At 67.4% G+C, this 49,309-nt stretch carries 39 protein-coding genes, 2 rRNA genes and 1 pseudogene (1 of these 42 running past the window's edge); 30 read left to right on the forward strand and 12 right to left on the reverse strand.

Features of this window, described 5'->3' with window-relative positions; all coding sequences use genetic code 11:
* The 4 genes from infC to AC1DXI_RS02775 form a co-directional block, all read left to right on the forward strand.
* Positions 1–373 carry the 3' portion of a translation initiation factor IF-3 gene (gene infC, locus AC1DXI_RS02760; RefSeq protein ID WP_476937329.1) on the forward strand. Its footprint begins 743 nt before the window's first position, so 373 of the gene's 1,116 nt are visible here — the last part of the coding sequence; its start codon lies beyond the left edge, outside the window; its stop codon occupies positions 371–373.
* 115 nt (positions 374–488) lie between these two features.
* The gene (rpmI, locus tag AC1DXI_RS02765) at positions 489–683 is read left to right on the forward strand and encodes a 50S ribosomal protein L35 (RefSeq protein WP_003798720.1); all 195 of its coding nucleotides are present in this window, start codon (positions 489–491) and stop codon (positions 681–683) included.
* Positions 684–805: 122 nt separating this feature from the next.
* Complete coding sequence (gene rplT, locus AC1DXI_RS02770) at positions 806–1,276, forward strand: 50S ribosomal protein L20 (protein WP_018774438.1); 471 nt, start codon at positions 806–808, stop codon at positions 1,274–1,276.
* Positions 1,277–1,341: 65 nt separating this feature from the next.
* Positions 1,342–2,238, forward strand: a complete 897-nt coding sequence (locus AC1DXI_RS02775; protein WP_476937330.1) for a TrmH family RNA methyltransferase — start codon at positions 1,342–1,344, stop codon at positions 2,236–2,238.
* 107 nt (positions 2,239–2,345) lie between these two features.
* On the opposite strand, the pseudogene AC1DXI_RS02780 reads toward AC1DXI_RS02775, so the two are convergent.
* A pseudogene (locus AC1DXI_RS02780) lies at positions 2,346–2,594 on the reverse strand (GlsB/YeaQ/YmgE family stress response membrane protein); the annotation flags it as partial.
* Between the two features lie 230 nt (positions 2,595–2,824).
* Between AC1DXI_RS02780 and AC1DXI_RS02785 the strand changes: the two are divergent.
* Entirely contained in the window at positions 2,825–3,745 is a 921-nt protein-coding gene (locus tag AC1DXI_RS02785) for a cation diffusion facilitator family transporter (RefSeq protein WP_476937331.1), read from the forward strand.
* A gap of 216 nt (positions 3,746–3,961) precedes the next feature.
* Here AC1DXI_RS02785 and AC1DXI_RS02790 read toward each other — a convergent pair whose 3' ends face one another.
* Positions 3,962–5,170 carry an MFS transporter gene (locus AC1DXI_RS02790; RefSeq protein WP_018774434.1) on the reverse strand — a complete coding sequence of 403 codons (1,209 nt, stop codon included), beginning with the start codon at positions 5,168–5,170 and terminating at the stop codon, positions 3,962–3,964.
* A gap of 195 nt (positions 5,171–5,365) precedes the next feature.
* Here AC1DXI_RS02790 and AC1DXI_RS02795 point away from each other — a divergent pair, with 195 nt between their 5' ends.
* The 4 genes from AC1DXI_RS02795 to AC1DXI_RS02810 all read left to right on the forward strand — a co-directional run bounded on the left by AC1DXI_RS02795 (position 5,366) and on the right by AC1DXI_RS02810 (position 8,814).
* Positions 5,366–5,830: a (deoxy)nucleoside triphosphate pyrophosphohydrolase gene (locus AC1DXI_RS02795; protein ID WP_476937332.1), complete on the forward strand. Its 465-nt coding sequence runs from the start codon at positions 5,366–5,368 to the stop codon at positions 5,828–5,830.
* A gap of 88 nt (positions 5,831–5,918) precedes the next feature.
* A complete protein-coding gene (locus AC1DXI_RS02800) occupies positions 5,919–7,061 on the forward strand; it encodes an NAD(P) transhydrogenase subunit alpha (RefSeq protein ID WP_476937333.1) in 1,143 nt (380 codons plus the stop codon).
* A complete protein-coding gene (locus AC1DXI_RS02805) occupies positions 7,061–7,444 on the forward strand; it encodes an NAD(P) transhydrogenase subunit alpha part 2 (RefSeq protein WP_018774431.1) in 384 nt (127 codons plus the stop codon). The genes AC1DXI_RS02800 and AC1DXI_RS02805 overlap by 1 nt, the downstream gene beginning before the upstream one ends.
* Positions 7,441–8,814 carry an NAD(P)(+) transhydrogenase (Re/Si-specific) subunit beta gene (locus tag AC1DXI_RS02810; RefSeq protein ID WP_476937334.1) on the forward strand — a complete coding sequence of 458 codons (1,374 nt, stop codon included), beginning with the start codon at positions 7,441–7,443 and terminating at the stop codon, positions 8,812–8,814. The genes AC1DXI_RS02805 and AC1DXI_RS02810 overlap by 4 nt, the downstream gene beginning before the upstream one ends.
* 19 nt (positions 8,815–8,833) lie before the next feature.
* On the opposite strand, the gene AC1DXI_RS02815 is transcribed toward AC1DXI_RS02810, so the two are convergent.
* Positions 8,834–10,003: an Rv2578c family radical SAM protein gene (locus tag AC1DXI_RS02815; RefSeq protein WP_476937335.1), complete on the reverse strand. Its 1,170-nt coding sequence runs from the start codon at positions 10,001–10,003 to the stop codon at positions 8,834–8,836.
* Positions 10,004–10,100: 97 nt separating this feature from the next.
* Between AC1DXI_RS02815 and pcp the strand changes: the two genes are divergently transcribed.
* A complete protein-coding gene (pcp, locus tag AC1DXI_RS02820; protein ID WP_476937336.1) occupies positions 10,101–10,742 on the forward strand; it encodes a pyroglutamyl-peptidase I in 642 nt (213 codons plus the stop codon).
* Positions 10,743–10,825: 83 nt separating this feature from the next.
* Here the strand turns inward: pcp and AC1DXI_RS02825 are convergent, their stop codons facing one another.
* Together AC1DXI_RS02825 and AC1DXI_RS02830 are read right to left on the reverse strand one after the other, a co-directional pair.
* Positions 10,826–11,464, reverse strand: coding sequence for an SIMPL domain-containing protein (locus AC1DXI_RS02825; RefSeq protein WP_476937337.1), 639 nt, complete (start codon positions 11,462–11,464; stop codon positions 10,826–10,828).
* 1 nt (position 11,465) lies between these two features.
* Positions 11,466–11,936: a hypothetical protein gene (locus AC1DXI_RS02830; RefSeq protein ID WP_476937338.1), complete on the reverse strand. Its 471-nt coding sequence runs from the start codon at positions 11,934–11,936 to the stop codon at positions 11,466–11,468.
* A 259-nt stretch (positions 11,937–12,195) separates the two neighbouring features.
* Between AC1DXI_RS02830 and pheS the strand changes: the two genes are divergently transcribed.
* From pheS to AC1DXI_RS02845, 3 genes are read left to right on the forward strand one after another with little or no spacing between them, the layout of a single operon-like run.
* Positions 12,196–13,257: a phenylalanine--tRNA ligase subunit alpha gene (pheS, locus tag AC1DXI_RS02835; protein ID WP_476937339.1), complete on the forward strand. Its 1,062-nt coding sequence runs from the start codon at positions 12,196–12,198 to the stop codon at positions 13,255–13,257.
* Between the two features lie 2 nt (positions 13,258–13,259).
* On the forward strand, positions 13,260–15,803 hold the full coding sequence (pheT, locus tag AC1DXI_RS02840) for a phenylalanine--tRNA ligase subunit beta (RefSeq protein ID WP_476937340.1): 2,544 nt from the start codon (positions 13,260–13,262) through the stop codon (positions 15,801–15,803).
* Positions 15,804–15,848: 45 nt separating this feature from the next.
* A complete protein-coding gene (locus AC1DXI_RS02845; RefSeq protein ID WP_476937341.1) occupies positions 15,849–16,589 on the forward strand; it encodes a 4'-phosphopantetheinyl transferase family protein in 741 nt (246 codons plus the stop codon).
* A 132-nt stretch (positions 16,590–16,721) separates the two neighbouring features.
* Here AC1DXI_RS02845 and AC1DXI_RS02850 read toward each other — a convergent pair whose 3' ends face one another.
* The 4 genes from AC1DXI_RS02850 to AC1DXI_RS02865 all read right to left on the reverse strand — a co-directional run bounded on the left by AC1DXI_RS02850 (position 16,722) and on the right by AC1DXI_RS02865 (position 24,457).
* A complete protein-coding gene (locus tag AC1DXI_RS02850) occupies positions 16,722–18,146 on the reverse strand; it encodes a M1 family metallopeptidase (protein WP_476937342.1) in 1,425 nt (474 codons plus the stop codon).
* A 49-nt stretch (positions 18,147–18,195) separates the two neighbouring features.
* Positions 18,196–22,128 (reverse strand): Pls/PosA family non-ribosomal peptide synthetase, encoded by a 3,933-nt coding sequence (locus tag AC1DXI_RS02855; protein ID WP_476937374.1) that lies wholly within the window; start codon positions 22,126–22,128, stop codon positions 18,196–18,198.
* Positions 22,129–22,224: 96 nt separating this feature from the next.
* Positions 22,225–23,190 carry a quinone oxidoreductase family protein gene (locus AC1DXI_RS02860; protein ID WP_476937343.1) on the reverse strand — a complete coding sequence of 322 codons (966 nt, stop codon included), beginning with the start codon at positions 23,188–23,190 and terminating at the stop codon, positions 22,225–22,227.
* A 163-nt stretch (positions 23,191–23,353) separates the two neighbouring features.
* Entirely contained in the window at positions 23,354–24,457 is a 1,104-nt protein-coding gene (locus AC1DXI_RS02865; protein ID WP_026538348.1) for a fatty acid desaturase family protein, read from the reverse strand.
* Between the two features lie 189 nt (positions 24,458–24,646).
* Here AC1DXI_RS02865 and argC point away from each other — a divergent pair, with 189 nt between their 5' ends.
* From argC to AC1DXI_RS02915, 10 genes are all read left to right on the forward strand, one after another.
* Positions 24,647–25,678: an N-acetyl-gamma-glutamyl-phosphate reductase gene (gene argC / locus AC1DXI_RS02870; RefSeq protein ID WP_476937344.1), complete on the forward strand. Its 1,032-nt coding sequence runs from the start codon at positions 24,647–24,649 to the stop codon at positions 25,676–25,678.
* Positions 25,675–26,841 carry a bifunctional glutamate N-acetyltransferase/amino-acid acetyltransferase ArgJ gene (gene argJ / locus AC1DXI_RS02875; RefSeq protein WP_476937345.1) on the forward strand — a complete coding sequence of 389 codons (1,167 nt, stop codon included), beginning with the start codon at positions 25,675–25,677 and terminating at the stop codon, positions 26,839–26,841. The genes argC and argJ overlap by 4 nt, the downstream gene beginning before the upstream one ends.
* 60 nt (positions 26,842–26,901) lie before the next feature.
* Positions 26,902–27,834, forward strand: coding sequence for an acetylglutamate kinase (argB, locus tag AC1DXI_RS02880; RefSeq protein ID WP_018774416.1), 933 nt, complete (start codon positions 26,902–26,904; stop codon positions 27,832–27,834).
* Positions 27,835–27,941: 107 nt separating this feature from the next.
* Complete coding sequence (locus tag AC1DXI_RS02885; RefSeq protein WP_476937375.1) at positions 27,942–29,171, forward strand: acetylornithine transaminase; 1,230 nt, start codon at positions 27,942–27,944, stop codon at positions 29,169–29,171.
* On the forward strand, positions 29,168–30,211 hold the full coding sequence (gene argF, locus AC1DXI_RS02890; RefSeq protein ID WP_476937346.1) for an ornithine carbamoyltransferase: 1,044 nt from the start codon (positions 29,168–29,170) through the stop codon (positions 30,209–30,211). Before AC1DXI_RS02885 ends, argF begins: the two co-directional genes overlap by 4 nt.
* On the forward strand, positions 30,211–30,741 hold the full coding sequence (locus AC1DXI_RS02895; protein ID WP_476937347.1) for an arginine repressor: 531 nt from the start codon (positions 30,211–30,213) through the stop codon (positions 30,739–30,741). The genes argF and AC1DXI_RS02895 overlap by 1 nt, the downstream gene beginning before the upstream one ends.
* A gap of 109 nt (positions 30,742–30,850) precedes the next feature.
* Positions 30,851–32,056: an argininosuccinate synthase gene (locus AC1DXI_RS02900; protein ID WP_476937348.1), complete on the forward strand. Its 1,206-nt coding sequence runs from the start codon at positions 30,851–30,853 to the stop codon at positions 32,054–32,056.
* A gap of 5 nt (positions 32,057–32,061) precedes the next feature.
* Positions 32,062–33,507, forward strand: coding sequence for an argininosuccinate lyase (gene argH / locus AC1DXI_RS02905; RefSeq protein ID WP_476937349.1), 1,446 nt, complete (start codon positions 32,062–32,064; stop codon positions 33,505–33,507).
* Positions 33,508–33,617: 110 nt separating this feature from the next.
* A complete protein-coding gene (locus tag AC1DXI_RS02910; protein WP_476937350.1) occupies positions 33,618–34,145 on the forward strand; it encodes a pyridoxine/pyridoxamine 5'-phosphate oxidase in 528 nt (175 codons plus the stop codon).
* A 57-nt stretch (positions 34,146–34,202) separates the two neighbouring features.
* The gene (locus tag AC1DXI_RS02915) at positions 34,203–34,940 is read left to right on the forward strand and encodes a maleylpyruvate isomerase family mycothiol-dependent enzyme (protein WP_476937351.1); all 738 of its coding nucleotides are present in this window, start codon (positions 34,203–34,205) and stop codon (positions 34,938–34,940) included.
* 37 nt (positions 34,941–34,977) lie between these two features.
* On the opposite strand, the gene AC1DXI_RS02920 is transcribed toward AC1DXI_RS02915, so the two are convergent.
* Complete coding sequence (locus tag AC1DXI_RS02920) at positions 34,978–35,496, reverse strand: methylated-DNA--[protein]-cysteine S-methyltransferase (RefSeq protein WP_476937352.1); 519 nt, start codon at positions 35,494–35,496, stop codon at positions 34,978–34,980.
* Positions 35,493–37,028, reverse strand: coding sequence for a DNA-3-methyladenine glycosylase 2 family protein (locus AC1DXI_RS02925; RefSeq protein ID WP_476937353.1), 1,536 nt, complete (start codon positions 37,026–37,028; stop codon positions 35,493–35,495). The genes AC1DXI_RS02920 and AC1DXI_RS02925 overlap by 4 nt, the downstream gene beginning before the upstream one ends.
* 90 nt (positions 37,029–37,118) lie before the next feature.
* On the opposite strand from AC1DXI_RS02925, the gene AC1DXI_RS02930 reads away from it, so the two are divergent.
* Positions 37,119–37,820 carry a DNA-3-methyladenine glycosylase gene (locus tag AC1DXI_RS02930; RefSeq protein ID WP_476937354.1) on the forward strand — a complete coding sequence of 234 codons (702 nt, stop codon included), beginning with the start codon at positions 37,119–37,121 and terminating at the stop codon, positions 37,818–37,820.
* Positions 37,821–37,893: 73 nt separating this feature from the next.
* Positions 37,894–38,520, forward strand: a complete 627-nt coding sequence (locus AC1DXI_RS02935; protein WP_476937355.1) for a hypothetical protein — start codon at positions 37,894–37,896, stop codon at positions 38,518–38,520.
* Here the strand turns inward: AC1DXI_RS02935 and AC1DXI_RS02940 are convergent.
* Entirely contained in the window at positions 38,517–39,143 is a 627-nt protein-coding gene (locus tag AC1DXI_RS02940) for a GNAT family N-acetyltransferase (protein ID WP_476937356.1), read from the reverse strand. The genes AC1DXI_RS02935 and AC1DXI_RS02940 overlap by 4 nt on opposite strands.
* A gap of 187 nt (positions 39,144–39,330) precedes the next feature.
* Between AC1DXI_RS02940 and AC1DXI_RS02945 the strand changes: the two genes are divergently transcribed.
* From AC1DXI_RS02945 to AC1DXI_RS02965, 5 genes are all read left to right on the forward strand, one after another.
* Positions 39,331–39,852 (forward strand): adenine phosphoribosyltransferase, encoded by a 522-nt coding sequence (locus AC1DXI_RS02945; RefSeq protein ID WP_018774403.1) that lies wholly within the window; start codon positions 39,331–39,333, stop codon positions 39,850–39,852.
* A gap of 148 nt (positions 39,853–40,000) precedes the next feature.
* Positions 40,001–42,229 (forward strand): HelD family protein, encoded by a 2,229-nt coding sequence (locus AC1DXI_RS02950; RefSeq protein WP_018774402.1) that lies wholly within the window; start codon positions 40,001–40,003, stop codon positions 42,227–42,229.
* A gap of 60 nt (positions 42,230–42,289) precedes the next feature.
* The gene (gene tyrS / locus AC1DXI_RS02955; RefSeq protein ID WP_476937357.1) at positions 42,290–43,603 is read left to right on the forward strand and encodes a tyrosine--tRNA ligase; all 1,314 of its coding nucleotides are present in this window, start codon (positions 42,290–42,292) and stop codon (positions 43,601–43,603) included.
* A gap of 533 nt (positions 43,604–44,136) precedes the next feature.
* Positions 44,137–45,564, forward strand: a 16S ribosomal RNA gene (locus AC1DXI_RS02960).
* A gap of 518 nt (positions 45,565–46,082) precedes the next feature.
* A 23S ribosomal RNA gene (locus AC1DXI_RS02965) occupies positions 46,083–49,218 on the forward strand.
* The 16S and 23S rRNA genes sit together here, the layout of an rRNA operon.
* Positions 49,219–49,309 lie beyond the last annotated feature (91 nt).

The following is a 49,309-nucleotide window of genomic DNA, read 5'->3' on the forward strand; positions in this document are numbered from 1 at the left end:
TGCAGAGACCAACGCCGACGAGGCTCCTGCCCAGGAAGCGCCGAAGGAGGCTGCTCCGAAGGCGGCCGAGGAGCCTGCAGCAGCGAAGGCTCCCGCGGCTCCGAAGGCGGCCGAGAAGCCTGCAGCAGCGAAGGCTCCCGCGGCTCCGAAGGCAGCCGAGAAGCCTGCAGCAGCGAAGGCCCCCGCGGCTCCGAAGGCCGCTCCGGCCCCGGCGGCAGCGAAGGCTCCCGAGGAAAAGGCAGCCGCTCCGGCAGCAGCACCGAAGCCGGTTGCTGCTCCGAAGCCGGTGCCGAGGCCCACAGCGCCGAAGCCCGCCGCACGGCCGGCCGCCCCCCGGGCAGCCGCCAAGCCTGGCACCAAGAAGACCAACTAGTTCACGGCTGCCGGACAGCAATGTCCGGCAGCAGGCAACCAGCACGCCGCCCGCAGGGGTGGCTGCACGAAAGAGCTGCAGACTTTTCTGCGGATACGTAAGGAGATCGGTTCCCATGCCGAAGATGAAGACCCACAGCGGTGCTAAGAAGCGCTTCAAGCTGACCGGTACCGGCAAGCTGCGCCGCCAGCAGGCCAACCGCCGCCACTACCTCGAGCACAAGTCCTCCCGGCTGACCCGTCGCCTTGCCGGCGACAAGATCGTCTTCAAGGGCGACGCCAAGGTCATCCGGAAGATGCTCGGCATCTAAGTTCCAAGTTCTCTGACTGTTCGCCACCTGGCAGCAGTCAACTACCAAAAAGGCTTCTCAGGCCAGCCGGACCGTTCCGGCAGTAGACGCTTGGGATCAGAAATTTTCTAAGGAGTACGCACGTGGCACGTGTGAAGAGGGCGGTTAACGCCCACAAGAAGCGCCGGGTTATCCTCGAACGCGCAAAGGGTTACCGCGGACAGCGTTCACGCCTGTACCGCAAGGCAAAAGAGCAGCTGCTGCACTCGTTTGTGTACAGCTATGGTGACCGCAAGAAGAAGAAGGGCGACTTCCGCCGTCTTTGGATCCAGCGCATCAACGCTGCATCCCGCGCCAACGGCCTGACCTACAACCGTCTGATCCAGGGCCTGAAGGCCGCTGAGGTTGAGGTTGACCGCCGTATGCTGGCCGAGCTTGCCGTTTCCGACGCCAACGCCTTCGCCGCGCTGGTCAAGGTCGCCAAGGACTCGCTGCCCGCCGACACATCCGCTCCGGCCGTCCAGGCTGAGGCTGCTCCGGCCCCCAAGGCTGCCAAGAAGGCTCCCGCGAAGAAGCCTGCTGCCAAGAAGGCTGACGCCGAGGCTGCAAAGTAGTTCCTGCCGCGGTTGAAAAACTGCGTCGTTCAAGAGCCGGCGGCAATAGCCACTAAGGTTCTTATATGAACGAAACCGGGCGCCCGCAAGACTTACCACTTTCCAACCCCCGAGCTGATCGGATGAGGAAGGTGGCACAGCTTGCCGGGCGCCCGGCGCGTTTAAAGCGTCGCGAGTTCCTGGCCGAAGGCCCGCAGGCGGTCCGGGAGGCCCTGGTCCTGCACCGGAAGAGGGTTGCCGCGGGGGAGCCCGGCATCGTCTACGAGGTGTACGCCACCGAGGCCTGCCTGGACCGCCACCCGGAGCTGGAGCAGCTGGCCGAGGGAACCCACGCGCACCTTGCCACCGACGAAGTGATCGCAGCGATGGCGGACACCGTCACCCCACAGGGCATCGTCGCCGTCTGCGGCTTCCTGGACGTCAGCCTTGAGCAGGTGCTCGACGCCGGACCGCGGCTGATTGCCGTCCTGTGCCAGGTCCGTGACCCCGGCAACGCCGGAACGGTGCTGCGGGCGGCCGACGCCGCCGGCGCCGACGCCGTCATCCTGACCGGCTCGAGCGTGGACATCTACAACCCCAAGGCCGTGCGTTCGACGGCGGGTTCCCTGTTCCATCTGCCCGTTGTCCTCGGCGCGGAGGTCGAGGAGGTCGTGGCCCGCTGCAAAGAACGCGGCGTCGGCGTCCTGGCCGCGGACGGCAAGGGACAGCTGGACCTTGACCGTCTCCAGGATGAGAACGCGGCCCGCCGTCTGGGGGCCTCCGCCGCCGAATCGGTCTACGCACTGGAACAGCCCACCGCCTGGCTCTTCGGCAACGAGGCCCAGGGCCTGTCCGAGGACGAGATCGCCCTGGCCGACCACCGGGTGGCCGTGCCGGTCTATGGGTCAGCGGAAAGCCTGAACCTCGGCACCGCAGCCACCGTCTGCCTGTACGCCAGCGCCCGCTCCCAGCAGGCGCCCTAGAGGGGCTCTGCAGGAAAGGGGCTCTGCAGGAAACTGGCAGGTCTCCGGCAGGAATCCGTGCCGAAAAGCAGGCCAAACGAACGGCGGGGCCCCCCCCATTGTGGGCCCCCCCTGATGGCGCCGTAGATGAGTGCGGCCGCGAGGCCACCGACGATGGCCAGGAGCCAGGAACCGAGATTCCAGAATTCCATCTTGCCGCCGCCGAACAGCAGGTCCCCGATCCAGCCGCCGACAATTGCGCCGACGACGCCGAGCACGAGGCTGGTAACCCAGCCGCCACCGACCCTGCCGGGCAAGACTGCCTTGACGATTGCACCTACTATGAGTCCGAGAATGATCCAGCCAAGAAAGCCCATGTCTCCTCCTACATATTCGTCGGCATCCAAATTGTGAATCCCGAGTATGGCTTCAAGCTAACATAGGGCGGATTGCTTGTCAGCAGGGGACTGCTCAATCGTTACGTGGCAGCGTCGGTCCTTGCCGCGGTTCGGCGGCGGCCCGGAAACGGGTACGGTATTCCTTGTGGGCGCTGGGTTCTTCCAGTGTTCGCGTACACCCCGGACGAACCCCTCAAGGAGAAGCTCAAGTGGCTGCAAATGGCGGTACCAAGGCGATTCTCGCGGCACTGGCCGCAAACCTGACCATCGCCGTTTTGAAGTTCGTCGCCTACTTTCTGACGCTGTCCTCGTCCATGCTGGCCGAGGCGATTCACTCCATCGCAGACTCCGGTAACCAGCTGCTGCTCCTGCTCGGCGGCAAGCGCGCGCAGCGGGAAGCCAGCCCCGAGCACCCGTTCGGCTACGGCCGCGAGCGGTACATCTACGCCTTCATTGTCTCGATTGTGCTGTTCAGCGTCGGCGGCCTGTTCGCGCTGTATGAGGCCTGGGGAAAAATCCAGCACCCGCACGCCATCGAAGGGGACTTCTGGTGGGTGCCGCTGGCCGTCCTGGTCGGTGCGATCATCGCCGAGTCCTTCTCGTTCCGGACAGCGATCATGGAATCCAACCCCCTCCGCGGGAAGCAGAGCTGGGTTAAGTTCATCCGCAACGCCAAGCAGCCGGAACTCCCGGTGATCCTGCTCGAGGACTTCGGCGCCCTCGTGGGCCTGGTGTTCGCGCTGTTCGGCGTGGGCCTGACGATCCTGACCGGAAACGGCATCTGGGACGCCCTCGGCACCGCGATGATCGGTTTGCTGCTCGTGGCGATCGCCGTGGTGCTGGCCATGGAAACCAAGTCCCTGCTGCTGGGCGAGTCGGCCACCCGCGATGACGTCGCCAAGATTCGCAGCGCGATCGAGGCCGGCGGCACCAGCATCATTCACCTCAAGACCATGCACCTTGGCCCCGAGGAGCTGCTGGTGGCGGCCAAGATCAACATCGGGAGTTCGGACTCGGGCCAGGACATTGCGAAGGCGATTGATGACGCGGAGGTCCGGGTCCGCGAAGCCGTCCCGATTGCCCGGGTCATCTACCTGGAACCGGACGTGCAGCGGGTCAGCGCCCCCTGAGCCGCCCGGCCTATAGGCAGAACGGAAGCCCCTAGGGAGGATGGCGGCCGCCGGATAGAACGGCAGCCCCCCCCGACAAAACAGCAGTCCTGCCCGGTGCATCACCGGACAGGACTGCTGTTCTTTTGGAGCATCTGCGGGCTGTTGCCGCTGCTGTTGCCGCTGCTGTTGCCGCTGCTGTTGTGAGGCGGCCGTTGTTCCGCGGCGGCGGGGCGGCTAGGAGGCCAGCGGCCGCCTGCGTTCCACGGCGCCGCTGATGGCGGCGACCCCGAGCCCCAGCACGGCCAGGACGGCGCCCACGAGCGCGGGCGCGACGTAGCCCCAGCCCCAGGCGATCACCAGGCCGCCCAGGAAGGCGCCCAGGGCGTTGGCCACGTTGAGCGCCGCATGGTTCAGCGAGGAGGCCAGCGACGGTGCGTCCGGGGACGCATCCAGCAGCCTGGTCTGCAGGGCCGGGACCAGCATGGACCCGGCAGCGCCAACGACGAACACCATGACCAGTGCGGACCAGGCCCAGTGGACGCCCACGGCATAAACCACGAGCGCCACGGCCGTGCCGGGCAGCACCCAGTAAATCGTGCCCATGACGGACTTGTCGGCAATCCGGCCGCCAACGATGTTGCCCGCCACCATGCCCACGCCGTACAGCGCCACGACCAGCGGCAGCCAGGGCGCCGGGAGGCCGGCGACCGAGGTCATGGTGTGCGCAATGTAGGTGTAGGTCGCGAAGAAGCCACCGAAGCCGACGATGCCGACCAGGATGGCAAGCCACACCTGCAGCCGCTTGAGCGCGCCGAGCTCACGGCGGAAGCTGGCATCTGCGTGCGGTTTCTGGAACGGGACGAACTTCCACAGCATGAAGAGCGTAATGATGCCGATCAGGCCGACCAGCAGGAACAGCAGCCGCCACCCGTAGTTCTGGCCCAGCCAGGTGGCGAAGGGGACGCCGATGACGTTGGACACCGTCAGCCCGGCCATGACCATCGAAATGGCCCAGCCCCGTTTGGTCGGCGCCACCAGGGAGGCGGCAATCACGGCCGCGACCCCGAAGAAGGCGCCGTGGGGCAGCCCCGCGGCGAACCGGGACACCAGCATGGAGCCGTAGTCCGGGGCGAGGAAGGAACTGAGGTTGGCGATGCTGAAGAAGAGCATGAGCCCCAGGGCCAGATACTTCCGCGGGAGTTTGGCCCCGACGGCGGCCAGCACCGGCGCACCGATCACGACGCCGAGGGCGTAGGCCGAAATCAGGTGACCTGCCTCGGGCGTGCTGATGTTCAGGCCCTGTTCGATCTCCTTGAGCAGGCCCATCATGGTGAATTCCGTGGTGCCGATGCCAAAGCCGCCCATCGCCAGGGCAATGATGGCCAGCGCAACGTGACGGGTGCCGGTCTTGGACGGTGCCGGGGCGTGTGTGGTGGTTGTCATTCGTCTTTTCGGAGAGATTTTCCGGGAGAAGCCGGAGGGATCGGACAGATAAATATGCTTTAAAGAACGGGGAGGGGGCGCCGAATATTCCGCAGGGTGTCCGGACGGCCGCCTCCACCATTGTCCCCTACCAGGGCCGGCTCCCGGCCCCCGGTCCCCGACGCCGGACCCTGCGCCAGCCTTAGACTTGTGGGCGTGACTGGACTCATTGGCGTCGTTGGCGGCGCAGTAGTGGACTCCCTGGCCCAACCGGGCATGCTCCTAGCGGCACGGCGCACGGCGCCGCCGCAGTTTGCCGGAATGTGGGAGTTCCCGGGCGGAAAGGTGGAACCCGGCGAGGCAGCCGAGGACGCCCTGCACCGTGAGCTCCGGGAAGAACTGGGCGTGCTGGTGCGGCTCGGAGCGGAGCTGCCCGCGGAAACCGCCACGGGCTGGCCGCTGAACGCGAAGGCGGCGATGAGGGTCTGGTTCGCGGAACTCGCGCAGGGAGAACCCCGGCCGCTGGAGGACCACGACGAACTGCGCTGGCTCGACCTCCGCAACCCTTCAGAGGTCCTGGACCTGCCGTGGATCCCGGCGGACTTCCCCATCGTCGAGGCCCTCCTGGCGGCAGTGCAGGCCACCGGGCCGCTGGGAGTGGGAGCCGGACTGGGCCGCTGACCGGACTCGCCGGCGGGCTTCGGAAGCCCGCCTCTCGCCAAACCGTCAGCCATGTGCCTACTCTGATCCCAGTCGAGAGGAGTGGCCCGTGCAGGTCGGTGTCGGACGAGAGCAGCGAGCCGGAGAACGCCGCGTCGCAGCCACGCCGGAGACGGTCCAGCAGCTGACAGCCCTCGGGCTCCATCTCCTGGTGGAGGGCGGCGCCGGTACCGAAGCAGGCTACGCCGACGCCGCCTTCAAGGAGGCCGGCGCGACGGTGATCTCCGAGCTCCCGTTGGAGGCCCTGGACGTCCTGCTGCATGTCCGCCCGCTCACCCCGGAGGCCGCGGCCCGGCTGCGGCCCGGCACGGTCACGATCGGGCTGGCGTCGCCGTCCTCGGAACTGCCCACCGTGCGGGCACTCGCCGCCGCCGGAACCACCTCGTTCGCCCTGGAACTGCTTCCGCGGATCTCCCGGGCACAGTCCATGGATGCGCTCAGCTCGCAGTCCCTGGTCACCGGTTACCGCGCCGTGCTGGAAGCGGCCGTCCGCTACCCGCGGTTCTTCCCGCTCTACATGACCGCCGCCGGTACCATCCCGCCGGCGCGGGTGTTGGTCCTTGGAGCCGGTGTCGCCGGGCTGCAGGCGATCGGCACGGCGAAACGGCTCGGCGCCCGGGTCTCGGCCAACGACATCCGGGCCGCCTCCGCCGAGGAAGTCGCATCGATGGGTGGCACTTTCATCAACCTGGACATCGATGCAGCGGCAGAAGGAACCGGAGGCTACGCCCGTGCCCTCGGCGAGGACCGGGCGCAACGCCAGCGCAGCCTCCTGGCCCCGCACGTCGCGGCGGCGGACGTCCTGATCACGACGGCGGCCATCCCCGGCCGGGCGGCTCCCTTGCTGGTGACCACCGCCATGGTGGCGAGCATGCGGGCCGGATCCGTCGTCGTCGACCTCGCCGCCGAGTCCGGAGGCAACGTCGAAGGCGTGATCGCCGGCCAGGACGTGCAGGTGCCGGTCGACGGCGGATCGGTCACGCTCGTGGGCCTGCAGGACGCGGCATCCGCCATGCCCTCGGATGCGTCCCGTCTTTTTGCCCGGAACGTCAGCAACTTCCTCGCGCTCATGACCGACTGCGGTGCGGTGGCCCCGGACTTCAACGACGACGTGGTCGCCGGAACGTGCCTGACCCACGGCGGCACGGTGCGGCATGCCCCCACCGCGGAAGCATTGGAAAGGGAGGCATGATGGGCCCGATCGCGTTGTTGACCGTGGTGGTGCTTGCGGTGTTCGTTGGCTTCGAAGTGGTTTCCAAGGTCACCAGCAAGCTGCACACACCGCTCATGTCCGGGGCCAACGCCATCCACGGCATCATTTTGGTCGGCGCCATCATCGTGGCCGGACAGGCCAGTGACCCCTGGGTGCTCGGCATCGCGCTCCTGGCCGTCGTCCTGGCCACCGTCAACCTGGTGGGCGGCTTTGTGGTCACGGACCGGATGCTGGAGATGTTTAGCGCCCACAAGCGGGCACGCATTCCCGCCTCAACCGGGGCCACCAAAGCTGGCGGAACGGCGGGTGAAGGGCACCCCGGCGAGGGGGGCTCCGCCGGCGCGGCGGGGGAGTCCAGATGAGCCTGCTGAGCCCCGAATGGACAGCCCTGCTCTACCTTGTGGCCGCCGTCTGCTTCATCCTGGCGCTGAAGGGCCTCAGCTCGCCCCGCACCGCCCGCCGCGGCAACGCCATCGGCGCGGCCGGGGCGCTCCTCGCCGTCGTCACCGTGTTCTTCTCGGTACGGCTGGAAAATATTCCGCTCATCCTCGTGGCCATCGCCGTGGGCGCCGCGCTGGCCGTCCCCGTGGCCCGCCGGGTGCAGATGACCCAGATGCCCCAACTCGTGGCGCTCTTCAACGGCGTCGGAGGCGGGGCCGCGGCGCTCGTCGCCGTACTGGAACTCGGCCACCAGGATGACCCATGGGTCCGCCTGGCCGTGGTCTTCACCATGCTGGTGGGCGCCGTGTCCTTCGCCGGCTCCGCGGTGACCGTGGGCAAGCTGCAGGAACTCATCAGCACCCGCCCGCTGCTGTTCCCCGGCATGCCCTGGGTCATGGGTGCCGTCCTGCTGGGGGCGGTCGTCTCCGGAGCGCTGGTGGTCCTGACCGGGTCGCTTGGCTTCTCGCTCGCGCTGCTGGGCCTGAGTCTCGCCGCCGGGCTGCTCCTGGTGCTGCCCGTGGGTGGGGCGGACGTGCCGATTGTAATCTCCCTGCTGAACGCGTTCACGGGGCTGGCGGTGGCGGCGTCCGGCGTGGTCCTGGGCAATGTCCTGCTGCTGGTCGCCGGGACGCTCGTGGGCGCGAGCGGCACCATCCTGACCAAGGTCATGGCCTCGGCCATGGGCCGCGGAGTCGGCGGAATCATGTTCGGGGCGTTCAAGGGCGGCTCGACGGCGGGATCCACCGCCCTGAGCGACCGGCCTGTGCGTTCCTCGTCCCCGGAGGACATTGCTGTCCAGCTCGGCTACGCCCAGCGCGTGGTGATCGTTCCCGGCTACGGGCTTGCCGTGGCCCAGGGCCAGCACACCGTGGCGGAGCTCGCCACGGCCCTGGGCGCCCGCGGCGTGGACGTCGTGTTCGCCATCCACCCCGTGGCGGGTCGCATGCCGGGCCACATGAACGTGCTGTTGGCCGAGGCCAACGTGCCGTACGAGTCCCTGCGGGAATTGGCGGAAGTCAATCCCGAATTCGCGACCACGGACATCGTTCTGGTGGTCGGCGCCAACGACGTCGTCAACCCGGCGGCCAAGTCCTCCCCGGGTTCGCCGATTTACGGGATGCCGATCCTGGAGGTGGTGCAGGCCCAGCAGGTCGTGTTCCTGAAGCGGTCGATGCGCCCGGGGTTTGCCGGCATCGAGAATGAGCTCCTGCACGATCCCAAGACCACGCTCCTGTTCGGGGACGCCAAGGATTCGCTGGCCAGGGTGCTCGGCGCGGTCAAGGCGCTCTAGGCGTACTCTGCCCGGCGCATCAAAACAGCATCGGCTGGGCAGCGTCGGAACGGATGGTGTCGGAACGGATGGCCCCGGAAGGGGCTGCGCCGGAGTGGCCTGTGCGTGCGTGCCCGGCGGTGTCCGGGATGCTGCCGGCCGGGTACTGGGCTTCTTCCTCCCGGGCGTCGTCACGGCCGTTGCCGCCGTCAAGGTCCCGGTGGCTGAAGCCCTGCGAGCCGGAGAAGCCGTGCAGGTCCTTGAAATATCGGATCCGGCCGGCCAGCCACGCCCGGTATTCCTTCGACGCGTACGATCCGCTGCCGTACAGGCGGCGGTACTTGCCCGCCAGCTGCGGATGTTCGCGGGCGATCCACTGCATGAACCATTCGCGGGTGCCCGGCTTCAGGTAGAGCGCACCGGCCGTGACCCCTGTGGCGCCGGCCGCGGCCAGGGCGCCGAAGAGGGAGTTGAGGGCGTCGTCGCTGTCTGAGAGCCACGGCAGGATGGGCATGGCCATGACGCCGCAGGGCAGGCCCGCCTCCCGCAGCCGGGAGATGAGCTTCAGCCGCGCCCGCGGCCCCGGCGTGCCCGGTTCCACGGCTTCGGAGAGGTGCTCGTCGGTCATGGCCAGCGAGATGCCCACCCCGATCGGGACCTGGGCGGCGGCATGCTTCAGCAGCGGGATGTCMCGGGCCAGGAGCGTGCCCTTGGTGAGGATGGACAGGGGAGTGCCGGAATCGGCGAGGGCGCCGATGATGCCGGGCATCAGCTGGTAGCGGCCCTCGGCGCGCTGGTACGGGTCCGTGTTGGTGCCAAGGGCCACGTGCTCGTGCCGCCAGGACGGCTTGGCCAGTTCCCGGCGCAGGACCTCGGCGGCGTTGATCTTGACCACCACCTGGCTGTCGAAGTCCAGGCCGGCGTCGAAGTCCAGATACGTGTGGCTCTTGCGCGCGAAGCAGTAGACGCAGGCGTGGCTGCAGCCGCGGTAGGGGTTGATGGTCCAGTCGAACGGCATCCGCGAACCGGCGACCACCTTGTTGAGCACCGATTTGGCGGTGACCTCATGGAAGGTGATCCCGGCAAACTCCGGAGTGGACACGGACCGGACCAGCCCGGCCAGCGGCAGCAGGGCAGGGGCGGCCGGCGAATCGGCGGAAAGGGTGTCAGGTGAGGCACCGCGCTCAAGTGCTTGTGCGTCCCATCTCATGCCTACATTCGAATGTATGTTCGACTAAATGTCAAGGATGCCAGCCGGCGGCGGCGCAGTCAGCGGAGCAGCAAGTGGGCATTGCTAGGCTGGGGCGATGATTCTCCTGACCGGGTTCGAGCCATTTGGCGGTGATGCGGCCAATCCGTCGTGGGCCGCGGCCCGTTCGGCCGCGCGGCTGCTCCAATCCGACGGGCTGGAGGTCCGGGCGGTGGAATTGCCCTGCGTCTTTGGCGAATCGGCCACGGTGCTGGCGGAGGCCCTCGAGCGCTTCCAGCCGGAGCTTGTGCTGTGCACCGGCCAGGCCGGCGGGAGGGCGCGCATCTCGCTGGAACGGGTGGCCATCAATTGTGATGACGCCCGGATTCCGGACAATGCCGGCAACCAGCCCGTGGACGAACCCGTGGTCCCGGGCGGACCCGCAGCCTATTTCACGTCCCTGCCCGTCAAAGCGGCGCTCGCGGCGTTGGCCGCGGAGCAGATCCCGGCCGAAGTGTCCCAGAGCGCGGGGACCTATGTCTGCAACCATGTCTTCTACGCGCTCATGCACGCCCTGCGGCTCCGCCCAGGCACCAGGGGAGGCTTTGTCCACGTCCCCTACGCGGAGACCCAGCTTCCGGCCGGAAGCAGTGCCCCATCGCTGCCGGGCCCCCAGCTGGCGGCGGCGCTCGCCGTCGTCGTGCGCACTGCGCTGGCGACGACGGCGGATCTCAAGCTCCCTGCCGGCGCAACCCACTAGCCCCAGCCGGTCATCCGGCGCCCGAGCCGGGGGCAGGCCGCCGTCGGCGACGGGAAACAACTGCTCCCACAATTACAAAACAATCAGTCCAGCAGTTCCCAGACGACGCCGACTGTGGCGGTGACGCCCGACTCGCCGGCCTCGACGGTGAGTGAGGCCACCGCCACTTCCCGCTGCATCTTCGCCACCGGGATCGGCGCCTGGAAGCCGGTGTGCTGGGTGAGGGACAGGACCCTGCCCAGCCTGGTTCCGGCGAGGGCGGCGTAATGCTCTGCGGTGGTGCGGGCGTCCTGCCAGGCGGCCTCCCGGGCCCGGGCCTCGACGGCCGAGGAGTCGGCGAAGCCGAGGGTCAGACCGTTCAGCCGGACGGCGTCGCCGCCGGCAGCAACCGCCGCGGCAAGGATCTGCGAGGACGCAGACAACTCGCGGATCCTGACGGTGAGCGTGCTGGAGGCCAGATAGCCGGTCACGGTCTGGCCCCGGCCATCCTGCCAGTTCAGCTCGGCCCGGACGTTCAGCCCGGAGGTGGACAGGTCCGCGCTGTCCACGCCGTGTTGCCGGAGCTCCGCCGTGATGGCGGCCGATCGTGTTCCGGCCTCGCTGTAGGCCTCGGCCACGGTCTCGCGGCGGCATTCAACGCCGATCGACACGGTCAGCAGGTCCGGCACCGCCTCGGCGCTGCCGGTTCCTGCAACGGAGATGCTTCGGGGGCTGTCTGTCATGTCAGGCCTCGTAACGTTCGGGGGCGGTCACGCCCGTCCTGCGGTGCGTGTGTGGGCTGGTCCCGGGCAGGCCGGGCCGGGGGTAGCCGCCTGCTTCCAGGCCGGCGTGGCGCTCGAAGACGTTGGCGCTGCCCGGGTTGCCCGTGCGCCAGAGGGACCATCCGGCGGCTATGAAGTACAGCGGCAGGAACGGCAGCCCGAGGCACCAGGCGTATTGGGTGCTGTGGCGCTCCTCATGTCCCAGCAGTACTGGATTGGCGCGGGCGGATTCCGGTCCGGCACGGAAGAGGATTACGTTGCCCACCGTGAAGGCCGCAGCAAACGGCACCCGCCAGCGGTAGCGGCCCGCGATCAGCAATCCGCGCGGACCGGAGCTGACGGTTGTCCGCGCACCGGCTGCCAGCAGCAGGCCCAGCAGGGTGGACCCGTTGAGCAGGTTGGCGATCTGGCGAAGCCGTTGTCCGGGCGTCATGAGGCCATGGTAGCCGGGGATGTGCCCGACGGTCAGGGGTCCGCCGGGATGTCCCGTGCCCCGGGGAATGTCCCCGGCGTCAGCCCCCACAGAGGCCGCCGGGACCGCGGCGTCACGTGAGAGACGGCCGTTGCCATGCCGCCGACGGCCGTCTACTAGACTGGGGACAGTGACCACAAGCCTTGCCGACAACCCGCGCCGCGCCCTGCGCCCGGCCGCGTCCTGTTGGCATGCTCCGACTCGTAGCTAAGAACAGTAGATGACTGAAACTTTGCCGGACGCAGCCGTCCCGAATCCTCTGGATGAAGCCGCCATTACCGCCGCCGTAGACCAGGCCGTTGCCGCCATCGCCGCTGCCGCGACCCTCGATGAACTCAAGGCCGTGCGCCTCGCCCACACCGGCGAAAAGTCCGCCCTGAGCCTCGCCAACCGTGAAATCGGCGCGCTGCCCAAGGACCAGAAGGCCGCCGCCGGCAAGCTCATGGGCGCCTCCCGGGGCCGAGTCAACAAGGCGCTCGCGGACCGCACGGCCCAGCTCGAGGCCGAGAACGACGCGCGGATCCTCGTCGAAGAGACCGTGGATGTCACGGCGGCGCCGCGCCGGCGCACGGCCGGTGCACGCCACCCGCTGTCCACGCTGCAGGACCGCGTGGCGGACATCTTTGTCGGCATGGGCTGGGAAATCGCCGAAGGGCCCGAGGTCGAGTCCGAATGGTTTAACTTCGATGCCCTGAACTTCAAGCCGGACCACCCCGCCCGCGACATGCAGGACACGTTCTTCGTCGAGCCGCCCGAGGCCCACCTGCTCATGCGCACGCACACCTCGCCGGTGCAGGTCCGCTCCATGCTGGAACGGGAGCTGCCCATTTATGTGCTGTGCCCGGGCAAGGTGTTCCGCACGGACGAGCTCGACGCGACGCACACCCCGGTGTTCCACCAGTTCGAGGGCCTGGCCATCGACAAGAAGCTGAGCATGGCGGACCTCCGCGGCACCCTGGAGCACTTCGCACGCCAGATGTTCGGCGCGGAAGCCCAGATCCGGCTGCGGCCCAACTACTTCCCGTTCACCGAGCCGTCCGCGGAGCTCGATATCTGGCACCCGGGCGCCAAGGGCGGCCCCAGCTGGATCGAGTGGGGCGGCTGCGGCATGGTCAACGCCAACGTCCTGCGCGCCGCCGGCATCGACCCGGACATCTATTCAGGCTTTGCCTTCGGCATGGGCATCGAACGCACCCTCATGTTCCGCAACGAGGTTGGCGACATGCGCGACATGATTGAAGGCGACGTACGTTTCAGCGAGCACTTCGGGATGGAGATCTAACAGTGCGTATCCCACTTTCCTGGCTGCGCGAATTCGCGCAGGTACCGGCCGATGCAACGGCCGAAGACGTCATGGCCGAGCTCGTCAAGGTCGGACTCGAAGAAGAAGCAGTCCACCGCCCCACGGACTCGGTCCAGGGTCCGATCGTGGTGGGCCAGGTGCTCAGCATCGTCAAGGAACCCCAGTCCAACGGCAAGACCATCAACTGGTGCCAGGTCCGGGTTGTCCCCGAGGGCCGTGAGCAGACCCTGACCGGCGCCGGCATCGATCCCTCCGGCGTGCAGGGCATCATCTGCGGCGCCCACAACTTCGTGGAAGGCGACAAGGTGGTGGTCACCCTCCCGGGCGCCGTACTCCCGGGCGACTTCCGGATCTCCGCGCGCAAGACCTACGGGCACCTCTCTGCCGGCATGATCGCCTCCGTCCGTGAACTCGGCATCGGTGAGGACCACGACGGCATCCTGGTGCTGTCCCGGATCGGCCTCGACCCGGAACTGGGCACCGACGCGATGGAACTGCTGGGCCTCTACGACCAGGCCGCCGAAATCAACGTCACCCCTGACCGCAGCTACTGCTTCTCCATCCGCGGTGTGGCCCGTGAATACGCGCACGCCACCGGCACCGTGTTCACGGACCCGGTCTCCAAGGTCCAGGTTCCGACGGCGCTGTCCGGCGGCTACGGCGTCAAGCTCAACGACGACGCCCCCATCTACGGCAAGCCCGGCTGCGACCGTTTCGTGGCCCGCACCGTGCGCGGCGTGGATGCCACCCGGCCCACCCCGCCGTGGATGACCTCCCGCCTCCGGCTCGCCGGCATCCGGTCCATCTCGCTGCCGGTGGACATCTCCAACTACGTCATGCTCGAGCTCGGGCAGCCGAACCACTGCTATGACCTGGACAAACTGGCCGGCGACATCGTCGTCCGGCGTGCCACGGCGGGGGAGAAGATCACCACCCTGGACGACAAGGAGCGCACGCTCGACGTCGAGGATCTGCTGATCACGGACGAATCCGGCCCCATCGGAATCGCCGGCGTCATGGGCGGCGCCCACACCGAAGTCTCGGACGCCACCACGAACGTCCTGGTCGAGGCCGCGCACTTCGACGAGGTCTCGATCGCCCGCGCGCGCCGCCGCCACAAGCTGCCGTCGGAGGCGTCCAAGCGCTTCGAACGCGGCGTGGACTGGCAGGTGGCCGACGTGGCCGCCCAGCGTGTAGTGGACCTGCTGGTCGGACTCGCCGGAGGAACGGCCGACGAGGCCGGGACCGACGTCGGGACCGCGCCGGACGCCGTCACCATCGAACTGCCGGCAGAGTACGCGGCAGCCAGGATCGGAATCAACTTCACCGAGGAACAGATCCTGACCTCGCTCGAGGACCTCGGCGCCGTCGTTGCCAGGACCGGCAACGGCTACACGGTGACCGCCCCGAGCTGGCGCCACGACCTCGAAACCAAGGACGACCTCACCGAGGAAATCGCCCGGCTGGTCGGCTACGACCAGATCCCGGCGACCCTGCCCGTGGCGCCCCCGGGCCGTGGCCTGACCCGCGTCCAGCAGCAGCGCCGCCGCCTGATCCAGGCCCTCGCCGACGCCGGACTCACCGAGGTGCTGGCGTACCCGTTCGTCTCGAAGGCCGCCAATGACACCTTCGGCGTCCCCGCCGAGGGTGCGGCGCGCAAGGCCCTCAAGCTGGCTAACCCGATCAGCGAGGAGCACGGCTTCCTGCGGACCTCCGTCCTGCCGGGCCTGATCGAGGTGGCCAAGCGCAACCACTCCCGCGGCTTCCGCGACCTCGCCCTCTTCGAGGCCGGGCTCGTGTTCCTGCCGGGCGAGAAGCTTGGCACCTCCACGATTCCGCCGCTCGGCGTCAAGCCCGGCGACGAGGTGCTCGATGGCCTGTACGACGGCGTCCCGGACCAGCCGCTGCACCTCGCCGCCGTGCTCACGGGGCACGACTCTCCTGCTGCCCCGGGCCACGCACCGCGGGCCTGGGACTGGGCGGACGCGGTGGACATTGCCCGGATCGCCGGTGACGTGCTCGGCGTCGAGGTCCTGGTCACGCAGGGCCGGCATCAGGCCTTCCACCCCGGCCGGGCAGCACAGCTTGAACTGCGCACCGGCGAAGTGGTGGGCTACGCCGGCGAGCTGCACCCGAAGCTGCTGGCGGCGCACGACATGCCGGCCCGTTCCGTGGCGCTGGAACTGAACGCCGACGCCCTCTTCGAGGCCGCTGCCGACGTGATCGTGGCCCGGCACATCTCGACGTACCCCGTGGCCACCCAGGACGTGGCGCTGGTGGTGGCGCAGGAAGTCCCGGCGGGCGAGGTGCTGGCTGCGCTGCGCGAAGGCGCGGGCGAACTGCTCGAAGACGTCGCGCTGTTCGACGTCTACGCAGGCAAGGGCATCGAGGAAGGCAAGAAGTCGCTGGCGTTCAGCCTGCGCTTCCGCGCCAACGACCGCACCCTGACGGCGGACGAAGCCTCGGCGGCCCGTGAAGGTGCCGTGGCCGCTGCCCACGAACGATTCGGAGCGGTGCAGCGCTGAGAACTGCGCTGGTCACAGCGCAGACGTATCTGGAAGGGGCGGGTCATGGCATCACACCTTGTTGTGCGTGCCTGCCCGCCCTTTCGCGTTCCCGGCGACCCGGGTGTTCCCGGCGACCCTGGGGTGCCCGGGGCCGCGGCCCTGCACCCTGAACTGCAGCTGGAACGCGACTCGCGTTCCCTGCTGGACGGGGCCGAGCTCGTACGGGCCAGGGCCATGACCCCGCGGACTCGGGAGGACTTCCTGGCCGGACGGCTCGCGCAGCGGCGGTTCGCCGCCGGCCTGCTCGGCGTTCCGGCGTCGGACCTCACCGCCTGGTACAGCTGTCCGCGCTGCGGCGCCGGCGCGGACATCTCACACGGCCGGCCCGGCTACCTGCTCCGGGGCGAGGAGGTGCCGCTGCTGCTGAGCCTGTCCCGCGCGGCCGGCTGGACCTTTCTGGCCGGAGTCGTGGACCCGGATCCGGGCCAGCGCCTGGGCATCGACGTCGAGGATCCTGCCCGGGCGGACTTCGACGGGTTCGACGACGTCGTGTTGACCCCGGCGGAACAACGGCACCTCGCCGGGCTGGACGGCATCGCGCTGCTGCGGGGGCGGGCACGCCTATGGGCGCGCAAGGAGGCCTGGCTCAAGATGCTGGGCACCGGGCTGCAGAGGGCCCCGGACACCCTGGACGTACTGGCGCCGACAGTGAACGGCCGCGCCGGGCTCCGGGACCTGCCGCCGGCAGAGACGGGCCTGCCCGCGGACCTCGTGGCCGCCGTCGCCCTCGCGGTCATTCCATAAGCCTGCTTCGACACTGTCCGTGGCCGGCCGCCGCGTCAGGTTCCGGCCGCGCTCGGCACTTCGCCCTCAGAGCTTGGCCCCAAACACCGCCCTCAGAGCTTGGCCCCAAACACCGTCCTCAGAACACGGCCCTCAGAGTTTGGGCGGCGTTGCCTGCGGGAGCGGCGGGAGGGCGTCGGCGAACAGCCAGGGATGCAGCAGGGCCTCTGCGTCCAGGCCCGTGGTGTGGGCGGCCGCGACGATGAAATCGGCGGTCGTCACGGTGCCGTGACGGAAGCGGTCCGTCCAGTCGTGCAGCAGGGCGAAGAACGCCAGGTCGCCGGAGCGTACCCGCAGGGCGTGCAGGGCCAGGGCTCCGCGTTTGTAGACCCGGTCATCAAACATCAGCTCCGGGCCCGGGTCGCCCACCATCAGGTCCTGCGGGGCCGCGGAAAGCTTGCGCCAGGCGGCGCGCGCGCGGGCGGCCGCCGACATAATGCCGGCCTCTTCAGACCAGATCCATTCCGCGTAGCAGGCAAAGCCCTCGTGCAGCCAGATGTCCTTCCAGGTTGCGGTGGTGAGCGAGTTCCCGAACCACTGGTGAGCGAGTTCGTGGGCGATCATCCGCTGCGATTCCCAGTCCTGCCGCAGATGGTTGGGGCCCAGGATGGACAGTGTCTGCGCCTCCAGCGGGATTTCCAGCACGTCGTCGGTGACCACCACGGTGTACTCCGGGAACGGGTAGGGCCCGAAGCAGTTGGTGAAGGTCCGCATCATGTCGGGCTGGCGGGCCAGGGCGGCCCGGGCGCCCGCCTGCAGCGACGCCGGCACGGCCACATACTGCGGAACGTGCCCTGAGGGCCGCTCGGCATTGAGCGTCAGGAGCTCATAACGGCCGATCTGGACCGTCGCCAGGTAGGTGGCCATGGGCTCGGCCTGCTCAAAAACCCAGGTCTCGCGGCTGGCCCTGCTGGTGCGGGAGAGCATCACGCCGTTGCACACGGCCCGGTAGTTCGCGTCGGTGGTCACCGTGATGAGGTAGCTCGCTTTGTCCCGCGGGTGGTCATTGCACGGAAACCAGGAGGCTGCGCCGTTGGGCTGCCCGGCGACCAGCACACCATCGGAGAGCTCTTCCCAGCCCACTTCGCCCCACACGCCGCGTCGCGGCGAGGGGTAGCCCTCGTAGCGGATGTCCAAGGTGAAGGCCTCAGCGGCGAGCAGCGGATTGTCGGGGTAGACAACGAGCTGCTCGGCCCGCTGGGTGAACCGGCGTACCCTGCGGCCGTTGAGCTGAATCTTGGTGGCCCGCAAGCCGGCCAGGTCCAGGACGATCGCCGACGTCGGGAGCTGTGTGATGGCGTGCAGGACGGCGTGCCCGGCAAGGCGGTTGCTGCTGACCCGGTAGTCCAGATCGAGTTCATACCGGGTGACGCGGTAGGCGTTGGTCCCATGGCCGGGCATATAGGGGTCCGGGGCGCCGGCTTCCGGGGAGGTGGCCCGGCTGATTTCGCGGCTGATTTCCCCGCTGATGTCCCCGTGGGCGGCGGCGCCGCTGCTGCTTGGTGCGCTGGTGCTCAATGGACGGACCTTCGGTTGTGGTGCTGGTGGACGTGCGCAGGCGCCGGGCCTAACGGGGCCCGGCGGGCGGTGCCGGCCCGTCCCAGGGGCTGACCGGATTGCCCATCCAGTACGTCCCGGCAGGGACGGTTTCGCCCCGCATGACGAGGGACGCCGGCCCCACCGTGCCGCCGCTGCCGATCCTGGCCTGCGGCAGGATGACGCCGTGCGGGCCCATGGTGGCTCCGTCATCGAGCGTAACAGTGTCTATGCTCATGACACGGTCATGGAACAGATGGGTCTGGACCACGCACCCGCGGTTGACGGTCGAATTCCTGCCGAGGGTGACCAGGTCCGCCTCCGGCAGCCAGTAGCTTTCGCACCAGGTCCCGGTACCGATTTTTGCGCCAAGTGCCCGCAGCCACCACACCAGCGCCGGTGTCCCCGTGGCAGCGCGCGCGAACCACGGGGCGCTGACCATCTCAATGAACGTGTCCACAACCTCGTTCCGCCAAATGAAGGAGCTCCACAGCGGGTGCTCGCCGGGGCGGATGCGGCCCACCAGCAGCCACTTGGCCACGACGGCACTGCCCGCGGCCGTCGCCCCGGCAAGCAGGACCACCACCCCGCTCAGGAGGGCGGCGATTCCGTAGTTGAAGAGGGTCGCCATCGCGTCGAACGCCAGCATCACGCCGACGGCGATTGCGACCGTCAGCATGACCGGGACGAAGCGGCACAGCTCCCACAGGGCGCGCGCAACCTTCAGCTTCCGGGGCGGCTGGTAGGTCCGGGTGTCGTCCGAGGCGATGGCGGTGCGCCGCAGCCGCACAGGCGGGCTGCCGAGCCACGACGTGCCGGACTTCGCCTTGGCCGGCGTCGCGGACAGCACCGCGACGAGGGAGTTCTTGGGCACGCTGCGCCCGGCCGCCGTCATGCCCGAGTTGCCCAGGAAGGACCGCTTGCCGATCTTGGCCGGGGCTATGTGCATCCAGCCGCCGTCGAGTTCGTAGGACGCCACCATGGTGTCATCGGCCAGGAACGCGCCTTCGCCCACGGTGGTCATCCGCGGGATCAGCAGCACAGTCGAGGCCTCGACGTTGCGGCCGACCTTGGCGCCGAGAAGCCGGAGCCAGACCGGCGTAAAGAGGCTGGCGTAGATCGGGAACAGCAGATCCCGGGCCAGGTCCAGTACCCGCTCGGTCGCCCACACCTGCCATCCGATCCGGCTCCGGACCCGGTAGTAGCCTTCCGCGAGGCCGACGCTGAGGAGCCTCGTCGTGGCCAGGATCAGCAGCAGGTTGGTCAGGAACCATGCCAGCGCCGCCAGCGGGATCGAGAGCGCTATGCCCGGCAGCGCCGCGGGCAGGGAGGAACTGCCCCGGATGAACGCGAAGATCACCAAGGCCGCGGCGGCGGCGGAGACGTAGGGGATGAGCGCCAGCATGGCAGAGGCGGCGGCGAAGCCGGCGAACCAGAGCCGGCCCATCAGCCGGTGCTCCGGAGGGGAGTCCGGCCACGAATGCCGGGCCTTGCCACGCCGCTCGGCCGGCGACCCGGCCACGAGCTGGCCCGCCTTGACCTTCCCGATCACGGCGGAACCCGGCTCCACCTGCGCCCCGGCACCCACTGTGGCGCCCGGCATCAGCGTGCTGCGGGCCCCGACGCTTGCGCCGGCGCCAATCCGGATGGCGCCGATGTGGACACGGTCGCCGTCGATCCACCAGCCGGACAGATCGACCTCAGGCTCGATATTGGACCCTGCGCCGAGGGTCAGCAGCCCGGTGACGGGCGGGAGCGAGTGGAGCTGGACATTTTCGCCGATCTTCGCCCCGAGAGCTTTCGCGTAGTAGGGCACCCAGGGCGCGCTGGCGAGGCTGATGGCGCCGGCCAGGTCCTGGATCTGTTCCGCGAGCCAGAGCCGGAGGTGCACCTGCCCGGACCGGGGATAGGTGCCAGGCACGACGTTGCGGAGCAGGATGCGGGCTGCGGCAACGGAGAGCAGCATCCGCCCGGCGGGACTGACGAAGACCAGCCAGGATGCGCCCACCCACCACCATGAAATCGTTGGCGCGGCGCTGAATCCGGCGAAGGCGGCCAGCAGGTTGTTGGCTGCCATCAGGTAGGTCAGCCAGCGCATCCCGACCAGGATGTGCAAGGGAACGCCCAGGAGCGTCTGGAAGGCCTGGGACTTCCGCGCAGTGGGCCGGACCGTGCGCTCCTGGGCAGCGACGGCGCCGCCCTCCGGCAGCGACTGGCGGGCCTCGTCCACCAGGGCGCCCACCCGTGGTGTCGCGTAGATATCGGCCACCGTGATGGTGGGATAGCGGACGCGCAGGGCGGACACGAGCTGCGCGGCGGCCAGCGAGCCGCCGCCGTAGGCGAAGAAGTCGGCGTCGAGGCTGGTGACCGGGCTCCCCAGCACGGCGCTCCACTGCTCCACGATCCACTGCGCGTCCTCGGGCAGGTTCAGCGGCGCACCTTCGGCCTCGGCCGCTCCGGTTCCGCTGAGCGGCCAGGGCAGGGCATGGCGGTCCACTTTGCCGCTGGTCTTGGTCGGCAGCGAATCGACAAGCGTCAGCAGCGGAATGAGGGGCGCGGGCAGGCGTTCGCCCAGCAGTTCGCGGGCGGCCGCGAGGTCGATGTCCCGGCCCGAGACGGCGGCAAGGTAGCCGACCAGGATCTGGTTGCCGGCCGCCGTGGTCTGCACGGCGGCGGCGGCGCCGGCGATATCCGGCAGGGACTGCAGGGCGGCATCGATTTCGCCGAGCTCGATCCGGCGGCCGCCGAGCTTGACCTGCTCATCGGCGCGGCCCTGGAAAATGAGGCCTTCCGCCTCGTACCTGACGAGGTCGCCGGAGCGGTAGGCGCGCGGCCAGCCCAGGGACGGCATGGGGGCATATTTTTCCGCGTCCTTGACCGGGTCAAGGTACCGGGCCAGCCCCACGCCGCCGATGATCAGTTCGCCCACCGCGCCCTCGGCGACGGGCAGCGAATCGGCGTCGACGACGGCGAGGTCCCAGCCGTCCAGCGGCAGGCCGATCCGGACGGGGCCGGGCGCGCCGAGCTGCGCGGCGCACGCGACCACGGTGGCCTCGGTGGGCCCGTAGGTGTTCCAGACTTCGCGTCCTTCGACGGCGAGCCGTTCGGCAAGGTCCGGCGGGCACGCCTCCCCGCCGAAGATCAGCAGCCGGACACTTTCCAGCGACTCCACGGGCCAGAGCGCTGCCAGCGTGGGGACGGTGGAGACCGCGGTGATGCCGTGGCTGATGAGCCACGGGCCGAGGTCCATGCCGGTCCGCACCAACGCCCGGGGTGCCGGAACCAGGCAGGCGCCGTGGCGCCACGCGAGCCACATTTCCTCGCAGGAGGCATCGAAGGCGACGGACAGGCCGGCCAGCACCCGGTCCTGCGGACCCACCGGATCGGCCTGCAGGAAGATGCGCGCCTCGGCGTCCACGAAGGCGGCGGCCGAGCGGTGCTGGACAGCGACGCCCTTGGGGGTGCCGGTGGAGCCGGACGTGAAAATGACCCATGCGTCGTCGTCGGGGCCGGGCGGCCTCGCGTCGGGGAACGGGCGGGTGCGGTTGCTGTCCGTGACGATCTTCCCGCCGGCGCGGAGGATGCCGGCCACCCTCGCCTCCCCGAAGACCAGTTTTGCCCGCTCGTCGGGATCGTCGGCGTCCACGGGGACATAGGCCGCACCGACCAGCAGCACCGCCAGGATCGAGACGTAGAGTTCGTTGGTGCCGGACGGGATCCGGACGCCGATCTTGTCGCCGGCACCGAGCCCGGCGAGGTGCAGTTTCCGTGCCGTGGCCCGGACCTCGTCCATGAGCTGGGCGTAACTGAGCGAGCGGTGGCCGTCGTCGAGTGCCGAAGCGTCCGGGTACCGGGCGGCAGTATCGCGGATGATGTCTATCAGCGTCCGCTCCGGCGGGGCGGAGAGTGCGCCCGGCAGCTGGGGCTCGTGGACGGTGAGATGGGGAGCGGGAAGACTCTGCACCGCACCGGCGTCGGGGGCTTCACTGGGGGTCAGTCGTTGCTCGGTCACTGGCGCATTATCCCTGCAGGAGATGAACGGATGGTATTGCCGTACGGCTTAGGGAACCAGGATGACTTTGCCGGTGGTACGGCGCTGTTCCAGGTCCTCGTGGGCTCGGGATGCCTCGCCGAGAGGGTAGCGTGCGCCGATCCTGACCTTCAGGCTGCCCTCGGCAGCGGCGGCAAAGACTTCGTCGGAGCGCCAGCGGCGCTCCCGGGCGTCGCGCAGGTAGTGGCCCATGGTGGGCCGCGTGAGGTACAGCGAGCCGCCGGCGTTGAGCCGCTGCGGGTCGAACGGCGGGACCGGGCCGGACGCTGCGCCGAAGAGGACCAGCATGCCCCGGATGCGCAGCGACGCCACGGAGGCGTCGAACGTGTCTTTTCCGACGCCGTCGTACACCACGTCCGCGCCGGTGCCGTTGGTCAGATCCCGGACCCGGTCGGCGAAACCGTCATAGCGCAGCACGTGGTCGGCGCCGGCTTCGCGGGCAAGCTGCTCTTTCGCGTCTGTCGAAACGGTCGTGATGACGTTGGCGCCCCTGGCCTTGAGCAGCTGGATCATCAGGAGTCCCACGCCGCCGGCGCCGGCGTGGAGCAGGACGGTGTGGCCGGACTCGACCTTGAAGGTGGAATTGATCAGGTAGTGGGCCGTCACGCCTTGCAGCGGCAGCGCCGCGGCGGTGAAATCGTCCAGGCCGTCGGGGACCGGGAGGGCTTTGTCCTCATCGACGAGTGCATAGCCGGCGTAGCAGTCAACGCCCTCGGCCGTGGCCACCCGGTCGCCGGGCGCGAACCCGGTGACGGCGTCGCCGACCTCCTCCACGGTGCCTGCGGCCTCGGTGCCGGGCGTGAAGGGGTAGCTGACCTTGTAGACGCCGCTGCGCTTGTAGGTGTCAATGAAGTTCACGCCCGCGGCGGCGACCTTGACGAGCAGCTGGCCGGGCCCGGGAACGGGACAGGCTGTTTCGTCGAGCTCGAGGACCTCGGGGCCGCCGGCCTGGCGGGCGACGATTGCGTGCATCATGTGGCTCCTTTTCCGGGCGGGGAAATCTGTCCCGGTCCCTGGGTCCATCCTAGGGACACCGGCGGTAACCATGAAGGGGCGTTCCGTAACCAGCCGTCACGTGATGTTTGAGCTGACGTCGACCGGAGATGGCGGTCCGGCCCGGCAGCCGGTGGTCCGTCCCTTAGTAGCGGCGGGTGACCGTCGCCATCGGGCATTCGAAGTGGCGGCCCGCGGCGAGTCCGACGTCGTTGAGGTAGCGGACAATGATGGCGTACGACTGCATCAGCGTGGTTTCCGTGTACGGGACCTGGTGCTTGGCGCAGTACTCGCGGACGATCTTGGCAGCCTGGTGCAGCTGCGGGCGGGCCATGTCCGGGAAGAGGTGGTGCTCGGCCTGGCGGTTGAGGCCGCCGAGCAGGATGTCCATGAAGCGGCCGCCCGAGATGTTCCGGGAAGTCAGGACCTGGCGGCTGAAGAAGTCCACCCGGCTGTCCGCCGGGAGCACCGGCATGCCCTTGTGGTTCGGCGCGAAGGACGCGCCCATGTAGAAGCCGAACACGGCCAGCTGGACGCCGATGAAGGCGAACGCCATGCCCAGCGGCAGGAAGGTGAACGCGAGGACCGGCAGGAGGCTGAGCCGGACCGCGAGAATCGGGATTTCGACCCAGCGGTGCGTGACCTTGGCCCGGCGGACGATGAATTTCACGGAATCGATCTGCAGTCCCAGGCCCACCAGGAACAGGAGCGGGAAGAAGAACCAGCCCTGCTTGCGGGTCAGGAACGCGAGGCGTCCCTGGCGGTCGGCTACGGCTTCGGGGTGGAAGGCGATGGGGCCGGGTGCGATGTCCGGGTCCTTGGAGATGACGTTCGGGTGGTTGTGGTGCGCGCCGTGCTTCTGCTCCCACCAGGAGTAGCTGATCCCGGCCACGGACGTGGCGAGCAGACGTGCTGCCCAGTCGTTGGCGCGGCGGGACGCGAAGATCTGCCGGTGCCCGGCCTCGTGGGCCAGGAAACTCAACTGCGTGCAGAGGATGCCCAGGGCGGCGGCGATCAGGAGCTGGAACCAGCTGTCACCGATCAGCGCGAACCCGAACCAGGTGGCGGCCATCAGGAGCACCAGGCTGGCGAACACCGTGATGTAGAACCCGACGCGACGTTCGAGGAGGCCGGCAGTCTTGACGCTCTTGAGGAGTTCCGAATAGCTCAGGACTACGGCGTTGGGCTGCCTGACGCGCGAGGTCGGTCGCGCCTGCGTTTCGGCGGGAAGGGTGGAAGTGGCGGTCATTAGGGCGCTGGCCTCGTCACGGTTACGGGCAACGCTGCAGCTGACATTCGCAGCTGCACGGTCTGGATCACCCTTTACCAAGCATACGCCCCCGGGTTTCCCCAGCCCGCCGATCGGGCGCTTTGGACACACGCCCATCGATGCATAAATATCGGCATCTATGCATACTCTTGCTGTATAGTCGTGCTCATGACTATTACTGTTGCCGTTTCCGGGGCGAGCGGTTATGCCGGCGGCGAGGTCCTGCGGCTCCTCGCCGGTCATCCCGACGTCACCATCGGCGCCATCACGGCCCACAGCAACGCCGGTTCCAGACTAGGGGAATTGCAGCCGCATCTCCATGGCCTCGCTGACCGGATCCTCGAAGACACCACCGTGGACAACCTGGCCGGGCACGACGTCGTGTTCCTGGCGCTTCCGCACGGGGCATCCGCGGAGATCGCGGCGCAGCTGCCCGCCGGGACCCTGGTCATCGACGCCGGCGCGGACCACCGCCTCGAGGACCCGGAGGCCTGGGAGAAGTTCTACGGGTCGGCACACGCCGGAACCTGGCCCTACGGCCTCCCTGAACTGCCCGGCCAGCGCGAGGCCCTGCGCGGCGCCGCCCGGATCGCCGTCCCCGGCTGCTACCCGACGTCGGCCCTGCTGGCCCTCACGCCCGGCTTCAGCAGCCAGCTGCTGGAGGGTGACGACGTCGTGATCGTCTCCGCCTCCGGCACCTCAGGCGCCGGCAAGGCCGCCAAGGTCAACCTGATCGGCGCCGAAGTCATGGGCTCCATGAGCCCTTACGGGGTCGGCGGGGGACACCGGCACACCCCAGAGATCGAACAGGGACTCTCCAAAGCACTGGGGGCACCGGTCACCGTCTCCTTCACGCCCACGCTGGCGCCGATGAGCCGCGGCATCCTCACCACGGCGACCGCCAGGGTCCGCTCGGGTGTCACCGTCGAAGAGCTCCGCCGCGCCTGGGCCGAGGCCTACGACGACGAACCGTTCGTGCACCTGCTCCCCGAGGGCCAGTGGCCCTCCACCAAATCGGTCCAGGGATCGAACCACACGGTCATGCAGCTCGCCTTCGATGAGCACACCGGCCGCGTGATCGTGTGCTGCGCCATCGACAACCTGACCAAGGGAACCGCCGGCGGGGCCGTGCAGTCCATGAACATCGCCCTCGGCCTGGCGGAATCCGCCGGCCTCAACCTCCAGGGAGTCGCACCGTGAGCATCACCGCACCGCAGGGATTCCGCGCCGCCGGCGTGACGGCCGGGCTCAAGGCGTCCGGCAACCCGGACGTGGCCCTCGTGGTCAACGACGGCCCGTCCAAGTCCGCCGCGGCGGTCTTCACGTCCAACCGCGTCGCCGCGGCCCCCGTGCACTGGTCCCGCGAGGTGGTCAAGGACGGCCGCGTGGACGCCGTGATCCTGAACTCCGGCGGGGCCAACGCCTGCACCGGGCCCCAGGGCTTCCAGAACACGCACACCACCGCGGAGAAGACCGCCGAGGCCCTCGGCGTCTCCGCCACCGACGTCGTGGTCTGCTCCACCGGACTGATTGGCGAGCAGCTCCCCATGGACAAAATCCTGGCCGGGATCGGTTCCGCCACGGCAGCCCTGGCCGCGGACGGCGGCCCCGCGGCAGCCACCGCGATCATGACCACGGACTCCGTGTCCAAGCAGGCCGTCTTCACCGGCACGGCCGCCGACGGAACCCGGTTCACCATCGGCGGCATGGCCAAAGGCGCCGGCATGCTGGCGCCGGGCCTGGCCACCATGCTGGTGGTCCTCACCACGGACGCCGACGTCCCGCCGGACATGCTCGACGCCGAACTCCGCAACGCCACGCGGGTCACCTTCGACCGGGCGGACTCTGACGGCTGCATGTCCACCAACGACACCGTGGTGCTGCTGGCCTCCGGGGCCTCCGGCGCCGTGCCCTCCGCCGCCGACTTCGGCACGGGCCTGACCGAGGTCTGCGCCGAGCTGGCCCGCAAGCTGATCGGCGACGCCGAGGGCGCCAGCCACGACATCGCGATCCGGACGTTCAACGCCGCGAGCGAGCGGGACGCCGAAATCGTCAGCCGCGCCGTCGCCCGCTCCAACCTGTTCAAGACCGCGATCTTCGGCAAGGACCCCAACTGGGGCCGCGTGCTGTCCGCCGTCGGCACCACCGACGCGGCGTTCGAGCCGGACCAGCTGAACGTGTCCATGAACGGCGTGCAGATCTGCCGCAACGGCAGCATCGGCGATGACCGGAACCTCGTGGACCTCGAACCGCGCGAGGTCCTCGTCGAAATCGACCTGCGGGCCGGCACGGCCGAGGCCACGATCCTCACGAACGACCTCACCCACGACTACGTCCACGAAAACAGCGCCTACTCCAGCTAATCCCCCCGGGGGAAGGAACAGTAAGGGACGAACAGAGGACTAGCAGGAAGGACGAACAGCATGAACACCCAGACCCGCGAGACCACATCCCAGTCCGACGCCCGGGACAAAGCCGCCACGTTGATCGAGGCGTTGCCCTGGATCCAGCGCTTTGCCGGCAGCACCATGGTGATCAAGTACGGCGGCAATGCCATGGTCAACGACGAGCTCCGCCGCGCCTTCGCCGAGGACGTTGTGTTCCTTCACCACGTCGGCATCCACCCTGTGGTGGTGCACGGCGGCGGCCCGCAGATCAACGCCATGCTCAGCCGGCTCGGGATCGAGTCCGAATTCAAGGGCGGGCTGCGCGTCACCACGCCCGAGGCCATGGACGTGGTCCGCATGGTCCTCACCGGCCAGGTGGGCCGCGAACTCGTGGGCCTGATCAACTCCCACGGCCCCTACGCCGTCGGGATGTCAGGCGAGGACGGCGGCCTGCTCCGCGCCGTCCGCACCGGCACCGTGGTGGACGGCGAAGAGGTGGACCTGGGCCTCGTCGGCGAGGTGGTCGGCGTGAACCCGGAAGGGATTGTGGACATCCTCGCGGCCGGCCGGATTCCCGTGATCTCCACCGTCGCCCCGGAAATCCACGACGACGGATCCACCACCGGGCAGGTACTGAACGTCAACGCGGACACTGCGGCTGCGGCTCTGGCCGAGGCGCTCGGCGCCTCCAAGCTTGTCATCCTGACCGACGTCGAGGGCCTCTACGCCAACTGGCCGGACCGGTCCTCGCTCATCTCCTCCCTGACCGTCTCGGAGCTGCGTGAACTGCTCCCAGGCCTGGAATCGGGCATGATCCCGAAGATGGAAGCCTGCCTCAAAGCCGTGGACGGCGGCGTCGAGCGCGCCCACATCGTGGACGGCCGGCTGCCGCACTCGATGCTCCTGGAAACCTTCACGACCGCCGGCATCGGCACCCAGGTCGTCCCCGACGAGGAAGTGAACGCATGAACGAAACTGTAGGCGTGAGTCCGACCGGCGATGGGGCCCCCGCCCGCTTCGCGGTGCCCGACCACACCCGGGCCCCCATCGCCGGCTCGGCCCCCACAGCTTCCGTTATGACTGGAAAGGGTAGCGGAGCCGACTGGCTCTCCCGCTACTCATCCTCCCTGCTCGGCGTCTTCGGCACCCCGCAGCGCGTGCTGGTCCGCGGCGCCGGCTGCCTCGTGTGGGACGCCGACGGCAAGGAGTACCTGGACCTGCTCGGCGGCATCGCTGTGAACGCCCTGGGCCACGCCCACCCGTTCGTCACCTCGGTGATTTCCAGCCAGCTGGCCACCCTGGGCCATGTCTCGAACTTCTTCACGAGCCCCACCCAGATCGCCCTGGCGGAGAAGCTGCTGGAACTGTCCAAGGCGCCGGCCGGTTCCAAGGTGTTCTTCGCCAACTCCGGCACCGAAGCCGTTGAGGCGGCCTTCAAGCTGGCGCGCCGGAACACCGGATCAGACTCCACGCCGCGCACCAAGATCATCGCTCTCGAGGGCGCCTTCCACGGGCGCACCATGGGCGCCCTCGCGCTGACCTCCAAGGAGGCCTACCGGGCGCCGTTCGCGCCGCTGCCCGGCGGCGTCGTGCATGTCCCGTTCGGTGACATCGAGGCCCTCCGCGCCGCCATCGATGAGACCACTGCCGCCGTCTTCCTCGAACCGATCCAGGGCGAGGCCGGCGTCCGGCCGCTGCCTGCCGGCTACCTCAAGGCGGCCCGCGAGGCAACGACCGCGGCCGGCGCCCTGCTGATCCTCGACGAGGTCCAGACCGGCATCGGCCGCACCGGCAAGTGGCTGGCCAGCGAGGACGCCGGGATCGTGCCCGACGCCGTGACCCTCGCCAAGGGCCTGGGCGGCGGCTTCCCGGTCGGCGCGCTCGTGACGTTCGGCCCGGAAACGTCCGCGCTGCTGACCGCCGGCCAGCACGGGACGACATTCGGCGGGAACCCGGTGGCCACCGCCGCCGCTCTCGCCACGCTGCACGTACTGGAAAACCAGGACGTCCTCGTCCACGTCCGCAACCTGGGGGAGCACCTGCGCGCCGGCCTCGCCGGAATCGCCGGCGTGACCGAGGTCCGCGGCGAGGGGCTGCTGATCGGCTTCGACCTCGACGCCGACCTCGCCCCGGGTGTCGTCGCCGCCGGCCTCGACGCCGGGTTCATCGTCAACAGCCCGGGCCCGCGCACCATCCGGCTGGCGCCCCCGCTGATCCTGACCACCGAGCAGGCAGACCTTTTCCTGGCTGCCCTGCCCGCACTGCTCGAGACCGCCAAGACCAACGCTGCAAAGGATGCCAAGTGACCGCCGCCGTGACCGCCTCAGTGCCCACCCGCCACTTCCTCAAGGACACGGACCTCAGCCCGGCCGAACAGGCCGAGGTCCTCGAGCTCGCCGTCCGGATGAAGGCCGCGCCCTACAGCGTTCAGCCCTTCGCCGCGGCCGGCAACGGCCGCCGGACGGTGGCCGTCATCTTCGACAAGACCTCCACCCGGACCAGGGTCTCCTTCGCCACCGGTATCGCGGACATGGGCGGCAACGCGCTCATCATCAACCCCGGCGAGGCGCAGATCGGGCACAAAGAATCGGTCGAGGACACCGCCAAGGTGCTCGAACGCATGGTTTCCACCATCGTGTGGCGCACCGGCGCGCATGCCGGGCTCGTCGCCATGGCAGAGAACTCCCGTGTTCCGGTCATCAACGCCCTGTGCGATGACTACCACCCGTGCCAGCTCCTTGCCGATCTGCTGACCGTCAAGGAGCACAAGGGCTCGCTCAAGGGCCTGACCATGGCGTACCTGGGCGACTCGGCCAACAACATGGCCAACTCCTACCTGCTGGCCGGCGTCACGGCGGGCATGAACGTGCGCATCGCGGGCCCGGAGGGCTACCTGCCGTCGCCGGAGATCATCGCCGCCGCCGAGGACCGTGCCGCGGAGACCGGTGGTTCGGTGCTGGTGACGGTCGACGCCGCCGAGGCGCTCCTGGGCGCCGACGTCGTCGCGACCGACACGTGGGTGTCCATGGGCCAGGAGGCGGAGAAGGAAGCGCGGATGAAGCTGTTCCGCGCCTACTCCGTGGATGCCGACGCGATGAAGCTCGCGGCGCCGGACGCCGTCGTGCTGCACTGCCTGCCGGCCTACCGGGGCTACGAGATCGCCGCGGACGTCATTGATGGCCCGCAGTCGGTGGTCTGGGACGAGGCCGAGAACCGGCTGCACGCGCAGAAGGCACTCATGGCGTGGCTCATGCACCGCTCCGGTCTGGCTGTGGTTGACGGGCTCGCGCCGGTCGATGGGCTCGCGCCGGTCGATGGGCTGGCACCGGTGGGCGGCCCGGCCTGATGTCCGTCCAGCCAGCCTCTCCGGGGGCCAGTCCGGCCACCAAAACGGCCCGGCAAGCGCGGATCACGGCGATTCTGACGGGCGAGTCGGTCCGTTCCCAGGCCGAACTCGCGGCGCTGCTCGCGGACGACGGCGTCCAGGTCACCCAGGCCACGCTTTCACGCGACCTCGTGGAACTCGGCGCCGTCCGGGTCCGCAGCACGGACGGCGTGCTCGTCTACGCCGTCCCGGGGGAGGGCGGCGAACGGGCGGCCAAGAGCGGCGTCACACAGGAAATCCTCGACGCCCGGCTGACCCGGTTGTGCGGGGAACTGCTCGTCACCGCCGAGGCCTCCGCCAACCTCGTGGTCCTCCGGACCCCGCCGGGCGCCGCGAACTTCCTGGCCCTCGCCATCGACCACTCCGTGATGCCCTCGATCCTGGGCACCATCGCTGGGGACGACACCGTCCTGCTTGTCACCCGGGACCCCCTGGGCGGCGCGGACATCGCCGCACGCTTCCTGCAGTTCGCCGAGGAAGCCGGCCAATAAGGCACACCATGAGCCTTTCACAGGACCGGACGCCCGGGGTGTGTGACAGGCTTGCAACAGAGCTTTTTCCCAGACTTAAAGCATCACCAAACAACTAAGGAGCATTTCCGTGACTGAGCGTATTGTTCTGGCCTACTCCGGTGGCCTGGATACTTCCGTAGCCATCGGCTGGATCGGTGAAGCCACCGGCGCCGAGGTCATCGCCGTGGCGGTCGACGTCGGACAGGGCGGCGAATCGCTGGAGACCATCCGCCAGCGCGCGCTGGGCTGCGGAGCCGTCGAGGCCTACGTCGCCGACGCCAGCGACGAGTTCGCCAACGAGTACTGCATGCCCACGCTGAAGGCCAACGCCCTCTACCAGGGCCACTACCCGCTGGTCTCGGCCATCTCCCGCCCGGTGATCGTCAAGCACCTGGTCAAGGCCGCCCGCGAATTCGGCGCCACCACCGTCGCCCACGGCTGCACCGGCAAGGGCAACGACCAGGTCCGCTTCGAAGTCGGCATCCAGACCCTCGGCCCGGACCTGAAGTGCATCGCCCCGGTCCGCGACCTCGCCCTGACCCGCGACAAGGCCATCGCCTTCGCCGAGGAAAAGGGGCTGCCGATCGAGACCACCAAGAAGAACCCGTACTCGATCGACCAGAACGTCTGGGGCCGCGCCGTCGAAACCGGCTACCTCGAGGACATCTGGAACGCGCCCACCAAGGACATCTACGACTACACCGCCACCCCGGAATTCCCGCCGGCACCGGATGAGGTCACCATCTCCTTCGAAGCCGGCGTGCCGGTCGCGATCGACGGCGTCAGGGTCACCCCGCTGCAGGCCATCAAGGAACTCAACCGTCGCGCCGGCGCCCAGGGCGTTGGCCGGATCGACGTCGTCGAGGACCGCCTCGTCGGCATCAAGTCCCGCGAGATCTACGAGGCACCGGGCGCCATGGCGCTCATCACCGCGCACAAGCACCTCGAAGACATCACGATCGAGCGCGAGCAGGCCCGCTTCAAGGCGACCGTCGGCCAGCGCTGGGCCGAACTGGTCTACGACGGCCAGTGGTTCTCGCCGCTCAAGCGCTCCCTCGACGCCTTCATCGAGGACACCCAGAAGTACGTCTCCGGCGACATCCGCATGGTGCTGCACGGCGGCCAGGCGATCGTCAACGGACGCCGCTCCGAGACCTCGCTGTACGACTTCGACCTCGCCACGTACGACACCGGCGACACCTTCGACCAGTCGATGGCCCGCGGCTTCATCGAGCTGTGGGGCATGTCCGCCAAGGTTGCCTCCGGCCGCGACATCCGCGTCGCAGGAAAGTAGCCCGCATGGCTGAGTCGGAAACCACCGAGTCCGGGGTGCGCTCCGCGACAAATACAGGAGCGCTGTGGGGCGGCCGGTTCGCCGGCGGCCCCGCGGACGCCCTCGCCGCGCTGAGCAAGTCCACGCACTTCGACTGGCGGCTGGCCCGCTACGACATCGCCGGGTCCAAGGCGCACGCCCGCGTGCTGCACAAGGCCGGGCTGCTGGACGACGCCGAGCTCGAGGGCATGCTGGCCGCCCTGACGCAGCTGGATGAGGACGTCGCTTCCGGCGCCTACCTGCCGGCCGAGTCCGATGAGGACGTGCACGGTTCGCTGGAGCGCGGCCTGATCGAGCGCGCCGGCACCCAGCTCGGGGGCAAGCTCCGTGCCGGCCGGTCCCGCAACGACCAGGTGGCCACGCTGGGACGGATGTTCCTGCGCGACCACGCCCGGATCATCGCCCGCGGCGTGCTCGCCACGATCGACGCGCTCGTGGACCAGGCCAAGGCGCACCAGGGGGTGGCCATGCCCGGCCGCACCCACCTGCAGCACGCCCAGCCTGTCCTGCTCAGCCACCATCTGCTGGCCCACGCCTGGGCGCTGCTGCGCGATGTGCAGCGGCTCGCCGACTGGGACAAGCGCGCCGGGGTTTCGCCCTACGGCTCGGGTGCCCTTGCGGGCTCCTCGCTCGGGCTGGACCCCGAGGCCGTCGCCGCGGACCTGGGCTTCTTCTCGGCGACGCACAACTCGATCGACGGCACCGCCTCCCGCGATGTCTTCGCCGAGTTCGCCTGGATCACGGCCATGATCGGCGTGGACCTGTCCCGGGTCTCGGAGGAAGTGATCCTGTGGGCCACGAAGGAATTCTCCTTTGTCACCCTGCACGATTCCTACTCCACCGGCTCCTCGATCATGCCGCAGAAGAAGAACCCGGACGTGGCGGAACTCGCCCGCGGCAAGGCCGGCCGGCTGATCGGCAACCTGACCGGGCTGCTGGCCACCCTGAAGGGCCTGCCGCTCGCGTACAACCGCGACCTGCAGGAGGACAAGGAACCGGTCTTCGACGCCGCCGACACCCTGGAGGTCCTGCTCCCGGCAGTCTCCGGCATGATCGCGACGCTGAAGTTCAACACCGAACGGATGGAAGCGCTGGCACCTCAGGGTTTCGCGCTGGCGACGGACATCGCCGAATGGCTGGTCCGCCAGGGCGTGCCGTTCCGCGAGGCGCACGAGCTCTCCGGCGCCGCGGTCAAGCAAGCCGAAAGCCGCGGCGTCGAGCTCTGGGACCTCACGGACGAGGAATACGCCGCCATCTCGGGGCACCTGACGCCGGAGGTCCGCTCGGTCCTGTCCACCGAGGGTTCGCTCAACAGCCGGAACTCGCAGGGCGGCACCGCACCGGCCGCCGTCGAACGCCAGCTGCTGGCCCTCGAGGGCGAGCTCGCCGGCGTGCGCGAGTACGCGGGGTAGCAACCCTCCCCACGACGGCGCCCGCGCCCGACGCGAGTTGGCACTTCGCGGCAGTGTTTTTCGCGAACACTGCCGTGAAGTGACAACTCGCTGGCGTTTAAGCTGGGCGCATGAGCGAATCATTCCGCCAACTGCTGCGTGCCCTTCCCGACTTCCCGGAAGTTCTCCCGGACTTCGACCCGGCGGCGGCGCCCGCGGACCCCGCGGAGCTGTTCCGGCTGTGGCTGGACGAGGCCCTGGCGGCCGGGGTGCCGCAGCCCAACGCGTGCAGCCTGGCCACCGCCGATGAGCACGGCCGGCCGTCGTCGCGGATGCTGATCCTAAAGGACATCGACGCCGACGGCTGGCACTTCGCGACCTCCCGGGAATCCCGGAAAGGCAAGGAGCTAACAGCCAACCCGCATGCGGCGCTGAACTTCTTCTGGCAGCAGCAGGGCCGCCAGGTGCGGGTGGCCGGGGACGTCGTGGAGCTGTCCGCCGAGGCCTCGGCCGCGGACTGGCGGGCCCGGCCCGGCGCCGACAGCGGCGACAATGAAAACACAGACTGGCAGCTCTACGCCATCCGGGCCCGCGAAATCGAATTCTGGCAGGCCCGGCACGACCGCCGGCACATCCGGCACCGCTACGCGCCCCGCTGATCGGGCAACGCTCAGTTAATCCGACTTAATTGGGTGGCTCGGTTTAGGATGGGCGCCATGACCTCAATCACACCAGAGAACCTTCGGGCAGAACTGCACCGCGCCGCCGGCGTCGTGGCCGGAATCGCCGCGAAGCTGACGGAACAGGACATCAAAGCTCCGTCGGAACTGCCCGGCTGGAGCCGCGGGCACGTGCTGGCCCACATCTGCGGGATCGCCAACGCAATGGGCCGCCAGCTCGAATACGCCGCCCGCGTCGAGGCCGTGGAACTCTACGACGGCGGCTTCGAGGGGCGGAACCGCGCCATCGAGATGGCGGCCGGCCACAGCCTCGCGCAGCACCGGGCCGACCTCGACGCAGCGCTGGACCGGGCCCTAAGCGCCTTCGACTCCCTCGACGCTGCGGGCTGGCGTGAGCCCATCACCTACCGCGGGGGAGTCGTGTTCGACGGCGGCCTGGCGCTGTGGCGCGAACTCGTCATCCATGCCGCCGATCTCGGCACCGGCCATGGACCGGAAACCTGGAGCCGCCCCTTCTGCGGGCACCTTTTCGATTTCCTTTCCGCCCGGGTACCCGAGGGCCAGCGCTTCGTGCTGCAGCCACTCGGCCTGCCCGCGGTGGCCATCGGGAGCGGCGCAACATCGACAGTGATCAACGGCATGCTGACGGACATCGCCGCGTGGCTCGCTGGCCGCACCCCCACCCTCGGCAGCCTGCGCGCGACCGCCGCGGCCGACGGCGTCGACCTGCCGGAGCTGCTGCCCTGGCCTGCCGGGGTGCCCGTCAACAACTGAGCGCGCCCGGGGCCCGGCAGGCCGAAGGGAATAAGGCCTAGGGACGTGCCGTCGCGAGGGCGAGTTCGCGTTCCCGGTCCAACAGGCTGCCCTTGACGGCCAGACCCCAGCGGAAGCCGCCCAGGGTCCCGTCGGTGCGGATCACGCGGTGGCAGGGAACAAACAGGGCCGCCGCGTTGAAGGCGCAGGCACTGGCCGCCGCCCGGACGGCCTTGGCGTTGCCGGACAGCTCCGCGTACTCCGTATAGGTCACGGGGCGGCCCGGAGCGACTGTGCGCAGCACGTCCCAGGCATGGCTGCGGAACGGACCGGACTTCTGCAGCACCGGCACCGCCATGGCCGGTTCCGGATCGCCGGCGTAGAACGCCTCCACGGCCTCGGAGATGTCGCCGAGCCCGGTGACGGTCTCGAATGCGGCCGGCAGCAGGTCAGCATGGATCTGGCCCGTCAGCTCACCGGGAACGGCGGTCCAGCCCGATGACAGGACGGCGCCGTCGCGGGCAATGATGGTGAACGGACCGTCCGGGGTGGACATGGTCAACAACTGGGCTTTCATGGTTTCGCTTTCTTCGGAGTCTGCTTGTGGTCCTGCATTGGAGCCGGCCTCAGTGGCCGGGACGGGTTGCGCGCCGCGGCCTGGGCAGCCGCTGCTGCGCGCCACAGGTGCATGGTGGCGTAGGAGCGCCAGGGGCTGACCTCACGGAAATCGGGGGCCAGGGTGGCGCCGTCGGGGGTTTGGGCCAGTGAGCGGATCCCGTTGCGGACCGCGGCGTCGTTGGCCAGGAACACATCCGGCGCGCCGATGACCCGCATCGCGACGTATCCCACGGTCCACGGTCCGACGCCGGCCAGGGGCAGTAGCTTGGCCTCCAGCCCCCGCACGTCATCGCCATAGCCGAAGTCGAGGTCGCCCGAGGCCATCGCCGCCGCGGCGCCCCGGACAGCATCGATCCGCCGCTGAGGGCCGCGGAGCAGTTCGAAGCCGGTCCCGGCAATCTCGGCGGCCGTCGGGAACAGTTGGTGGAGGCCGTCGTCGGGCACCAGGCTCGCGCTCCCGGCCGCGGAAAGCTGGACCAGGGCGGTCCGCGCGGCGGCCACGGTGATCTGTTGGCCGATCATCGCCCGGATCAGCAGTTCCTGCGGATCAACGGCGCCGGGCATCCGCATGCCCGGCGTGCGCGCCACCGCGGCGGCCAGCCGGGGGTCGGCCGCGAGGGCGGCATCGATGGCGACGGGATCGGCGTCCAGGTCCAGCAGCCGGCGGACCCTGCTCAGCAGGGCGGCCAGGTCCCGGAGGTCGACGGCGCCGATGGTCAGCACGAGCGGACGCCCGGCCGCGCCGGCGTCGTAATCCACCCGGAAGCGGGCATCGCCGTGGGCCAACCGCAGGGTCCGGGCGTAGGAACTGGACGTTCCTGCCTCGATCCCGGGGATGGCGCGGACGGCCAGGAAATCGAAGACGCCGGGGTCGAACGGTTCGCGGTACGGAAGGTTGAGCGTGAGCGCTGTGGTCGCCGCGGGGGAGCGGTGATGCCGCGCTGTGGCCCGGAGCGCGGAAGGCGTCATCGCAAAGACCTCGCCGATGGTCTCGTTGAACTGGCGCACGCTGCTGAATCCTGCGGCGAAGGCGATGTCCGAGACTTTCATGGCGGTGGAGACCAGCAGGGTGCGGGCGGTCTGGGCGCGGCTCGCCCGCGCCAGGGACAGCGGGCCGGCGCCGAGCTCGTGGCTGAGGATCCGGTTCAGCTGGCGCGAGGAGTAGCCGAGCCGGGCCGCCAGCCCCTCGACGCCGTCGCGGTTGATCACGCCGTCGTTGATGAGCCGCATGGCCCGGCCGGCGATATCGGAGCGCACGTTCCAGGCCGGCGTGCCGGGCACGGCCTCGGGCAGGCAGCGTTTGCACGCACGGTAGCCGGCGTCGTGCGCCGCGGCGGACGTTTCATAGAACGTGACGTTGTCCGCCTTGGGCGTCCGCGCCGGGCACGACGGCCGGCAATAGATGCCGGTGGTCCGGACAGCGGTGTAGAACTGCCCGTCGAATCGGKTGTCCCGGGCATCGATTGCCCGGTAGCGCTGCCAGAAGTCCATCACCCCATCCTGCCAGCTTCGCGGAACGGCTGCTAGCGGAATTCGGACACGGCCGTACGGTCGTTCGGCGGTGTTTGTTAAAGTCTGAGCATGACTTCCAGCCCGCTTCCTGCCAAGTCCGGCACGGAGTCCGGCGCGGCCGTGTCCGTCCGCGAGCTGCTCTCGGCCGATGCCCGGCACGTGGCGCCGCTGATCCTCGGCGCGGTGTTGACGCACGACGGGCCCGGCGGATCCGTCTCAGTTCGGATTACCGAGGTGGAGGCCTACCTGGGCCCGCATGATTCGCACCACCCTGACCCCGGGTCCCACACTTTCCGCGGCCAAACGGCCCGCAACGCCCCGATGTTCGGCCCGGCCGGCCACCTCTACGTGTATTTCACGTATGGGATGCACCATTGCGCCAATATCGTCTGCGGGCCAGAGGGCGTGGCGTCGGCGCTGCTGCTGCGGGCCGGCGAAGTGGTCGCGGGACATGAGCTGGCGAGGGCCAGGCGGCCGACGTCGAAATCGGACAGCGACCTCGCGAGCGGGCCTGCCCGGCTGGCCACCGCGCTGGGGTTGACGACGGCGGACAGCGGGCGGGATGCCCTCGCGCCGCCGTTCCGGCTGGAACCGGCCGCGCACCCGCCGGAGGGGGTCGCTGCGGTCATCAGCTCCGGTCCGCGCGTCGGCGTCTCCGGCGCCGGCGGCAGCCACGTGTACCCCTGGCGGTTCTGGCTCAGCGGCGACCCGACCGTCTCCCGCTACAAGGCGGCAAAGCCGGCAAAGGCGCCCAGCGCCCGCGGCGCGTAGCGTGGCCGGCACTCGGTACACGCCGTGCCGGCTCCCTGATGCCGGCACGTGCGGTGGGGGATGATGGAGCATTATGGGCGAGGGGAAGCGCGGAAAACCGGGCAGCGAGCTGGAGCGGCTCCAGATCTTCGCGGAGCTGGCCACCGAGTACTTCCGCATGGTGGAACTGTTCACCCCTGACGGCGAGCAGGTCGCGGTGGACTCCGTCGAGGCAGAGCGCAGGCACTGGGTTGAGCTCTTCCGTGCTGCCCTGCTGCGCAAATTCATCGTTCCCGAAGAGCACGTTTCGCTCAAACTCGTAGTGCGGGCCCTGCGCCTGTGCAACTACTCGGCGGACTCCCGGATAGCCCAGGGCGCAGCGGAAGCGGCCGGGATGTTCACCAACGGGATGATCCGGGACCGCGAGGCGCTGATGGCCGAAATCGCCTTGGCTGACCATGATTTGTTCGAGGACGTCCTCTACGGACGGCTCCTTCACGGTGACGCCGACAGGTTCCGCCGGTCCGGATGGGCCGCGGACTACGACCGGCTGAGCAGCGTGGCGGCCGGGCGGTTCGAGGCCGAGCGCGCGCTCCGGAAAGCGCTGGGCGTCGTCTCCTACGGGCTCGCGAACGAACTCCTGCGCCCGCCGGAACCGGACGACTCCGTGCCTCCGGAAGCTGTGCCTCCGGAAGCTGGGCCGCCAACGGCACGGGACTAGGGGTTCCAGGTGGCGGCGAAGCTGCCCAGCCCGTAGTCGGCGCCGACGGCGAAGGGGGCGAGGCGGCGCCGCAGGCCTTCGCGCACTTGCGGCCACTCCTGCGCGAGGATCGAGAAAACGGCGGTGTCCGCTCGTCCCCCGCCGGGCGCCGCGCGGTGGCCGCGGAGGACCCCCTCGAATTGGGCGCCAAGCCGTTCGATCGCCGTCGCGCTCCGGGTGTTGCGGGCGTCGCAGCGGAAAGCGACCCGGTCCACTTCCAGTACCTCATAGGCGTAGGCGAGGAGCATATGCTTGCTCGCCGGATTGACGTGGCTGCCCCAGAACTGCCGCCCGTAGAATGTTCCGCCGATTTCCAGGCGTTGCTGGGCCGGAACGTAGTCGCGCAGGGACGTCGTGCCCAGCAGGGCGCCGGTGCGCCCGTCCGTCACGGCGAAGGGGATGGTGGCAGGATCCTGCAGCCGTGACTGGAACAGCACTGCAAGTTCACGGGCCGTCCCAGGCATGGGCGCCGCCATGCCTGCCCACATGCCGGCGTCCACAAAATCAAAGAGGCCTGCCGCATGGTGCGGGGCCAGTGGAACCAGACGAACCCCATGGCCGGAGAGGACGATTTCGTGTCGCATTCGAGCATTCAATCACCGGCGGGGTGGACGGGAGCGGTGAGTCCGGCGCCGACAGCGTGAACATTAGATGGCCGGTGGGTTGCCGCGCATCCGCCGGCCCGGGACGCCGCGGCCCGGCAGCCTTCCTGCTACCAGCCAGTAAGGTGGATGGGTGAATCAAAGCGAGCCGAACCAGACGACGACTGCAATGCCGGTGGATGAGCTGATCAAGGGCCTGTGCGCCACCATCCCGGACTATCCCAAACCCGGAGTCAGTTTCAAGGACCTGACCCCGGTGTTCGCCGACGGCGCCGCCTTCGGGGCCGTCGTCGACGCCCTGGTGGGACCTTTCCAGGGCCAGTTTGACGCCGTCGCCGGAGTGGAAGCCCGCGGCTTCCTGCTCGCGGCGGCCGCCGCCTACGCCACCGGGACCGGAGTCATCACGGTCCGCAAGGCCGGCAAGCTGCCGCGCGAGGTGTTCTCCGAGGACTACGCCTTGGAGTACGGCACCGCCACCCTTGAGCTGCACACCACGGACCTGGCGCCGGGGAGCCGGGTTCTGATCCTCGACGACGTGCTGGCCACGGGCGGCACGCTCGGCGCCGCGGCGCGTCTGTTCGAGCGGTGCGGGATCCACGTGGCCGGCATCGGCGTGGTCATGGAACTCGACGAACTTGGCGGCCGCACAGCCCTGACCGGCCACAACGTCCGGTCCCTGCTGCGGATCTAGCGGGCCGGATGGTCTGGACCATCCGGGACGTGTCGGTAGAATTCCCTGACGAAGACTGCCTTGGCATTGTTTGGCGACATGCAACAGCCGTGCCCGCCGAAATGGCTGTAGAATGGTGGGTCCGTCTTTTTCGATAGGGGAACGTTCGATGCACGACGCTGATTTGGCCCATGAACGCGACTATGTGGCCGGACTTTACGCCCGGCTCGATGAGTTGCGGGCGGAGAAGCGCACCCAGCTGGCCCAGGTGCGCCGGGCCGGTGCCGTGGGCACCATGCAGAACGTTTCCGAACGCGATGCCTTCGCCGCCCTCTACGAGGACCGCCTCGCCCAGCTCGACGCCGTCGATGACCGGCTCGTGTTCGGCCGCCTGGACCTGGATTCCGGGGAGGCCCAGTACATCGGCCGCATCGGCCTGACCACCGAGGACCTGCAGCGGCTCATGGTGGACTGGCGTGCGCCCGAGGCCGGCCATTTCTACCAGGCCACGGCGTTCGACCGGCAGGGCGTCCGCCGCCGCCGTCACCTGATCCTGCAGGGCCGCGAGGTCAAGGCAATCGAGGACGACGTGCTCGACGCCGACATGCTCGCCGACAACGATTCGCTCCAGGGCGAGGGCGCCCTGCTGGCTGCCCTGAACTCCAAGCGGACGGGCCGGATGTCAGACATCGTCGGCACCATCCAGTCCGAGCAGGACCGGATCATCCGTTCCTCCATCTCCGGCGCCCTCGTGGTCCAGGGCGGCCCGGGCACGGGCAAGACCGCCGTCGCCCTGCACCGCGCCGCGTACCTGCTCTACACGCACCGGGACAGGCTCAAGAGCGCCGGCGTCCTGCTGGTGGGACCGACGTCGTCCTTCATGAAGTACATCGAACGCGTGCTGCCCTCGCTCGGCGAGACCGGCGTCGTCATGGCGAGCCTGGGCCGGCTCATGCCCGGCATCACCGCCGTCGCCGAGCCGGACTCCGCCGTCGCCGCCATCAAGGGCCGGCTCGACATGGCCGAGGTGGTCGCCAACGCCGTGGCCAACCGGCAGCGCATTCCGGCCGGAAACCGGACCCTGGAGGTTGACGGCCGCAAGCTGGTCCTCACACCCAGGCAGGTCCGCCGCGCCAAGGAAAGGGCGCGCGCCACCGGCAAACCTCACAACGAGGCCCGCGTCTCCTTCGTCAAGATCCTGCTCCGCGAATTGACCGAGCAGATGACGGAGCTGGTGGAGGCAGGCAACATCGGCAACAACGCCGACCGCTCCTACCTGGCCGAGGATGTCCGCTCGGCCCGGGATGTCCGGATCGCCCTGAACCTGTGCTGGATGCCGATGACTCCGGAGAAGCTCGTGGGGGAGCTGCTCAGCAAGCCGGCCATCCTCGAGGCATGCACCCCGCATCTCAGCCCGGAGGAACGCGCGTTGCTGCTCCGACCGGCCGATTCGCCCTGGACCGAGTCCGATGTGCCGCTGCTGGACGAGGCTGCCGAATTGCTCGGCGAGCTTGATGCCGCCGCCGGGCGCGGCCTGGCGCAGCAGGAACAGGACCGTGCCCGCGACCTGGCCAACGCCAAGCAGACCCTGGTCAACATGGAAACCGCCGGCGTGGACGTCCTTGTCACGGCCGAAGACCTGGTGGACCAGAACCAGGAGCGGGAGACGCGGCTGACCGCTGCAGAGCGTGCCACCACGGACCGTTCCTGGGCCTTCGGGCACATTGTGGTGGACGAAGCGCAGGAGCTGTCACCCATGCAGTGGCGGCTGCTGGTCCGCCGCTGCCCGCTGAAGTCCTTTACGATCGTGGGCGACATCGCCCAGACCAGTTCCGTTGCCGGCGCCAACTCGTGGCACAGCGCGCTGGGCCCCATGTTCGGCGACCGCTGGCAGCTCGAGGAGCTGACCGTCAACTACCGCACCCCGTCCCAGATCGCCGAGGCCGCCGCCCGTATGGCCACCGCGGCCGGACTGGTGGTTTCGGCGCCCAAGGCCGTGAGGGAAGGGCGCTGGTCGCCGGTCATCGACAAGGTCGGCGAGGGCCAGATCGTCAACAAGCTGGTTGAGGTGCTTCCGGAGGAACTGGAGGCCATCGAGGGCGGCCTGCTGGCGGTCATCGCCGACGGCGACCTTCTCCCCGAAGCCAGCGCGGCACTGCGGGCCGCATACGGCCACCGTGTCGGGACAGGCGCGGGGAGTTACGCGCAGGACATCGTGGTGATCAGTCCCCGCGAGGCAAAGGGACTGGAATTCGACGGCGTCGTGGTGCTGGAACCGACGGACATGCTCAACCACGAGCACGGCCGGGTGGGCGACCTGTATGTGGCGATGACCCGGCCCACCCAGCGCCTGCGGCTCATCGCCGCCGCCGGAGTCCCGGCAGGCATCGAGGAGTAGGCCCGGGCCGGCTGGCGTCACCTGCGCTGCGTCCCGGTTGATCCTGCTAACTTAGATTCCGTGTCCCAGCTAAATATTCTCGATGCCCAGCAGAACGATCCCAGCTTTGCCAATATCTGGCAGGAGCTGAAATGGCGCGGCCTTGTCCACGTCTCCACGGATGAGGCGGAGCTCGAAAAGCTCCTCGCCGGCGACCCCGTGACGTATTACTGCGGCTTCGATCCGACCGCGCCGAGCCTGCACCTGGGCAACCTGGTCCAGCTGCTGCTCATGCGACGGATCCAGCTGGCCGGCCACAAGCCGCTCGGACTGGTGGGTGGCTCCACGGGCTTGATCGGTGATCCGCGTCCGACGGCGGAACGCACCCTCAACACCAAGGACACTGTGTCCGAGTGGGTGGGCTACCTTCAGGCCCAGGTCCGCCGCTTCCTGAGTTTCGAGGGCGACAACGCAGCCCGGATGGTCAACAACCTGGATTGGACGGCGCCCCTGAGCGCCATCGACTTCCTGCGTGAGATCGGCAAACACTACCGTGTCGGCACCATGCTCCGCAAGGACGCCGTTGCCTCCCGCCTCAGCTCTGATGAAGGCATCAGCTACACGGAGTTCAGCTACCAGATCCTGCAGGGCATGGACTACCTGCAGTTGTTCCGCGACTACGGTTGCAAGCTGCAGACCGGCGGCTCGGATCAGTGGGGCAACCTCACCAGTGGCACCGAGCTCATCCGCAAGGTCGAGGGCAAGCATGTCCACGCCCTGGGAACGCCGCTCATCACCAACTCTGACGGCACCAAGTTCGGCAAGAGCGAGGGCAATGCGATCTGGCTGGATCCGGCCATGTGCAGCCCGTACGCCTTTTACCAGTTCTGGCTTAACACGGCGGACGCCGATGTCGCGGACCGCCTCAAAGTGTTCACCTTCCTGAGCCGCTCCGAGATTGAGGAACTGGAGCTCGCGATCGCCGAACGGCCCTTCGCCCGCGAGGGCCAGCGGAAGCTGGCCTACGAGGTGACCTCGCTCGTCCATGGCGTGGACGCCACCGAGAAGGTCATTGCGGCTTCCGCCGCGGTGTTCGGCAACGGCGATCTTTCCGTACTGGACGAAGCGACATTGAAGGCGGCGACCTCCGAGTTGCCCTCCGCCACTGTCGACGCCGGCGCCCTGGGCATCATCGAGCTGCTGGTCGCCTCCGGTCTGTCTGAGAGCAAGTCCGCCGCACGCCGCACCGTGGGGGAAGGCGGCGCCTACGTCAACAATGCGAAGGTATCCGATCCTGACGCCGTCATCGCGGCCAGCGAGTTGCTGCACGGGCGCTACCTGCTTCTGCGCCGGGGCAAGAAGAACCTGGCAACGGTGGAAGTCGCCGCGTCCTGACCAGTAGCGAATCCTGACCAGTATCGGATACTGACCAGTACCGACAACGCACCTGCACGCTCCTCCCCGGCCGATTTGCACGGCCCGGGAGGAGCGTGTATTGTTTTCTGAGTCGCCGCCGTTGAGCGGTGACAAACCCCCACAAAAGAGAAGCAATTCTTCATGCGCTAGGCGCACATAATGGAAATTGCTTCAATTCTGCTGGGCGGATTCGCTCCGCGAAGTGAAATTCCGATGAAAATCGCGAATTTGCAAAGTGGAAATGAATGAAATATGCTGTAAACATCGTAGCGAGGAAAAACGAAATAAAGAATTCATGGAAATGAATTGTTTCGGCAAGTATTCGAATGTGTCTGTTGTTTGAGAACTCAATAGTGTGCCAAGTTTGTTGATACCAATTTATTGTATTGAATTGGTTGAATTTGCCGGGCCCGCCACCCCGTGGTGTGGTCTGGTGTTATTTGGCTGGTTTCAAATTTTGTGCAGCGTGTGTGTCCCGTTTTCCCGGGGGCGCATGTTGTGTCTGTTTTACTTCAACGGAGAGTTTGATCCTGGCTCAGGATGAACGCTGGCGGCGTGCTTAACACATGCAAGTCGAACGATGATCCGATGACTCCTCATCGCATGGTGGGGGGTGGAAAGCTTTATTGTGGTTTTGGATGGACTCGCGGCCTATCAGCTTGTTGGTGAGGTAATGGCTCACCAAGGCGACGACGGGTAGCCGGCCTGAGAGGGTGACCGGCCACACTGGGACTGAGACACGGCCCAGACTCCTACGGGAGGCAGCAGTGGGGAATATTGCACAATGGGCGCAAGCCTGATGCAGCGACGCCGCGTGAGGGATGACGGCCTTCGGGTTGTAAACCTCTTTCAGTAGGGAAGAAGCGAAAGTGACGGTACCTGCAGAAGAAGCGCCGGCTAACTACGTGCCAGCAGCCGCGGTAATACGTAGGGCGCAAGCGTTATCCGGAATTATTGGGCGTAAAGAGCTCGTAGGCGGTTTGTCGCGTCTGCCGTGAAAGTCCGGGGCTCAACTCCGGATCTGCGGTGGGTACGGGCAGACTAGAGTGATGTAGGGGAGACTGGAATTCCTGGTGTAGCGGTGAAATGCGCAGATATCAGGAGGAACACCGATGGCGAAGGCAGGTCTCTGGGCATTAACTGACGCTGAGGAGCGAAAGCATGGGGAGCGAACAGGATTAGATACCCTGGTAGTCCATGCCGTAAACGTTGGGCACTAGGTGTGGGGGACATTCCACGTTTTCCGCGCCGTAGCTAACGCATTAAGTGCCCCGCCTGGGGAGTACGGCCGCAAGGCTAAAACTCAAAGGAATTGACGGGGGCCCGCACAAGCGGCGGAGCATGCGGATTAATTCGATGCAACGCGAAGAACCTTACCAAGGCTTGACATGGGCCGGACCGGGCTGGAAACAGTCCTTCCCCTTTGGGGCCGGTTCACAGGTGGTGCATGGTTGTCGTCAGCTCGTGTCGTGAGATGTTGGGTTAAGTCCCGCAACGAGCGCAACCCTCGTTCCATGTTGCCAGCGCGTAATGGCGGGGACTCATGGGAGACTGCCGGGGTCAACTCGGAGGAAGGTGGGGACGACGTCAAATCATCATGCCCCTTATGTCTTGGGCTTCACGCATGCTACAATGGCCGGTACAAAGGGTTGCGATACTGTGAGGTGGAGCTAATCCCAAAAAGCCGGTCTCAGTTCGGATTGGGGTCTGCAACTCGACCCCATGAAGTCGGAGTCGCTAGTAATCGCAGATCAGCAACGCTGCGGTGAATACGTTCCCGGGCCTTGTACACACCGCCCGTCAAGTCACGAAAGTTGGTAACACCCGAAGCCGGTGGCCTAACCCCTTGTGGGAGGGAGCTGTCGAAGGTGGGACTGGCGATTGGGACTAAGTCGTAACAAGGTAGCCGTACCGGAAGGTGCGGCTGGATCACCTCCTTTCTAAGGAGCACCTACAACCACCGTGCCTCATGTATGTGAGTGTTCAGGGGTTGTCAGGAGTACGCCCGTTGCGCAGACGATTGTTCTGCGGCGGGTGCTCACGGGTGGAATATCAACGAATAGCGGCCGCCGGTTCTTCGCCGGCACCCAGTACGGTCCCCTKTGCTTCCCTTGGAAGTGCGGGTGGTCCTGGAACGGTGCGGGAGGGGTGATCAGCGGTTTAGTGTTTGGCACACTGTTGGGTCCTGAGRCAACAGGACCGGGAGGGTTTTTCCTTTCCGGGAYTTGTGTTTCTGGTTTCCTGGCTGCACCGARCATGCATGTGATGTGTGTGGGGTGTGTGGTACGGGGTTGTTGTTTGAGAACTACATAGTGGACGCGAGCATCTTTTATAAGAAGCAATTTCCAAGAATATGAACCTGGATCTGTGCTGTTGCTGCGGTGGTGCCCTTGGGGTGTTGCTGTGGTGATGGTGTGGTTTCTGTGGTTCTCTCGAAAATTACTCCTTGATCTTTTGTGGTCAAGTTTTTAAGAGCACACGGTGGATGCCTTGGCATTAGGAGCCGAAGAAGGACGTAGGAATCTGCGATAAGCCTGGGGGAGTCGATAACCGGACTGTGATCCCAGGGTGTCCGAATGGGGAAACCCCGCCAGGGGCGCGAGCTGCCTGGTGACCCGCATCTGAACACATAGGGTGCGTGGAGGGAACGCGGGGAAGTGAAACATCTCAGTACCCGCAGGAAGAGAAAACAATAGTGATTCCGTCAGTAGTGGCGAGCGAACGCGGATCAGGCTAAACCGTTCCATGTGTGATAGCCGGCGGGCGTTGCATGGTCGGGGTTGTGGGACTTCCCACTCCAGCTCTGCCGGGCTGGGAAGGTGAGAGTGCAGGCATAGGTGAACGGTCTTGAAAGGCCGGCCGTAGAGGGTGTGAGCCCCGTAACCGAAATGTTGTGCACCGCCTGGTGAAGTATCCCAAGTAGCACGGGGCCCGAGAAATCCCGTGCGAATCTGTCAGGACCACCTGATAAGCCTAAATACTCCCTAATGACCGATAGCGGACCAGTACCGTGAGGGAAAGGTGAAAAGTACCCCGGGAGGGGAGTGAAACAGTACCTGAAACCGTGTGCTTACAATCCGTCGGAGCCTCCGCAGCTTGCTGTGTWGGGGTGACGGCGTGCCTTTTGAAGAATGAGCCTGCGAGTTAGTGTTACGTCGCGAGGTTAACCCGTGTGGGGAAGCCGTAGCGAAAGCGAGTCTGAATAGGGCGTTGCAGTGGCGTGATCTAGACCCGAAGCGAAGTGATCTACCCATGGCCAGGTTGAAGCGACGGTAAGACGTCGTGGAGGACCGAACCCACTTCAGTTGAAAATGGAGGGGATGAGCTGTGGGTAGGGGTGAAAGGCCAATCAAACTTCGTGATAGCTGGTTCTCCCCGAAATGCATTTAGGTGCAGCGTTGCGTGTTTCTTACCGGAGGTAGAGCTACTGGATGGCTAATGGGCCCTACAAGGTTACTGACGTCAGCCAAACTCCGAATGCCGGTAAGTGAGAGCGCAGCAGTGAGACTGTGGGGGATAAGCTTCATAGTCGAGAGGGAAACAGCCCAGACCACCAACTAAGGCCCCTAAGCGTGTGCTAAGTGGGAAAGGATGTGGAGTTGCGAAGACAACCAGGAGGTTGGCTTAGAAGCAGCCATCCTTAAAAGAGTGCGTAATAGCTCACTGGTCAAGTGATTCCGCGCCGACAATGTAGCGGGGCTCAAGTACACCGCCGAAGTTGTGGATTTCAGACATTAGCCAAGCCCTTGTGGTTCAGGCGTCTGGAGTGGTAGGGGAGCGTCGTGTGGGCAGTGAAGTCGCGGTGGAAACCAGCGGTGGAGCCTACACGAGTGAGAATGCAGGCATGAGTAGCGAAAGACGGGTGAGAAACCCGTCCGCCGGATGATCAAGGGTTCCAGGGTCAAGCTAATCTGCCCTGGGTAAGTCGGGACCTAAGGCGAGGCCGACAGGCGTAGTCGATGGACAACGGGTTGATATTCCCGTACCGGCGAAAAACCGCCCATGCTGAACAGGGGATACTAACCGCCCGAAACCTGCCYKASMWCCCTTCGGGGGTGAAGGGTTTTGGTGGAGCGCGGGACCTGATCCTGGGAGGCAAGCGTATTAACAGGTGTGACGCAGGAAGGTAGCCGAGCCGGGCGATGGTTGTCCCGGTCTAAGGATGTAGGGCGAACGGTAGGCAAATCCGCCGTTCATGATGCCTGAGATCTGACGGGACCCCCGTATGGGGGGATTCGGTGATCCTATGCTGCCGAGAAAAGCATCGACGCGAGGTTTTAGCCGCCCGTACCCCAAACCGACACAGGTGATCAGGTAGAGAATACTAAGGCGATCGAGAGAATTATGGTTAAGGAACTCGGCAAAATGCCCCCGTAACTTCGGGAGAAGGGGGGCCCCAACCTTGAACACCACTTGCTGGTGGGAGGGGATCGGGGCCGCAGAGACCAGGGGGAAGCGACTGTTTACTAAAAACACAGGTCCGTGCGAAGTCGCAAGACGATGTATACGGACTGACTCCTGCCCGGTGCTGGAAGGTTAAGAGGACCGGTTAGCCGCAAGGCGAAGCTGAGAATTTAAGCCCCAGTAAACGGCGGTGGTAACTATAACCATCCTAAGGTAGCGAAATTCCTTGTCGGGTAAGTTCCGACCTGCACGAATGGAGTAACGACTTCCCCGCTGTCTCAACCATAAACTCGGCGAAATTGCAGTACGAGTAAAGATGCTCGTTACGCGCAGCAGGACGGAAAGACCCCGAGACCTTTACTATAGTTTGGTATTGGTGTTCGGAGTGGCTTGTGTAGGATAGGTGGGAGACGTTGAAGCCCGGACGCCAGTTCGGGTGGAGTCATCGTTGAAATACCACTCTGGTCACTTTGGACATCTAACTTCGGCCCGTAATCCGGGTCAGGGACAGTGCCTGATGGGTAGTTTAACTGGGGCGGTTGCCTCCTAAAAAGTAACGGAGGCGCCCAAAGGTTCCCTCAGCCTGGTTGGCAATCAGGTGTCGAGTGTAAGTGCACAAGGGAGCTTGACTGTGAGAGAGACATCTCGAGCAGGGACGAAAGTCGGGACTAGTGATCCGGCGGTACATTGTGGAATGGCCGTCGCTCAACGGATAAAAGGTACCTCGGGGATAACAGGCTGATCTTGCCCAAGAGTCCATATCGACGGCATGGTTTGGCACCTCGATGTCGGCTCGTCGCATCCTGGGGCTGGAGTAGGTCCCAAGGGTTGGGCTGTTCGCCCATTAAAGCGGTACGCGAGCTGGGTTTAGAACGTCGTGAGACAGTTCGGTCCCTATCCGCTGCGCGCGCAGGAAATTTGAGAAGGGCTGTCCTTAGTACGAGAGGACCGGGACGGACGAACCTCTGGTGTGTCAGTTGTACTGCCAAGTGCACCGCTGATTAGCTACGTTCGGATGGGATAACCGCTGAAAGCATCTAAGCGGGAAGCTCGCTTCGAGATGAGATTTCCATACACCTTGTGTGTGAGAGGCCCCCAGCCAGACCACTGGGTTGATAGGCCGGATGTGGAAGCGAGGACTAACGACTCGTGAAGCTGACCGGTACTAATAGGCCGATAACTTACACCACACACCACCCCGCAAACCCAACTTCAAAAGGGGTTTGCACCCAGGGGTGGTACAAAGAAACAAGACTGCTTGCGTCCACTATGTGGTTCCCA

Source organism: Arthrobacter sp. P1_H7 (assembly GCF_056405215.1).

Coding starts and splice junctions, on each gene's coding strand:
- argC (WP_476937344.1), top strand. CDS start 24,647: ATGACTATTACTGTTGCCGTTTCCGGGGCGAGCGGTTATGCCGGCGGC.
- AC1DXI_RS02860 (WP_476937343.1), bottom strand. CDS start 23,190: ATGATGCACGCAATCGTCGCCCGCCAGGCCGGCGGCCCCGAGGTCCTC.
- AC1DXI_RS02805 (WP_018774431.1), top strand. CDS start 7,061: ATGGGCCCGATCGCGTTGTTGACCGTGGTGGTGCTTGCGGTGTTCGTT.
- AC1DXI_RS02790 (WP_018774434.1), bottom strand. CDS start 5,170: ATGACAACCACCACACACGCCCCGGCACCGTCCAAGACCGGCACCCGT.
- AC1DXI_RS02830 (WP_476937338.1), bottom strand. CDS start 11,936: ATGACGCCCGGACAACGGCTTCGCCAGATCGCCAACCTGCTCAACGGG.
- AC1DXI_RS02885 (WP_476937375.1), top strand. CDS start 27,942: ATGACTGGAAAGGGTAGCGGAGCCGACTGGCTCTCCCGCTACTCATCC.
- argH (WP_476937349.1), top strand. CDS start 32,062: ATGGCTGAGTCGGAAACCACCGAGTCCGGGGTGCGCTCCGCGACAAAT.
- AC1DXI_RS02930 (WP_476937354.1), top strand. CDS start 37,119: ATGACTTCCAGCCCGCTTCCTGCCAAGTCCGGCACGGAGTCCGGCGCG.
- pcp (WP_476937336.1), top strand. CDS start 10,101: ATGATTCTCCTGACCGGGTTCGAGCCATTTGGCGGTGATGCGGCCAAT.
- AC1DXI_RS02895 (WP_476937347.1), top strand. CDS start 30,211: ATGTCCGTCCAGCCAGCCTCTCCGGGGGCCAGTCCGGCCACCAAAACG.
- AC1DXI_RS02810 (WP_476937334.1), top strand. CDS start 7,441: ATGAGCCTGCTGAGCCCCGAATGGACAGCCCTGCTCTACCTTGTGGCC.
- AC1DXI_RS02865 (WP_026538348.1), bottom strand. CDS start 24,457: ATGACCGCCACTTCCACCCTTCCCGCCGAAACGCAGGCGCGACCGACC.
- AC1DXI_RS02825 (WP_476937337.1), bottom strand. CDS start 11,464: ATGACAGACAGCCCCCGAAGCATCTCCGTTGCAGGAACCGGCAGCGCC.
- AC1DXI_RS02950 (WP_018774402.1), top strand. CDS start 40,001: ATGCACGACGCTGATTTGGCCCATGAACGCGACTATGTGGCCGGACTT.
- AC1DXI_RS02775 (WP_476937330.1), top strand. CDS start 1,342: ATGAACGAAACCGGGCGCCCGCAAGACTTACCACTTTCCAACCCCCGA.
- AC1DXI_RS02910 (WP_476937350.1), top strand. CDS start 33,618: ATGAGCGAATCATTCCGCCAACTGCTGCGTGCCCTTCCCGACTTCCCG.
- rpmI (WP_003798720.1), top strand. CDS start 489: ATGCCGAAGATGAAGACCCACAGCGGTGCTAAGAAGCGCTTCAAGCTG.
- argB (WP_018774416.1), top strand. CDS start 26,902: ATGAACACCCAGACCCGCGAGACCACATCCCAGTCCGACGCCCGGGAC.
- AC1DXI_RS02915 (WP_476937351.1), top strand. CDS start 34,203: ATGACCTCAATCACACCAGAGAACCTTCGGGCAGAACTGCACCGCGCC.
- AC1DXI_RS02920 (WP_476937352.1), bottom strand. CDS start 35,496: ATGAAAGCCCAGTTGTTGACCATGTCCACCCCGGACGGTCCGTTCACC.
- AC1DXI_RS02935 (WP_476937355.1), top strand. CDS start 37,894: ATGGGCGAGGGGAAGCGCGGAAAACCGGGCAGCGAGCTGGAGCGGCTC.
- AC1DXI_RS02945 (WP_018774403.1), top strand. CDS start 39,331: ATGCCGGTGGATGAGCTGATCAAGGGCCTGTGCGCCACCATCCCGGAC.
- pheS (WP_476937339.1), top strand. CDS start 12,196: ATGACTGAAACTTTGCCGGACGCAGCCGTCCCGAATCCTCTGGATGAA.
- AC1DXI_RS02845 (WP_476937341.1), top strand. CDS start 15,849: ATGGCATCACACCTTGTTGTGCGTGCCTGCCCGCCCTTTCGCGTTCCC.
- AC1DXI_RS02940 (WP_476937356.1), bottom strand. CDS start 39,143: ATGCGACACGAAATCGTCCTCTCCGGCCATGGGGTTCGTCTGGTTCCA.